Annotated in this window: 59 protein-coding genes, 2 tRNA genes and 1 pseudogene (2 of these 62 only partly in view); 40 read left to right on the plus strand and 22 right to left on the minus strand. The window is 71.7% G+C overall.

Going from position 1 to position 55,134, the window contains the following annotated elements; all coding sequences use genetic code 11:
* A protein-coding gene (locus tag PSH03_RS27180; protein ID WP_210781867.1) for an acyl-CoA dehydrogenase family protein crosses the window boundary here: on the plus strand, positions 1 to 731 show its 3' portion. Its footprint begins 466 nt before the window's first position; the window shows 731 of its 1,197 coding nt (coding positions 467-1,197); its start codon lies beyond the left edge, outside the window; it ends in the stop codon at positions 729 to 731.
* A 115-nt stretch (positions 732 to 846) separates the two neighbouring features.
* Here PSH03_RS27180 and PSH03_RS27185 read toward each other — a convergent pair whose 3' ends face one another.
* Positions 847 to 1,254, minus strand: coding sequence for a CoA-binding protein (locus PSH03_RS27185; protein ID WP_091394753.1), 408 nt, complete (start codon positions 1,252 to 1,254; stop codon positions 847 to 849).
* Between the two features lie 19 nt (positions 1,255 to 1,273).
* Positions 1,274 to 2,320, minus strand: coding sequence for an Rv2578c family radical SAM protein (locus PSH03_RS27190; protein WP_238690795.1), 1,047 nt, complete (start codon positions 2,318 to 2,320; stop codon positions 1,274 to 1,276).
* Between the two features lie 92 nt (positions 2,321 to 2,412).
* Between PSH03_RS27190 and PSH03_RS27195 the strand changes: the two genes are divergently transcribed.
* Complete coding sequence (locus PSH03_RS27195; RefSeq protein WP_109819716.1) at positions 2,413 to 2,832, plus strand: thiol-disulfide oxidoreductase DCC family protein; 420 nt, start codon at positions 2,413 to 2,415, stop codon at positions 2,830 to 2,832.
* On the opposite strand, the gene PSH03_RS27200 is transcribed toward PSH03_RS27195, so the two are convergent.
* The 3 genes from PSH03_RS27200 to trxA all read right to left on the minus strand — a co-directional run bounded on the left by PSH03_RS27200 (position 2,796) and on the right by trxA (position 4,718).
* Positions 2,796 to 3,764, minus strand: coding sequence for an HTTM domain-containing protein (locus PSH03_RS27200; RefSeq protein WP_238690796.1), 969 nt, complete (start codon positions 3,762 to 3,764; stop codon positions 2,796 to 2,798). The two genes, PSH03_RS27195 and PSH03_RS27200, sit on opposite strands and share 37 nt — an antisense overlap.
* On the minus strand, positions 3,761 to 4,201 hold the full coding sequence (locus PSH03_RS27205) for a hypothetical protein (protein ID WP_238690797.1): 441 nt from the start codon (positions 4,199 to 4,201) through the stop codon (positions 3,761 to 3,763). Before PSH03_RS27205 ends, PSH03_RS27200 begins: the two co-directional genes overlap by 4 nt.
* A 154-nt stretch (positions 4,202 to 4,355) precedes the next feature.
* On the minus strand, positions 4,356 to 4,718 hold the full coding sequence (gene trxA / locus PSH03_RS27210) for a thioredoxin (RefSeq protein ID WP_007455291.1): 363 nt from the start codon (positions 4,716 to 4,718) through the stop codon (positions 4,356 to 4,358).
* A gap of 548 nt (positions 4,719 to 5,266) precedes the next feature.
* Here trxA and PSH03_RS27215 point away from each other — a divergent pair.
* The 11 genes from PSH03_RS27215 (at position 5,267) to PSH03_RS27265 (ending at position 13,685) form a co-directional block, all read left to right on the plus strand.
* Positions 5,267 to 5,782, plus strand: a complete 516-nt coding sequence (locus tag PSH03_RS27215; RefSeq protein ID WP_030486570.1) for a MaoC family dehydratase — start codon at positions 5,267 to 5,269, stop codon at positions 5,780 to 5,782.
* A gap of 94 nt (positions 5,783 to 5,876) precedes the next feature.
* Positions 5,877 to 6,413 carry a hypothetical protein gene (locus PSH03_RS27220; protein WP_210781837.1) on the plus strand — a complete coding sequence of 179 codons (537 nt, stop codon included), beginning with the start codon at positions 5,877 to 5,879 and terminating at the stop codon, positions 6,411 to 6,413.
* 51 nt (positions 6,414 to 6,464) lie between these two features.
* Positions 6,465 to 7,088 (plus strand): TrmH family RNA methyltransferase, encoded by a 624-nt coding sequence (locus tag PSH03_RS27225; RefSeq protein ID WP_238690841.1) that lies wholly within the window; start codon positions 6,465 to 6,467, stop codon positions 7,086 to 7,088.
* Positions 7,089 to 7,167: 79 nt separating this feature from the next.
* Complete coding sequence (locus PSH03_RS27230; RefSeq protein ID WP_372471748.1) at positions 7,168 to 7,845, plus strand: DUF6758 family protein; 678 nt, start codon at positions 7,168 to 7,170, stop codon at positions 7,843 to 7,845.
* Between the two features lie 116 nt (positions 7,846 to 7,961).
* On the plus strand, positions 7,962 to 8,120 hold the full coding sequence (locus PSH03_RS27235) for a hypothetical protein (RefSeq protein WP_007455302.1): 159 nt from the start codon (positions 7,962 to 7,964) through the stop codon (positions 8,118 to 8,120).
* A gap of 6 nt (positions 8,121 to 8,126) precedes the next feature.
* Positions 8,127 to 9,002 carry a PH domain-containing protein gene (locus PSH03_RS27240; RefSeq protein WP_210781838.1) on the plus strand — a complete coding sequence of 292 codons (876 nt, stop codon included), beginning with the start codon at positions 8,127 to 8,129 and terminating at the stop codon, positions 9,000 to 9,002.
* A gap of 103 nt (positions 9,003 to 9,105) precedes the next feature.
* Complete coding sequence (locus PSH03_RS27245) at positions 9,106 to 9,879, plus strand: SigE family RNA polymerase sigma factor (protein WP_238690798.1); 774 nt, start codon at positions 9,106 to 9,108, stop codon at positions 9,877 to 9,879.
* A gap of 83 nt (positions 9,880 to 9,962) precedes the next feature.
* Positions 9,963 to 11,138, plus strand: a complete 1,176-nt coding sequence (locus PSH03_RS27250; RefSeq protein ID WP_210781840.1) for a hypothetical protein — start codon at positions 9,963 to 9,965, stop codon at positions 11,136 to 11,138.
* Between the two features lie 54 nt (positions 11,139 to 11,192).
* Positions 11,193 to 12,065, plus strand: a complete 873-nt coding sequence (locus PSH03_RS27255; RefSeq protein WP_238690799.1) for a PHP domain-containing protein — start codon at positions 11,193 to 11,195, stop codon at positions 12,063 to 12,065.
* Positions 12,066 to 12,106: 41 nt separating this feature from the next.
* Positions 12,107 to 12,721, plus strand: a complete 615-nt coding sequence (locus tag PSH03_RS27260) for a MarC family protein (protein WP_091394729.1) — start codon at positions 12,107 to 12,109, stop codon at positions 12,719 to 12,721.
* Between the two features lie 13 nt (positions 12,722 to 12,734).
* The gene (locus tag PSH03_RS27265) at positions 12,735 to 13,685 is read left to right on the plus strand and encodes a RecB family exonuclease (RefSeq protein WP_247669017.1); all 951 of its coding nucleotides are present in this window, start codon (positions 12,735 to 12,737) and stop codon (positions 13,683 to 13,685) included.
* 19 nt (positions 13,686 to 13,704) lie between these two features.
* Here PSH03_RS27265 and PSH03_RS27270 read toward each other — a convergent pair whose 3' ends face one another.
* Together PSH03_RS27270 and PSH03_RS27275 are read right to left on the minus strand one after the other, a co-directional pair.
* On the minus strand, positions 13,705 to 14,568 hold the full coding sequence (locus tag PSH03_RS27270) for an oxygenase MpaB family protein (RefSeq protein ID WP_210781843.1): 864 nt from the start codon (positions 14,566 to 14,568) through the stop codon (positions 13,705 to 13,707).
* 59 nt (positions 14,569 to 14,627) lie between these two features.
* The gene (locus tag PSH03_RS27275; RefSeq protein ID WP_210781844.1) at positions 14,628 to 15,056 is read right to left on the minus strand and encodes a Fur family transcriptional regulator; all 429 of its coding nucleotides are present in this window, start codon (positions 15,054 to 15,056) and stop codon (positions 14,628 to 14,630) included.
* Between the two features lie 201 nt (positions 15,057 to 15,257).
* On the opposite strand from PSH03_RS27275, the gene PSH03_RS27280 reads away from it, so the two are divergent.
* Positions 15,258 to 15,740: a DUF2231 domain-containing protein gene (locus tag PSH03_RS27280; protein ID WP_091397283.1), complete on the plus strand. Its 483-nt coding sequence runs from the start codon at positions 15,258 to 15,260 to the stop codon at positions 15,738 to 15,740.
* A 34-nt stretch (positions 15,741 to 15,774) separates the two neighbouring features.
* Here the strand turns inward: PSH03_RS27280 and PSH03_RS27285 are convergent, their stop codons facing one another.
* A complete protein-coding gene (locus PSH03_RS27285; protein ID WP_238690800.1) occupies positions 15,775 to 16,248 on the minus strand; it encodes a hypothetical protein in 474 nt (157 codons plus the stop codon).
* A gap of 143 nt (positions 16,249 to 16,391) precedes the next feature.
* On the opposite strand from PSH03_RS27285, the gene PSH03_RS27290 reads away from it, so the two are divergent.
* The gene (locus PSH03_RS27290) at positions 16,392 to 16,574 is read left to right on the plus strand and encodes a hypothetical protein (RefSeq protein WP_210781845.1); all 183 of its coding nucleotides are present in this window, start codon (positions 16,392 to 16,394) and stop codon (positions 16,572 to 16,574) included.
* A gap of 121 nt (positions 16,575 to 16,695) precedes the next feature.
* Here PSH03_RS27290 and PSH03_RS27295 read toward each other — a convergent pair whose 3' ends face one another.
* Positions 16,696 to 16,938, minus strand: a complete 243-nt coding sequence (locus PSH03_RS27295) for a hypothetical protein (RefSeq protein ID WP_238690801.1) — start codon at positions 16,936 to 16,938, stop codon at positions 16,696 to 16,698.
* Between the two features lie 281 nt (positions 16,939 to 17,219).
* On the opposite strand from PSH03_RS27295, the gene PSH03_RS27300 reads away from it, so the two are divergent.
* A complete protein-coding gene (locus PSH03_RS27300; protein ID WP_238690847.1) occupies positions 17,220 to 17,444 on the plus strand; it encodes a hypothetical protein in 225 nt (74 codons plus the stop codon).
* A 62-nt stretch (positions 17,445 to 17,506) separates the two neighbouring features.
* Here PSH03_RS27300 and PSH03_RS27305 read toward each other — a convergent pair.
* Positions 17,507 to 17,665: pseudogene (locus tag PSH03_RS27305) on the minus strand (FmdB family zinc ribbon protein); the annotation flags it as partial.
* A complete protein-coding gene (locus PSH03_RS27310; protein ID WP_210781847.1) occupies positions 17,662 to 18,339 on the minus strand; it encodes a 5-formyltetrahydrofolate cyclo-ligase in 678 nt (225 codons plus the stop codon). The gene PSH03_RS27310 and the pseudogene PSH03_RS27305, both read right to left, overlap by 4 nt.
* 85 nt (positions 18,340 to 18,424) lie before the next feature.
* Between PSH03_RS27310 and PSH03_RS27315 the strand changes: the two genes are divergently transcribed.
* From PSH03_RS27315 to PSH03_RS27340, 6 genes are all read left to right on the plus strand, one after another.
* Entirely contained in the window at positions 18,425 to 20,779 is a 2,355-nt protein-coding gene (locus PSH03_RS27315) for a diguanylate cyclase (protein WP_210781848.1), read from the plus strand.
* 9 nt (positions 20,780 to 20,788) lie between these two features.
* A complete protein-coding gene (locus tag PSH03_RS27320; RefSeq protein WP_238690802.1) occupies positions 20,789 to 21,751 on the plus strand; it encodes a UTP--glucose-1-phosphate uridylyltransferase in 963 nt (320 codons plus the stop codon).
* Positions 21,748 to 23,061: a molybdopterin molybdotransferase MoeA gene (locus PSH03_RS27325; protein WP_091394702.1), complete on the plus strand. Its 1,314-nt coding sequence runs from the start codon at positions 21,748 to 21,750 to the stop codon at positions 23,059 to 23,061. The genes PSH03_RS27320 and PSH03_RS27325 overlap by 4 nt, the downstream gene beginning before the upstream one ends.
* Before the next feature lie 111 nt (positions 23,062 to 23,172).
* Positions 23,173 to 23,823 carry a GNAT family N-acetyltransferase gene (locus PSH03_RS27330; protein ID WP_238690803.1) on the plus strand — a complete coding sequence of 217 codons (651 nt, stop codon included), beginning with the start codon at positions 23,173 to 23,175 and terminating at the stop codon, positions 23,821 to 23,823.
* Positions 23,824 to 24,023: 200 nt separating this feature from the next.
* A complete protein-coding gene (gene sepX, locus PSH03_RS27335; RefSeq protein ID WP_210781850.1) occupies positions 24,024 to 24,806 on the plus strand; it encodes a divisome protein SepX/GlpR in 783 nt (260 codons plus the stop codon).
* 118 nt (positions 24,807 to 24,924) lie between these two features.
* Positions 24,925 to 24,998, plus strand: a tRNA-Ala gene (locus tag PSH03_RS27340).
* A gap of 71 nt (positions 24,999 to 25,069) precedes the next feature.
* On the opposite strand, the gene PSH03_RS27345 is transcribed toward PSH03_RS27340, so the two are convergent.
* Positions 25,070 to 25,669, minus strand: a complete 600-nt coding sequence (locus PSH03_RS27345; RefSeq protein ID WP_210781851.1) for a hypothetical protein — start codon at positions 25,667 to 25,669, stop codon at positions 25,070 to 25,072.
* 46 nt (positions 25,670 to 25,715) lie between these two features.
* Positions 25,716 to 26,450: a hypothetical protein gene (locus PSH03_RS27350; RefSeq protein ID WP_210781852.1), complete on the minus strand. Its 735-nt coding sequence runs from the start codon at positions 26,448 to 26,450 to the stop codon at positions 25,716 to 25,718.
* Between the two features lie 58 nt (positions 26,451 to 26,508).
* On the opposite strand from PSH03_RS27350, the gene PSH03_RS27355 reads away from it, so the two are divergent.
* Together PSH03_RS27355 and PSH03_RS27360 are read left to right on the plus strand one after the other, a co-directional pair.
* Positions 26,509 to 27,594, plus strand: coding sequence for a Gfo/Idh/MocA family protein (locus PSH03_RS27355; protein WP_238690804.1), 1,086 nt, complete (start codon positions 26,509 to 26,511; stop codon positions 27,592 to 27,594).
* A gap of 120 nt (positions 27,595 to 27,714) precedes the next feature.
* Entirely contained in the window at positions 27,715 to 28,731 is a 1,017-nt protein-coding gene (locus tag PSH03_RS27360; protein ID WP_238690805.1) for a hypothetical protein, read from the plus strand.
* Between the two features lie 56 nt (positions 28,732 to 28,787).
* Here the strand turns inward: PSH03_RS27360 and PSH03_RS27365 are convergent, their stop codons facing one another.
* The gene (locus tag PSH03_RS27365) at positions 28,788 to 29,564 is read right to left on the minus strand and encodes a DUF4352 domain-containing protein (protein WP_238690807.1); all 777 of its coding nucleotides are present in this window, start codon (positions 29,562 to 29,564) and stop codon (positions 28,788 to 28,790) included.
* Positions 29,565 to 29,767: 203 nt separating this feature from the next.
* Positions 29,768 to 30,424, minus strand: a complete 657-nt coding sequence (locus PSH03_RS27370; protein WP_238690809.1) for a 4'-phosphopantetheinyl transferase family protein — start codon at positions 30,422 to 30,424, stop codon at positions 29,768 to 29,770.
* 198 nt (positions 30,425 to 30,622) lie between these two features.
* Here PSH03_RS27370 and PSH03_RS27375 point away from each other — a divergent pair, with 198 nt between their 5' ends.
* Positions 30,623 to 30,892, plus strand: a complete 270-nt coding sequence (locus tag PSH03_RS27375; protein ID WP_203122828.1) for a hypothetical protein — start codon at positions 30,623 to 30,625, stop codon at positions 30,890 to 30,892.
* A 46-nt stretch (positions 30,893 to 30,938) separates the two neighbouring features.
* Here PSH03_RS27375 and PSH03_RS27380 read toward each other — a convergent pair whose 3' ends face one another.
* The 3 genes from PSH03_RS27380 to PSH03_RS27390 all read right to left on the minus strand — a co-directional run bounded on the left by PSH03_RS27380 (position 30,939) and on the right by PSH03_RS27390 (position 35,073).
* Entirely contained in the window at positions 30,939 to 31,721 is a 783-nt protein-coding gene (locus tag PSH03_RS27380; RefSeq protein ID WP_238690811.1) for a peptidase, read from the minus strand.
* A complete protein-coding gene (locus tag PSH03_RS27385; RefSeq protein WP_238690813.1) occupies positions 31,721 to 32,998 on the minus strand; it encodes a VWA domain-containing protein in 1,278 nt (425 codons plus the stop codon). The genes PSH03_RS27380 and PSH03_RS27385 overlap by 1 nt, the downstream gene beginning before the upstream one ends.
* Positions 32,999 to 33,363: 365 nt before the next feature.
* Positions 33,364 to 35,073 (minus strand): dolichyl-phosphate-mannose--protein mannosyltransferase, encoded by a 1,710-nt coding sequence (locus PSH03_RS27390; protein ID WP_238690815.1) that lies wholly within the window; start codon positions 35,071 to 35,073, stop codon positions 33,364 to 33,366.
* A gap of 93 nt (positions 35,074 to 35,166) precedes the next feature.
* Here PSH03_RS27390 and rsmI point away from each other — a divergent pair, with 93 nt between their 5' ends.
* Entirely contained in the window at positions 35,167 to 36,006 is an 840-nt protein-coding gene (gene rsmI, locus PSH03_RS27395; RefSeq protein WP_247669021.1) for a 16S rRNA (cytidine(1402)-2'-O)-methyltransferase, read from the plus strand.
* A 31-nt stretch (positions 36,007 to 36,037) separates the two neighbouring features.
* Here rsmI and PSH03_RS27400 read toward each other — a convergent pair whose 3' ends face one another.
* Entirely contained in the window at positions 36,038 to 37,096 is a 1,059-nt protein-coding gene (locus tag PSH03_RS27400; protein ID WP_372494887.1) for a hypothetical protein, read from the minus strand.
* Between the two features lie 149 nt (positions 37,097 to 37,245).
* Here PSH03_RS27400 and metG point away from each other — a divergent pair, with 149 nt between their 5' ends.
* Positions 37,246 to 39,048, plus strand: a complete 1,803-nt coding sequence (gene metG, locus PSH03_RS27405; protein ID WP_238690818.1) for a methionine--tRNA ligase — start codon at positions 37,246 to 37,248, stop codon at positions 39,046 to 39,048.
* A gap of 42 nt (positions 39,049 to 39,090) precedes the next feature.
* Here metG and PSH03_RS27410 read toward each other — a convergent pair whose 3' ends face one another.
* Positions 39,091 to 40,338: a hypothetical protein gene (locus PSH03_RS27410; protein ID WP_210784786.1), complete on the minus strand. Its 1,248-nt coding sequence runs from the start codon at positions 40,336 to 40,338 to the stop codon at positions 39,091 to 39,093.
* A 129-nt stretch (positions 40,339 to 40,467) separates the two neighbouring features.
* On the opposite strand from PSH03_RS27410, the gene PSH03_RS27415 reads away from it, so the two are divergent.
* The 6 genes from PSH03_RS27415 to PSH03_RS27440 all read left to right on the plus strand — a co-directional run bounded on the left by PSH03_RS27415 (position 40,468) and on the right by PSH03_RS27440 (position 46,481).
* Complete coding sequence (locus tag PSH03_RS27415; RefSeq protein WP_210784785.1) at positions 40,468 to 41,367, plus strand: TatD family hydrolase; 900 nt, start codon at positions 40,468 to 40,470, stop codon at positions 41,365 to 41,367.
* 46 nt (positions 41,368 to 41,413) lie between these two features.
* Positions 41,414 to 42,283 carry a 16S rRNA (adenine(1518)-N(6)/adenine(1519)-N(6))-dimethyltransferase RsmA gene (gene rsmA, locus PSH03_RS27420; protein ID WP_210784784.1) on the plus strand — a complete coding sequence of 290 codons (870 nt, stop codon included), beginning with the start codon at positions 41,414 to 41,416 and terminating at the stop codon, positions 42,281 to 42,283.
* A gap of 86 nt (positions 42,284 to 42,369) precedes the next feature.
* A complete protein-coding gene (locus tag PSH03_RS27425; protein ID WP_210784783.1) occupies positions 42,370 to 43,317 on the plus strand; it encodes a 4-(cytidine 5'-diphospho)-2-C-methyl-D-erythritol kinase in 948 nt (315 codons plus the stop codon).
* Positions 43,318 to 43,437: 120 nt separating this feature from the next.
* Complete coding sequence (locus PSH03_RS27430) at positions 43,438 to 45,243, plus strand: ABC-F family ATP-binding cassette domain-containing protein (protein ID WP_210784782.1); 1,806 nt, start codon at positions 43,438 to 43,440, stop codon at positions 45,241 to 45,243.
* 100 nt (positions 45,244 to 45,343) lie between these two features.
* On the plus strand, positions 45,344 to 45,799 hold the full coding sequence (locus tag PSH03_RS27435; RefSeq protein WP_210784781.1) for a DUF4383 domain-containing protein: 456 nt from the start codon (positions 45,344 to 45,346) through the stop codon (positions 45,797 to 45,799).
* A gap of 205 nt (positions 45,800 to 46,004) precedes the next feature.
* Positions 46,005 to 46,481, plus strand: a complete 477-nt coding sequence (locus tag PSH03_RS27440; protein WP_210784780.1) for a DUF4383 domain-containing protein — start codon at positions 46,005 to 46,007, stop codon at positions 46,479 to 46,481.
* Positions 46,482 to 46,487: 6 nt separating this feature from the next.
* Here the strand turns inward: PSH03_RS27440 and PSH03_RS27445 are convergent, their stop codons facing one another.
* Together PSH03_RS27445 and PSH03_RS27450 are read right to left on the minus strand one after the other, a co-directional pair.
* On the minus strand, positions 46,488 to 47,186 hold the full coding sequence (locus PSH03_RS27445) for a TetR/AcrR family transcriptional regulator (RefSeq protein ID WP_210784779.1): 699 nt from the start codon (positions 47,184 to 47,186) through the stop codon (positions 46,488 to 46,490).
* 224 nt (positions 47,187 to 47,410) lie between these two features.
* Positions 47,411 to 48,376, minus strand: a complete 966-nt coding sequence (locus PSH03_RS27450; protein ID WP_210784778.1) for an acyl-CoA desaturase — start codon at positions 48,374 to 48,376, stop codon at positions 47,411 to 47,413.
* A 314-nt stretch (positions 48,377 to 48,690) separates the two neighbouring features.
* Between PSH03_RS27450 and PSH03_RS27455 the strand changes: the two genes are divergently transcribed.
* From PSH03_RS27455 to cysD, 7 genes are all read left to right on the plus strand, one after another.
* Positions 48,691 to 48,762, plus strand: a tRNA-Gln gene (locus PSH03_RS27455).
* 110 nt (positions 48,763 to 48,872) lie between these two features.
* A complete protein-coding gene (gene glmU, locus PSH03_RS27460) occupies positions 48,873 to 50,432 on the plus strand; it encodes a bifunctional UDP-N-acetylglucosamine diphosphorylase/glucosamine-1-phosphate N-acetyltransferase GlmU (protein ID WP_308194399.1) in 1,560 nt (519 codons plus the stop codon).
* A gap of 58 nt (positions 50,433 to 50,490) precedes the next feature.
* Positions 50,491 to 51,471: a ribose-phosphate diphosphokinase gene (locus PSH03_RS27465; RefSeq protein ID WP_030329105.1), complete on the plus strand. Its 981-nt coding sequence runs from the start codon at positions 50,491 to 50,493 to the stop codon at positions 51,469 to 51,471.
* A 333-nt stretch (positions 51,472 to 51,804) separates the two neighbouring features.
* On the plus strand, positions 51,805 to 52,500 hold the full coding sequence (locus PSH03_RS27470) for a 50S ribosomal protein L25/general stress protein Ctc (RefSeq protein ID WP_238690820.1): 696 nt from the start codon (positions 51,805 to 51,807) through the stop codon (positions 52,498 to 52,500).
* A gap of 94 nt (positions 52,501 to 52,594) precedes the next feature.
* Positions 52,595 to 53,185: an aminoacyl-tRNA hydrolase gene (pth, locus tag PSH03_RS27475; RefSeq protein WP_210784775.1), complete on the plus strand. Its 591-nt coding sequence runs from the start codon at positions 52,595 to 52,597 to the stop codon at positions 53,183 to 53,185.
* 132 nt (positions 53,186 to 53,317) lie between these two features.
* Positions 53,318 to 54,148 carry a 3'(2'),5'-bisphosphate nucleotidase CysQ gene (locus tag PSH03_RS27480; protein ID WP_091394622.1) on the plus strand — a complete coding sequence of 277 codons (831 nt, stop codon included), beginning with the start codon at positions 53,318 to 53,320 and terminating at the stop codon, positions 54,146 to 54,148.
* A gap of 75 nt (positions 54,149 to 54,223) precedes the next feature.
* Positions 54,224 to 55,134: the 5' portion of a sulfate adenylyltransferase subunit CysD gene (gene cysD / locus PSH03_RS27485; RefSeq protein WP_091394617.1), read on the plus strand. Its footprint extends 1 nt past the window's final position; only the first 911 of its 912 coding nucleotides appear in the window; the start codon lies at positions 54,224 to 54,226; its stop codon straddles the right edge of the window (only 2 of its three bases are visible, at positions 55,133 to 55,134).

A 55,134-nucleotide genomic window follows, 5' to 3' on the forward strand; every position in this document is an offset into this window, starting at 1 on the left:
GGCAGAAGATGTGGCTCACCAACGGGGCCTACTCCTCGGTGGTGGCCACCCTGGTCAAGACCGACACCGGCGCGGAGTCCGTCTACGGCAACATGAGCACCTTCCTGCTGGAGAAGGAGCCGGGCTTCGGCGAGACCGCCCCCGGCCTCACCATCCCCGGCAAGATCGAGAAGATGGGTTACAAGGGTGTCGAGACAACCGAGATGGTGCTCGACGGCGTGACCGTGCCCGACTCCGCGATCCTCGGCGGCGCCGACCAGGTGGGCCGCGGCTTCTACCAGATGATGGACGGCATCGAGGTGGGCCGGGTCAACGTGGCCGCCCGTGCCTGCGGCATCTCCATCCGAGCCTTCGAGCTGGCGGTGAGCTACGCCCAGCAGCGCAAGACCTTCGGTCAGCCCCTCGCCAAGCACCAGGCGATCGCCTTCAAGCTCGCCGAGATGGGCACGAAGATCGAGGCCGCGCACGCCCTCATGGTCAACGCCGCCCGGCTCAAGGACGCCGGCCAGCGCAACGACGTGGAGGCCGGGATGGCCAAGCTGCTCGCCTCGGAATACTGCGCCGAGGTCGTCCAGGAGGCGTTCCGCATCCACGGCGGCTACGGCTACTCCAAGGAGTACGAGATCGAGCGGCTGATGCGGGAGGCCCCGTTCCTGCTCATCGGCGAGGGCACTTCGGAGATCCAGAAGACCATCATCTCCCGCGGCCTCCTCAAGGAATACAAGCTCTAACCCGCCCCGCCCCGCCCCGCCCGTCGCGATCTTGCACTTTCGGTTGCCCGGTCGACCCTTATGTCAGGTATGCCGGGACAGTAAGTGCAAGATCGCGGGGGATGGGGAGGGTGGGTCAGGTCAGGCGGGTCAGGTTGGCGGCGGCTCGTTCGACGATGAGGCAGCGGTCTTCCACGTAGTCCATGCCGGCCTCCTCGGCGATCCGCCGCGCCTCGGCCGAGACGATGCCCAGTTGGAGCCAGACCGCGGGCGCGCCGATCGCCGCCGCGTCCCGGACCACCTGCACGGCGTCGGCCGCCGGCCGGAACACGTCCACCAGGTCGACGGGGTGCGGAATGTCGGCGAGGCTCTTGTAGGCCCGTTCCCCGAACAGTTCGTCGACCGTCGGGTTGACCGGGATGATGCGCCAGCCGTACTGCTGCATCTGCAACGGCACGCCGTGCGCGGCCTTGAACGGGTCGCGGGACGCGCCCACGACGGCGATCACGGCGGAGTCGGCGAGGATCTGCTGAGCGGTACGCACCCGCCGACTGTAGCTCCGACTACAACAGCGTCAGCTGCTCGGCCGCCGACGGTGGCGGTGGCTCGGGCAGGCTGCGGTTGTCGCCCCGCTCCCCGCGGTGCAGCCCGTGCCGGCGGGCGGCGATCCGCACCCGCGCGGTCAACTCCCGCTGGTACGCCTGCGGGGCGTACGCACCGGCCCGGTAGAGCTCGCGGTAGCGGGGGACGAGGTGCGGGTGCTCACGGGCGAGCCAGTGCGCGTACCACTCCCGGGCGCCGGGACGCAGGTGCAGGGGCAGGGCGGTCACGCTCGTCGCACCGGCGGCGGCGATCGCCGAGACGGTGGCGTCGATCGACTCGTCGCTGTCGCTGAGACCGGGCAGGATCGGTGCCATCAACACGCCGACGGAGAAGCCGGCGTCGGCGAGTGCTCGGACGGCGTCGAGCCGGCGGCGTGGGTGCGGTGTGCCCGGCTCGACGGTGCGCCAGAGGTGCTCGTCGACGAACCCCACCGAGAAGGAGATGCCCACCGTGGTCACCTTGGCGGCCTCGCGCAGCAGCGGCAGGTCGCGCAGGATCAGCGTGCCCTTGGTGAGGATCGAGAACGGGTTGGCGAAGTCGCGCAGGGCACCGATGATCTGCGGCATCAGCCGGTAACGACCCTCGGCACGCTGGTAGCAGTCCACGTTGGTGCCCATCGCCACGTGCGCGCCCCGCCAGCGCGGCGCGGCCAGCTCACGCCGGACCAGCTCGCCGGCGTTGACCTTGACGATCACCTTCCGGTCGAAGTCCGCGCCGGCATCGAGATCGAGATAGGTGTGAGTATTTCTCGCGAAACAGTAAGTGCAGGCATGAGAGCAGCCCCTATATGGGTTGATCGTCCACTCGAACGGGACGCGGGACTGCCCGGGCACCCGGTTGAGGATGGACTTGGCCTGCACCTCGTAGAAGGTCATCCCGGCGAACTCGGGGGTGTCGAAGGTGCGGGCGACGGCGCCGGGCAGCGCCAGCGGCAGGGGTGGCGTCGCTGGCGCTGCCCGCTCGGGGTCTCCCTCGACCGGGGGAGCGGTGAGGTTGTCCCAGCGCATGGCCATCATTCGAACACGTGTACGAGGCGAGCGCAAGTGACCCGCCGTACACCGGTGCGCGTCCGGGTGGTCGGAGAGGAGAGGATGGACGCATGGAGACGTCGACCTTCGTCTACGACGGGGACTGCGCGTTCTGCACGAGCTGTGCGGAGTTCATCGAGCGCCGCATCCCCACCGCCGCACGGGTGGTGCCCTGGCAGTTCGCCGACCTGGACGCGCTCGGCCTCACAGTGGCCGAGTGCGAGGAGGCCGTGCAGTGGGTCGGCGCGGACGGCTCGCGCGCGGCCGGCCCGGACGCCATCGCGAAGCTGCTCGCCGCGAGTGGCCCGCTCTGGCGGGTCGCCGGCGCCGGCCTGCGGATTCCTCCGGTACGCGTCGCGGCCTGGCCGTTGTACCGCTGGGTGGCGCGTAACCGGCACCGACTTCCCGGTGGCACGGCGGCCTGCTCCCTGCCGCAGGAGGCCCGGGAGCGGCTCTACGGGCCGGCCGGTCGCCCGACCACCGGCGCCTGATCGTCGAGCGCCGGCCCCGCGCCGGCTGTCACCGGGCCCTGGTCGGCCGGCACCGGGTCGACGTCGTCCGGGCGCGGTTCCGGGGCATCCGTCGCCGCCTCGGGAGAGCCACGGCCGAGCAGCCGGCGTGCCCAGACCAGCGGGCGCACCCGCTCCAGCGGTAGGAAGCTGGTCATCGCGGCCAGGTGCGGCGCGAACGAGATCGTGATTGTCGCGATGGTGACCGCGTGGAACGAGTAGAAGAAGCCGACCATGGCGAGTCGCCAGCGGGGTGGCAGGAAGAAGACCATCGGGCTCAGCAGCTCGAACGCCACGATGCCGAACTGGGCGACGATCAGCAGGTACGGCACCTGGGCGATGAGGTCCGCCAGGTCGGTGCCGCGCCGGATGATCGCGCGGGCCAGGACCGAGCCGGTCAGCCAGTCCAGACCGCCGAAGCGCAGCTTGGCGAAGGCCGCCAGGAAGTACGTGCAGATCACCGCGATCTGGGTGACGCGTAGCGCCCAGCCGCCGGCCTCGGTGCGGGTGGTGTCGCCGTGTCGGGCGCGACCGGCGGTGGGCAGCACGGCCAGTGCGACGAGCAGCCCGAACCGGTCGTGGTCGACCTTCCCGTAGCTCATCGCGATGATCATCCACTCCAGGTACAGCGCGCACACCGCCCAGCCGAGCAGCCGGGGCGCTCGTCCGGTGGCGGCGAGGAGGGCGAGCAGCAGCAACGCCCAGAAGATCACCGTCACCAGCGTCTCGGTTGGCGTCGGCAGTGGGAGCAGGCGGCCGATCAGGAGTGGCTGGTACAGGTCGCCGGGCACGCTGACCCGGGTGCGTACCCAGGGGGTGAAGATCACCAGGTCGGCGGCGACGAACAGGTAGATCAGGGTGCGGAAGGCGGCCACCCGGCCCCGGGGTACGGCCTCGGTCAGCCAGCGGTTCATCGGGTGGCCTGCCAGCGGACGACGGTCTCATCGGTGTGTTGGCCGGTCGGCCGGCCGGCGCGGATGCCGTGCCAGCGGATGACGATGCGGACCTCGACCAGCGCGGGGGCGTCCGGGTGGCGTTCGGCGTACGCGTCGGCGACCTCGGTGAGCAGCGTCGGGTCGGCGGCGTACCGGGCCTGCTGACCCTCGATCTCGGCGCGGCGGATCCCTGTCGCGTTCTGGTCGAGGTCGATCACCGCCCCGGAGCTGTTCACCCCCTCGACACGGGTGTCGGGTGCGGGTGCGTTCGGCGGGTTGGAGGTGGAGTACATCCGGAACGGGCCGAACGGGAAGTCGTCGTCGCTGCCCCAGAAGGTGCCGACGACGAGCAGGACGAGGCCCAGTGCTGTCGCGCCCAGCCGGGTCACGCGCCCGCCGGTGGTCAGGTTCTCCATCGGGTCGTGACGATACGGGATGTACCGACGGCCTCGGGTCCCTCCGACGGACAGTTCGGCCTGACCAGGCAGGTGATCATGCGGGAGTTGGTGGGGGTACGACGAAGGCCGGGCCCGCGTCGGGCCCGGCCTCGCGTGTCGTCGTGGGGACGACTCAGTGGTTGTGCTCGGCCAGCTGCTTGCGGACGTCGTCCATGTCCAGCGCCTCGACCTGCTCGATCAGGTTCTCGAGCGCGGACTCGGGAAGCGCGCCCGGCTGGGCGAAGACGATGACTCCGTCACGGATCGCCATGATCGTCGGGATCGAGCGAATGTCGAACTTGGCGCCCAGCTCCTGCTGAGCCTCCGTGTCGACCTTGCCGAAGACGATGTTCTGGTGCTTCTCCGAGGAGCGCTCGTAGACCGGGGCGAACCGCTTGCACGGACCACACCAGTCGGCCCAGAAGTCGACCAGGACGATGCCGTCGTTGCCGGTCACCTCGTCGAAGTTCGTCGAGGTCAGCTCAACGGTTGCCATTGCACTCTCCGATCACCGCGGTTTATCTACGTCCCGTAGAACCAGGGCTGACCGTATCGAATTCCCGTGCGATGGGGCACGAAACGTGCCCAGGGCTGCCGGGGGGTGCCGCAGGTCATCGACGAGCATCTGTTCACACCCGACCTGCGGAACGCAAGTGCATGACGCACTTGCGTGACCTGCGGTAATGGGAGCGTTTCCAGGGAGATCCACGCGATTGAGCACTACGAATCGGTAACTTGGGCCTTGACAAGGAGGTATCCGGCCTGCGGAGATCGCTGATCAACCTCCGCGTCGTCACCGACAGTAGTGTTACAAAAAGATAAATGTGACCGCGATCTCTGTTGAACCTACGCAGGCGTAGGGCAGAATTCCTCACATCAGAGCGTGGGCGGCGGGTGCCGGGGAGGGCCCCGCCGCTCATTGCGTCTCCCCCCAGGCGAGTGACCGGTGTGACATTTCCGCCGCCGTCGCGCCCCGCCGGTTGCCTTAACCATCGATAAGGCATGCTGTGCCGAACTCCATCGCCGCCCGTCGAAGGGACCAGCATGCAGTTCGGTCGCTACTACGAGGAGTTCGAGGTCGGCGCGGTCTACCGGCACTGGCCGGGCAAGACCGTCACCGAGTACGACGACCACCTCTTCTGCCTGCTCACCATGAACCACCACCCGCTGCACATGGACGCGCACTACGCCGCGACGGCCAGCCAGTTCAAGCGCAACGTCGTGGTCGGCAACTACATCTACTCGCTGCTGCTCGGCATGTCCGTGCCCGATGTGAGTGGCAAGGCGATCGCCAACCTGGAGGTCGAGTCGCTGCGACACGTCGCGCCGACCTTCCACGGCGACACCATCTACGGCGAGACCACGGTGCTGGACAAGCGTGAGTCCGGCTCGAAACCCGACCGGGGCGTGGTGTCGGTGGAGACCCGCGGCTACAACCAGGACGGCACCATGGTCTGCGTCTTCCGGCGCAAGGTCATGGTCCCCAAGCGGGAGTACGCGGCCGCTGCGGTGCCCGACGGAGTGGATCCGGAGCGGCCCAGCTTCCCCGAGCCGCGCTGACAGCCGCGCGGCATGCTCGACCGTCGACGAACACCGGGCTCCTTCCCCGCCGCGGGTCTGCTGGGGAAGGGGCCCGGTGCCCGTCGCGGGGCATATGCTGACGCCGGAGGTTCCGATGAGCCACTCCGTAGCGGGAGAGCCGTCCTCTGCCGGCCGCCGAGCCGCACCCTTGACCACAGCTGTCTACTCCGCCGCCGAGTGGGACCTGCTCACCAGCCTGCCCGGTCGGGTTCTCGTGGCCGCCGCGGCACCCGGCCCTGGCCGGACGGAGCGTGGAGTCATGGCCGGCCTGGCCGGTCTGGATGCCGTGGCCGCGGGCCGAGCCTCCGACAGCGACCTGGTCCGCGCGGTGGTCGCCACGATCTACGCCCGCCACGACGGCACCCCGCAACCCGCCGAGCGGCTCACCGACCTGGTGGACCTGCTGGCCGCCTGCCGTGCGGCGAGCCGGGTGCTCCGGCGGCGGGCCGACCCCGCCGACTCGGCCGCGTACCGCCAGTGGGTGCAGTCGGTCGCGGCCCGGGTCTGTCGCGCGGTGCCCGGCACCGTCGCGCGCCGGGTGGACCCACCGGCCAGCCCGGCGGACCGGCGCTTCCTGGACCGGCTCGGTGCCGCCCTCGACCTGGGCTGACCGGCAGGTCGTCGCGGCCGACGCCGACGCGGTCCGTACCCTCTGATGACCGTGACCGACGACCAGCTTGAGGTGGGCGTGGGCCCCTGGCCGGGGGACCCACCGGACGACCCCCGTTACGACAGACAACTGCTCGCGGAGGGGGACCGGCGCAACGTCGTCGACCGCTACCGCTACTGGCGGCACGAGGCGATCGTCGCCGACCTGGACCGACACCGGCACGGCTTCCACGTCGCGATCGAGAACTGGCAGCACGACTTCAACATCGGCACTGTGGTGCGCAACGCCAACGCGTTCAACGCCGCAGAGGTGCACATCGTCGGACGGCGACGGTGGAACCGGCGCGGCGCGATGGTGACCGATCGGTACCAGCACGTACGGCACCACGAGACGATCGAGGATTTCGTCGTCTGGGCGGCCGAGCGGCAACTGCCGGTGTTCGGCATCGACAACCTGCCCGGGTCGCGTCCGCTGGAGACCGGCACCCTGCCGCGGGACTGTGTGCTGCTGTTCGGCCAGGAGGGGCCGGGCCTCTCCGCGCCGGCCCGTGCCGCCTGCGACCAGCTCTACTCCATCGCCCAGTACGGCTCGACCAGGTCGATCAACGCGGGGGTGGCCAGCGGAATCGCCATGCACGCCTGGATCCGCGCGCACGCCGGTACGCCGCCGGACTGACCCACGTACGGTGCCGAATCGGACGTTCCGGCTTGACGTGCCGGTGGTCCGGGGGAACGGTGGGGATGTGAGTGTCGCGGTGAGTTGTCCGAGATGCGGGGGCCCGGTACGGGCGCCGGATCTGATGAACACCGACTCGAGGTGTGTGCGCTGCGGCCCGGTGCCGCCGTTGCACGTGCCCGAGCACATCGGAGCGGACATCGTGGCGAGCGTGGTGGAACGGATCACCGCGACCGGCGATCCGCCGGTGACGCCGTTGTGGTGCCCGTGGCCGCTGCCGCCCGGTTGGACACTCACCGGCGTGGCGTACGCCGGGGACGACCGGACGGGCGTGCGGGCGACGGTGGTGGCCTGCGCGGGCCCGGCGCCGCTCGGTGGCGGCCCGGCCGATCTGGTCTTCGTGGCCGAGGAACCCGGTGTCGGCCTGGGCACCCGGCTCGCCGGTCTGGCCGGCCCGGATCCGGGACCGGAGTTGGTGGACGCGTTGACCGACCCGGGGTCGGGTCACCCTGACCACGTCGGACAGGCGAAGATCAAGGTCGGCGGGCACCCGACTCCACTGTGGTTGGTGAATTCACCGACGGATCGAAGCGCGTACGCCGGCGAAGCTCGGGGAATGTGGCTCCATGCGATAGCCTGGCCGGCGAGTGCGGGTCACCTGCTCGCGGAAGATGTCGTGCTTCACGACCTGACCGAGTGGACTCCGCCCGAGCTCGTGTACGGCGCACCGTCCCCGTATCTACCCGGTAGAGCTTGACAACTCTTCCGGATTGACGGAGAACGGACGCAGATATTCACTGTACGACACCACACTGATACTCTGGGTGCCGCTGCGGTAATGGGACCCGGCGCCGCGCGAGAGGATGGCCCGCCATGGTCAAGAAGGTCCTCACCTGGGCCGGAATCGCATTCTTGATCTTCTTCGTCGCCTACCGGCCAAACTCTGCGGCAGACGTGTTCAAGTCGCTCGGCGGCGGGATCATGGATATCGCCCAGGGGTTTGGCGACTTCTTCACCAGCCTCGTCGCCTAGCCGCCGATGGGCAGCCCCTCCGGTCCACCCTTCGACCCGGACGACCCCGACCGGGAACGTCGCGAGCGCGACACCGAGCCGATCCCGCGGATCGGGCCTGATGACGGCCCGGGCTACGGGGCCGGTCCCGGCCTGTCCGACGGTCCGTCCCTTTCGGACGACGTCGGCTATGGCGACGGGCCCGGCTATGCCGGCCAGGGCCGTTCCGGTCGGGGGTGGGTCCGTGATCCGGAGGCCAGTTACCAGCCGCCGCAGATCTCCGAGGACGAGCTGGCCGGGTTGCGCGCCGACGCGACCGGCTCGACCCCCCGGCGGGTGCTGCCCCTGGAAGACGAGCCCAGTTCGCTGGTGGCTCGCTACCTCTTCCCCACCGAGCGCTACCGGGGCGAGTGGAAGCGACACTGGATCCACCTCACCAACCCGCTGTTGATCGGCGTCGCGGCGACCTTCGTGCTCGGCTACCTCTCCGGCTTCCTCGCCGGCCAGGACGTCGGCGCGTTGACCACCATCGCCGTACTGCTGTGGTTCGCGGTGATGGGCTGGGTGGCGTGGAAGGTCGCCGACTGGTGGTATGACCGGTTCATCCTGACCAACAAGCGGGTCATGGTGGTCAACGGCATCGTCACCCGCAAGGTGGCGATGATGCCGCTGGTCCGGGTCACCGACATGAAGTACGAGCAGACCCCGACCGGTCGAGCGCTCAACTACGGCACCTTCGTGCTGGAGTCCGCCGGCCAGGAGCAGGCGCTTCGCGAGATCAAGAACCTGCCCAACCCGAACGAGCTCTACCTACGCGTCGTCGAGGAGATGTACGAGCCTCAGGCCGTCGAGGCGCGGCTCGGCAAGGAGGCCGACGAGGCCAAGGCCGACGACGGGGCGTGAAGGTTTTCGACCGAACATCGGAGCAAGTGCGCACCTTTCGTCATGGACCAGAGCGCCCCTGACGTGGCACTCTGCCAGGACGGCGGGGGTGTGGAGGTGGGCGGTGGCGAGCAAGGACTCGTTGGAGGAGCAGTTCCGCGAGTTCGTCGCGGCCCGCTCCGCCGCGCTCCTACGCACCGCTTATCTGCTCACCGGCGACTGGGCCACGGCCGAGGACCTGCTCCAGACGGCGCTGACCAAGACCTACCTGGCGTGGAAGCGGCTCGGCGGGATCGAGGCGGTCGAGCCGTACGCCCGGCGTGTGATGGTCAACACGTCGACCAGTTGGTGGCGGCGGCGCTGGCACGGCGAACGCCCGACCGAGGTCCTGCCCGAGCGGGCCGGTGTCGACGAGATCGAGCAGCAACTTGACCGTGACCTGCTCTGGCGGCATCTCCGGGAGTTGCCCAACCGGCAACGGGCAGTGCTGGTGCTGCGCTACTACGAGGACATGTCGGAGGCGCAGACCGCCGCGATGCTGGACATTTCACCGGGCACTGTGAAGAGCCAGGCGTCCCGGGCGCTCGCCACGCTGCGTCGGCGACTGGGCGCGGACGCACCGGAGCTGGCAGCCGCCGCCGGCATCGCCGGCCGGTCTGCGGGTGCAGGGGCCGCGACCGGTGCCGCCGGCCGGACGGCGGGCTCGGGTTCCCGAATCGGGCGAGTTCCGGCCACCGGTGCCGCTGCCACACCCCGTCCCGCAGGGGCGGCTGGCCGACCCGTGCCCCGCCCGACCGCTCCGCGCCCAGCCGAGCCGCGTGCGATCACCCCGCAGGTCGTCCTGCCCACCGCCCCGGCGGCCGTGCCCGTCGGCACGGGCTCCGGGGAACAGCAGTGAGTCACTTCCCAGGCCGGCGCGACAACCTGACGGACGGCCCGCAGCGTTCATACCAGGTGCGGCCTGACGAGATGGAAGGTGCGGTGCGGGAGACACTCTCGCACCAGGTCGCCCTTGCCCGCCCACTGAGCGTCGATCCGGCCGGCCAGGCCATCCGTCGCGCGAACCGGATCCGGCGTCGACGCACCGCCGCCGGCCTCGCCCTCGCGGCGGTCACCACAGTGCTGCTCAGCGCCGGCATGGCCCAGCTCGGTGCCGAGACCAGGCGGGACGGCTCACCCATCGTCGTGATCGGCGACCCGGACCCGACCAACCGACCGCTCCCGACGGCCAGCGTCCCCGGCCCCGCCCCCTCGCCCACGACGTCGACCTCTCTCCTCGTCAGCGAGACGCTGGTCAGCGCCGACGGGCGGCGGCTGGTGCTGCCCGACGTCGGGCCGGCCGAACGCGTCCAGCCGCTGCCCAGCGGCGGCGGTTGGCTGGTGGTCGGCGCGCAGAGCACCGCAGGACGCTCCCTGTGGGTGGTGCAGGACGACGGCCTGGTGCAGGTGCTGCTGGCTGGTGCCGGCGCGATCGTCCTGGCCCCGGACAGCCACCAGGTCGCCTGGCGCGACGGAGACGATCTCCTGATGGCGGGCGTGGTCGGCACCCAACTCATCGGGTCGGTGCGCACCCCGGTGCCGGCGGCGGCGGAGCCCGTCCGGTTCGTCGGTGACAGCGTGCTGGTCCGACTCGACAGGGCCAGCGCCGGTCACACGCTCTGGCGGCCCGGTGCGGGGCCGTTGCCCGACGCCCTCGACCGGGAGAGCCTCAACGTCTACGGGCGGCTGCCCGACGGGCGACTCGTCGGCCAGGTCACCACTACCGATCCCGGCCGGACCTGCCTCGCCATCCTCACCCCGACACGTCACCTGGACCCGGTACGCACCGGCTGCGGTCCAGACCTGAGCCAGGACGGCGTCGGCGGGGTTTCGCCGGACGGGCGGTGGCTGCTGGTCAACGAGGGGAGCGGCACGGCCGGCCGGTCCCTCCTGGTCGACCTCCAGCGGCTCGGGCCGGGCGTGACCGCCGTTGCGGCCGGGCCGCCGATGACCGGGGCGATCGTGTGGAGCGACGAGACCCAGGCCTCCTACCTCGACGGCACCGGCGAGCTGGTCCGGGTCGACGTCGGCCAGGTGCGGGCGGGAAAGCCCGCCAGCCCCGCGGCGGTGCCCGGCGTGCCAGCCGGAGAGCGGCCGATCCTGGTGAACGGCCTCTGACCCCCGGGTGACCCAGGTGAGCCAGGCTCACCGTTTCCTCGGTAGCGTCGGGCGGTGACCTCGCGTACCGGCTCCGCCCCCCGGATCGACCTGCACGCCCACTCGACGGCCAGCGACGGCACGCTGACCCCGGCCGAGCTGGTCGGCGCGGCGTTCGACGCCGGGCTGGACGTGCTGGCGATCACCGACCACGACACCACGGCCGGCTGGGCGCCGGCCGTGGGCGCGCTGCCGCCAGGTCTGCGTCTGATCCGGGGTGCGGAGTTGTCGTGTCGCTGGTCCGGTGCGCAGCCGGCGGTGCCGCTGCACCTGCTCGCGTACCTGTTCGATCCGGACCACCCGGAGCTGGTGGCCGAGCTGGCGCGGGTCCGGGCCGCCCGGGAAGAGCGCGGCGAACTGATGGTCGACCTCCTGCGGGCCGACGGCATCGACGTGAACTGGCCGGACATCCTGACCGGCGCGGGTGGTGGCACCGTGGGACGCCCGCACATCGCGCAGGCACTCATCCGCGCCGGCCTGGTCGGCAGCGTCCGGGAGGCGTTCGGCCCGGACTGGCTGGGCGAGCGGTACCGGCTGCCCAAGGAGGACATCGACGTGTTCCGCGCCGTCCGGCTGGTCCGGGCGGCCGGAGGCGTGCCGGTCTTCGCCCACCCGCGAGCCACCCGACGCGGCCGGGTGGTGCCCGACGAGCTGATCGCCGAGCTGGCCGCCGCCGGGCTCGCCGGGCTCGAAGCCGACCACGAGGACCACAGCCCGGCCGAGCGGGAACACGTGCGGGCGCTCGCCGCCGAGTTGGGTCTGCTCGTCACCGGCTCCTCGGATTTTCACGGCACCCACAAGACCGTTCAACTCGGCGCGTTCGGCACCAGCGTCGAGGCGTACGAGCGGATCGTCGCCGAGGGGGTGACCGAGGTCGCTTCGGGCTGATCCGGGTATTTCGCCCATCGCGACGCGGCTAGGTTGATCACGTGGATCTGAAGCTGTTCGGCGAGGTTTTCGTGACCCTGCTGGTGATCACCGACCCGCCGGGCATGATGCCGATCTTCCTGGCGCTGACCGGCCCGCTGCCCGCCCGCGACCGCAACCGGGCAGCCTGGCAGGCCGTCGCGTTGGCGCTCGGCGTCATCGTGATCTTCGCGGTGGCGGGGCAGACCCTGCTCGACTACCTGCACGTGGACCTGCCGGCGTTGCAGGCTGCCGGTGGGCTGCTGCTCGTGCTCGTCGCCCTTGAGCTGCTGACCGGCAAGGCCGACGACCCGAGCCAGCAGGTCACCTCCAACATCGCGCTGGTGCCGCTGGGCACGCCGTTGCTGGCCGGCCCGGGCGCCATCGTGGCCACCATGCTCTTCGTCCAGCAGGCCGACGGGCTGGGAGAGTTCAGCGCCATCGCCGTGGCGATCCTCGCCGTGATGGTCGCCGTCTGGATCGTCCTGCGCTTCTCCGGCGGCATCGTGAAGATCCTCCGGCCGGGCGGGATCGAGGTGCTGACCCGGATCGCCGGCCTGCTGCTGGCCGCGATCGCCGTGCAGCTCATCGCCGACGCGGTGGCCGCCTTCGTCACGCAGTACGTGAACATGGCCTGACGGCACGCGCGCGATGTCGGAGGTGGGTGGCAGGATCTCAGGCGTGCGACGATCCTCATCAGCGGGGCGGCCGGCCGCCGGCGGCCGGGCCCCTCGGCAGCGCGCCGGCGACGCCGAGCAGCTCGGCTTCGAGGGCATGCCGGAGCGGCTGTTCGTCTGCACCCCGAGCAAGCTCGGCGCGTACGCGGACTGCCCGCGTCGCTACCGCTACTCCTACGTCGACCGGCCCGCCCCGCCCAAGGGCCCGCCGTGGGCGCACAACTCGCTCGGCGCCAGCGTGCACACCGCCCTGAAGAACTGGTATGCGTTGCCCGCCGACCGGCGGCGTCCCGAGGCGCTGGCCACGCTGCTCAAGGGCACCTGGGTCCGCGAGGGCTACCGCGACGACGAGCAGGAACGGGCCGCCTACCGGCGGGCGTTGGGATGGCTGGAGGCGTACGTCGAGACGCTGGAGCCGGATTCCGACCCGCTCGGCGTGGAGCGGGTGGTGGCGGTCAAGACAGCGGTGTTGGCGTTCAACGGTCGTACCGACCGGATCGACTCGCGGCCCGGCCCGGAGGGGCCGGAGCTGGTCATCGTCGACTACAAGACCGGCCGCACCGGGCTGGACACCGACGACGCCCGGGGCTCGCAGGCGCTGGCGCTCTACGCGTACGCCGCCGAGCGGGTGTTCCGTCGGCCGTGCCGCCGGGTGGAGCTGCACCACCTGCCGACCGGCACGGTCGCTGGCCACGACCACACAGTCGAATCGCTGGCCCGACAACTGACCCGCGCGGAAGAGACAGCCCGCGACATCATGGCCGCCGAGCGGGCAGTTGCCGACGGCGCCGACGCGGACGAGGCTTTCCCGGTGGCGCCCGGCCCGCGCTGCGGCTGGTGCGACTTTCGGCGGCACTGCCCGACGGGCGCGCAGGTCCCGGGCAAGGAGCCGTGGGCGGCCATGGACCGGCCCGCCGACGGCTGATCCGCCTGCCGTGGGCCGGTCAGCCGGCCAACGAGGCGGCCGCGTGCCGCGCGGCCCGCTCCTTTGCTGCCTGTATCAACGGCCCCTCCAGGTAGCGGCGGGGGACGGCGGCGAACGCGAGCCGCAGCGCGCGCACGGTCAGGTCCGCCGACAGGGCGGTGGTCGGTAGACCGAGACCTCCGTACATCCGGTGTGCCCACGTCGGCAGCAGCGCGAACGCGGTACCGGCGATCCCCAGGTACGCCCAGCGCGGCGGGCCCAGCGTGAGGCCCAACCGGACCGGCAGGCTGAGCTTCCACGGCAGCGGCGGGGCGGTGAGGAACACCGCCGTCTCGGCGGCCTCCCGGGTCATCCGCAACTGTGGCCGTACGGCCTCGTAGTAGTCCGCGACCTCGGCTGCGGTCCCCGGGACGGTGGCCGGGTCCAGGCCGACAAGGGCGGCGGCGCGGCGCTGCTCGGTGTAGTAGCCGTCCACCTCGTCGTCGCTCAGCGGCAGCCCGGCGCGTCGGGCCGTGCTCAGGAACGACTCGACCTCGGTCACGTGTACCCAACGCAGCAGGTCCGGTTCGTCGATCCGGAACTGCTCACCGGTGAGCGTGTCGGTGGCCCGCAGCCGGTCGTGCAGGCGGCGTAGCCGGGCCCCGGCGGCCTCCGCCTCGGCGGTGGTCCCGTAGACCGTGGTCGCCACGTAGGTAGCGGTGCGGACCAGTCGGCCCCAGGCGTCGGTGCGGTAGTTGCTGTTCTGCGCGACCCCGGCCATGGCCCGGGGGTGCAACGCCTGGAGGTAGAGCGAGCGCAGGCCGGCGACGATCAGGATCGGCTCCTCGTGCACCTTCCACGTGACCGAACCCGGACCGAACAGGCCGAGGTCATCGGAGTCCACCGCACAAGAGTGCCACGGTCGGGCAGACCTCGCCGGTCACGTGCCGCCGGCGCCGCTGATCAGACGTCGGCGGAGCGGCGGGCCCGGCAGTCCGGGCAGAGGCCCCAGAAGGTCACTTCGGCCTCGTCCACCTCGAACCCGTGCGCGCTGTTCGGCTCCAGGCACGGCGCGCTGCCCACCGCGCAGTCGATGTCGGCGATCTCGCCGCAGCCCCGGCAGACCACGTGGTGGTGGTTGTCGCCCACCCGCGCCTCATAGCGGGCGGGACTGCCCGCCGGCTCGATCCGACGTGACAGCCCGGCCCGGGACAGCGCGCCCAGCACGTCGTAGACAGCCTGGGTGGACACCGAGTCGAGGCGTTCGCGAACCCGCCGGGTGATCTCGTCGACCTCCAGGTGGCCGCCGTCGGCCAGCACGTCGAGCACCGCGAGGCGGGGGCGCGTGACGCGCAGGCCCCTCGACCGCAGCAACTCCTCGGCACCCGACATTGGCCAATGACAACACGCCCGACCCGCATCGACAACCGTCGCCCGCTCCGGGTGGCCACCGACACAGCCAGGCAAGATCGGGAGTACGGCCCAGAGGATGAACCCGATCGACGCGGCGCGCGTGTCACCGGTCGAGGGCCTGGGGACGATCGGCGGACCATAGGCTGACCACCCCTGACCATGATCCACCTGGAGGGTTCGATGTTCGAGGAGATCCTGGGTCTACCGGTGCACGTCCTGGTAATCCACGCGGTCGTCGTGTTCGTGCCGCTGCTGGCGGTGCTGGCCATCGCGTACGTGGGGCTACCGCGGTGGCGGCACCGGCTGGACTGGGCCCTGGGCCTCCTCGCCGTGGCCGCGCCGGTGACCGCCTACGTCGCGGTCAAGTCGGGTGAGGCACTCACCGACGCGCTGGTGGCCAGGGGCTTCCAGGGGCCGATCCTCGATCAGATCTTCGAGCACTCCCGCTACGGTGACATCCTGTTACGCGTCGTGGTGCCGCTCGGGATCGTGGCCATCCTGCTGCTCGTGGCGACAAGTGGCCACCCCCGGGTGCCGCAGTTGCCCGCGCTGGTCATCCCGGTGCTGGCGGTAGCGGCCGTGGGGCTCTCCATTGCCGCTTTGGTCTACGTCTACCTGACCGGCCACTCCGGTGCCGAGACGGTTTGGGGCACCACCCTCTGAGCTGCTGCTCGCTGCCGCTGCCCGGGGGCGGGCATCAGAAGATGACTCGCGAGCAGAGCAGACAGAGCAGTACCAGCAGCACCACGCCGGCCGCTGCGCCGAAACCGTAGGTGACCCGCTGCGATCGCTGCTCGGCCGCGTCCAGTTCGGCCATGTCCTGCGGCGGCAGCTGTCGCGGCGGCGCCGCCTGCAGATGTACGGGTGGACGCCAACCCGCCGGCGGCGGCACGCTCGGCGGCGGGCCGGAGTACCCGCTGGCAGTGCCCCCAGCCGGCGCTGGTCCGGCCGGCGGCGGGCCGGCGTTCCCGCTGGGAGGGCGCCCCGTCGATGCTGGGCTGGCCTGCTCGTTCCGCGGTGGATCGCTGGGCCCGCTTGTCGGTGGATTGGTGGGCCCGGTCGGTGCTGTGGTCGCGGGCGCGGCGGGAGGTTGGTCCGCCACCGCGTCGTCACCGGTGTCGGGCCGTCGCCAGTAGTCGTCCGGGTTGCTGCCACCGCTGGGGGTCGTCACGCCGTCCGACGCTACCAACGCCACCGGCGGCCCGGTCGCTTCTGGCCGGCGCAACCACTGTCGGCGGTCCGGCCGGCTCTGCCTGGCGTGCCCACCGCCGATGGCCCGGTCCACCGCCTTCGGCTGCGCTAGTCTTGCCGCTCGTGAGCACCGAGGACCCTGGCACGCACGGCGCACGTGGAGACGATGACCGCGCCGTCGACCTGAGCGAAGACTTCGTGGTGCTGCCCGAGCAGACCACTGACGACACCGACCGTGGTTGGGGCGAGCGGTCGGGCGGCAACGACGACTGGCTGCTCGCCGAACGCCCCCCGCACTGGGACTGAACCCCCAGTGGTGCGGCCAGACCCCCACGACCTCGATCTGACAGCCGACAGTGGGATGAACGGACCGGACGGTCTCGCAGCGGAACCTGCCCCGGCGTGGTCGTACCCGTCGGCGGGCGGGTCAGCCCCCTCCGGTGCCGGCCCCCGCTGACGGCGGTGGAGTCCGTGGTGGCGGGGTTCGGTCTGCCACCGACGGCGCGTCGGAGGGCACGGGGGTCGGCGGGCACCCGGTCGGGGTGTGCAGGACCGCGGCGGCCAGGCCGAGCAGCGCGGCGACCAGACCGGCCCGGAGCAGGGTGCGCCCGCCGGGCAGAGTGAGCTGGCGCAGCGGGCGCAACGCCCGCGCGGAATCCGGATCGAGCATCGCGTCTGCCGCCTCCCGTCCCCGAGCGCCGCAGTGGCACCCGTGTACGGGGAGGCTAGGCAGTTTCCGCCGCTTCGGCCGACCCACTGCCGACGCCTGTGGACAACCGCCCGGCCTGTGGAAAACGCGCATCCGACGGCGCGATCTGCTATGGCAGCCGCCTTGATCGACTCGAGATCAAGGAACCCGGGCGGTCAGAGCGGCGGGGACAGGCCGACTTCCTGAAACCGAGTGGGTCGAGGCCCGACCCGTGGTGGGGTCGGGCCTTCGGCGATCAGGACGTGGAGCTGGCCGCTGCCGTCTTGCCGCCGCCCGATCCACCCGAGGACGACCCGGAGGAGGACGACGAGCCCGAGGACGAACCGGACGAGGACGACCCGGACGAGGACGAGGACCCCGAAGAGGACGAGGAGCTGTCACCGGAGGACGACTCGGACTTCGCCGGCTTGGTGGCCGTACCGCCGGCGGTCGTCTCGGAACCGGCCGCCCGGGAGTCGGTGCGGTAGAAGCCCGAACCCTTGAAGACGATGCCGACCGAGTTGAAGACCTTGCGCAGCCGCCCCTGACACGCCGGGCACTCGGTCAGCGGCTCGTCAGAGAAGGACTGCACCGCCTCGAGCTGCTCACCGCACGTGGTGCAGGCGTACTGGTACGTGGGCACGTTCTCCTCCGGATCTGGGCTCAGCCAGTTGGCACTCGACGTATTCGAGTGCCAATGGTGCGTCATTCGGCCCGGGTTCGTCCAGCAGACGTGTGGGGCGCGACACCGTGCGCCGCACCCGGGCCGCCGTCAAGCGTACGCACCCCGTCGGCGGGAGTGACGACCGCGCGCACCCGGCGGTCGTGGGGCTCCGCCGGCAGCGCCTCGACCAGCTCACCGTCGTGCAACGGCACCACCGTCAGGGTCGCCTCGGGTACCCGGGCGAGTGCGCGATCGTACGAGCCGCCGCCGCGCCCGAGCCGCCGACCGTCGCCGTCGACAGCGAGAGCCGGTACGACCACCAGCTCCGCGTGCGCCACGGCGGTCACCCCGAGGCGGGCACCCACTGGTTCTCGGATACCCCGCCCCGCCGCGATCAAGGCACCGGGCCCGGTATACGCCGCCCAGTCCAGATCCAGGTCGGCGAGGAGCACCGGCAGCAGCAACTCGGCTTCCGCCGGCAGCGCCGCCCGCAGCACCTCGGGCAGGTCGGCGCCGCCGGGTTCGGAGCCGACCGGCACGTACGCCGTCATCCGGTGCGGGCGCAGCCGGCGTACCAGGGCGACCAGCTCGGCCTGCACGCGCCCGGCGGCGGCTGCCCGGGTCTCGGCGGGCAGCGACCGGCGGCGAGCGAGCAGCTCGACTCGGGTGTCCCGCTTCGCCATCCGGGTCACTTCCGCTTCATCAGAAAATTCCGGCACGCAACACTCCTGACGCAACGCCTCTCCCACGGTTGCACTGTGTCAGCATCGCAAGCAACGGAGGCGGAACTTCCGGGGGGACCGAGTGACGCTACGCGGGCGGTTGACGGCAGCCTTCCTCGTGGTGGTGCTCGGGCCGGTCCTGCTCGGCGCGCTCTTCGTCGCCTCCACCGTCGCGGCGGGCGACCGCAGCCGCTCCACCGAGCGCCTGGCGGTGGCGGCGTCCACCGTTCGTACCTCGGTCGACGCGCTCTGCCAGCAGCTACGCGCCACCGCCGACGCGGTGGCGCTCACCGCCGATCCGGCCGTCGCCGCCGCGCAACTGGTCGGCCGGGGTCTGGCCGCCGCGGTGCTGGTCACCGACATGGCCGGCCAGATCACCTACATATCGCCCGGTGCTCCGTCGACCCCGTGGCAGGACTGCGCCGGCTCGACCGAAGAAACGAACGGGGGCACGAACGGGGGCTCGGCCGGCCCGGTCCGTGCGTTGGCCGCCCAGGTCGACCTGCACGATCGTGCCGGCACCCGGCTGGGCACTGTGACCGCCGCACAACTGCTCGACCCGGCCTTCGTGGCCCGACTGGCGGCGGTGACCGGGGTGGCGGTCACCCTGCTCGACAGTGGGGCGAGCGCCGCGCGGGTCACCCACACGACCGAGTCCCGTGACGTCCGCGACGCGGTGCTGGCCGCCGCCGTCGGCGTACGGGGCGAGCAGGTCACCGAGACCAACGAGGGCCGGTACGTGCGCAGGCTCGGGCCCTCCGACGCGCAGCCGCTGCCACTGGTGCTCTCCGTGCCCAGTGAACGGCCACCGGGGCTGCACGCCACGCTGGTCGGGGTGGTGGTGCTGGCCGGGCTGCTCGCGGTGCTGACCGCCTGGCGGCTGGCCCGGTTGACCACCCGGCCGCTGGCGGAACTGGCCGGCGCGGTCGACCGGGTGGCCCAGGGCGACCTGACCGCCCGGGTGCCGGTACGCAGCCGCGACGAGTTGGGACGGTTGGCCGCCGCCTTCAACCGGATGACCCGGGAGACCGGCTCCTACGTCGCGGCGTTGACCAGCAACCGGGATCAGCTGCGCGGGCACCTCGCGGTGCTCGGCGACACCCTGGCCAGCACGCACGACCTGCAACGCATCCTGCGGGTGATCCTGCGCAGTGCCATCGGGGCCACCGGCGCACGGGCGGGTGCCGTGCTGCTGGTGGAGACCGGCGGGGTGCTCGTCGCGCAGTGCACCGAGGGGTTGGACGGGCGCTGGCCGGCCGAGGAGGCGGACGGGTCGCAGACGCTCCGGGTGCCGGTCGGCGTCGGCGTGGTCGGTGAGGTCGCCGCCACCGGGGAACCGCAGCGGGGCAGGGCGGAGCCGACCGGGGCGCCAACGGGTGAGCCACGCTGCCGCACCTACGTCGCGGTTCCGTTCGCCGCCCCGGCCGGCGGTGCCACGGCCACCCTCGGCGGGCCCTCGGGGCCGGTCGACGAGGCGGGCGCGGCGGCCGCGCTCGGCGTACTGGCCCTCTACGACCGGCTGGGCGCCGACGAGTTCGACGACGACGACCTGGCCACCCTGCGCACCTTCGCCGGCCACGCGGCAGTGGCGGTGGACAACGTCCGGGTGCACGAGGAGGCGCAGCGGCTCTCCCTCACCGACCCGCTCACCGGGCTGTGGAACTACCGCTACCTGCGCGAGTCGATCCGGCGGGAGGTGGAACGGGCCAGCCGCTTCGGGCGGATGCTCAGCGTCCTCGCGTTGGACCTGGACCGGTTCAAGGACGTCAACGACACCTACGGGCACGCCGCGGGGGACACCGTCCTGGCCGAGTTCGCCCGCCGGGTGCGCGGAGAGATCCGTGAGGTCGACCTGGCCTTCCGCCAGGGTGGTGAGGAGTTCGTGCTGCTGCTGCCGGAGACCGACGCGCGGGGCGCGGCGATCGTGGCCGAGCGGCTCGGCGCGGCGGTGCGCGACACGCCCATCGCCGTCGAGGCGTACGCCGGGCCGGTCCTGGTGACCGTGTCGGTGGGCATCGCCGTCTTCCCGGACCACGGCAGCACCGGGCGGGAGGTGCTGGAGGCCGCCGACGACGCGCTCTACGCGGCCAAGGCGGCGGGCCGCGACACGTACCGGGTCGCCGAGGTGCGCTCGGAGCTGCCGACCCGGGAGATTCCGGTGCTCGCGTGTGCGGTGAGCCCACCCGACGGGCTGCCGCGCGCCGGCCAGCCGGTGCAGGTCAGCCGGGAGCCGGGCGGGCCCGCCCGGTCCGACCCGGCGGCGGGCGTACCGGAATCATCGCTGGCGGGTCCGGCGGACGCCCGACCGGATTCGGTCGACGACACGCCGGACAGCGCGACGGGCGCGGCGCGGGCCGGCCCGGACGCGGCGCGGCCGGGGCCGGGTGGCGGCGCGTCTTCTGGGCCACACCCGCCGCGGCAGAGCCGTGGCCGATAGTCTCGCGGCATGTCGGAGCACTCAGCGAACCCCTCATCGACGGTCGCCGCAAACGGCCGTCCCCTGGCGGTCAAGGCCGTCATCCCGGCCGCCGGACTGGCTACCCGGTTCCTGCCGGCCACCAAGGCGGTGCCCAAGGAACTGCTGCCGGTGGTGGATCGGCCGGTGTTGCAGTACATCGTCGAGGAGGCCACGCAGGCTGGCATCGGTGACGTGTTGCTGATCACCGGTCGGGGTAAGACGTCGATGGTGGACCACTTCGACCGTCGCCCGGACCTGGAGACCAGGTTGGAGGAGAAGGGTGACTCCGAGCGGCTGGCCGCCGTACGTCGGCCCAGCGAGCTGGCCGAGATCTACACAGTGCGGCAGCCCGAACAGCTCGGGCTCGGCCACGCCATCGGGTACGCCGAGTCGCACGTCGGCGACCAGCCCTTCGCGGTGCTGCTCGGCGACGAGTTCGTCAAGCCCTCGGAGCCGCTGCTGCCGGCCATGCTGGAGTTGCAGGCCCGCACCGGCGGTGTGGTGCTCGCCTTCTTCGAGGTCGACCCGTCCGAGACCAAGCGGTACGGGATCGCCTCCGTCGAGCCGGCCGAGTCGGAGCTGACCGACATCGGCGAGGTCGTCAAGGTGACCGGGATGGTGGAGAAGCCGCAGCCCGAGGACGCCCCGAGCAACCTCGCCGTGCTCGGCCGCTACGTGTTGCCGGGCAAGATCTTCGACGCGATCCGGCGGACCAAGCCGGGCAGCGGCGGCGAGATCCAGCTGACCGACGCGATGGAGCTGCTGCGTACCGAGGGCGTCCCGGTGCACGCGATCGTCTACCGGGGCACCCGCTACGACACCGGCATGCCGCTGGGGTACCTCCAGACGGTGGTGCAGATCGCCGCCGAGCGCGAGGACCTGGGCGCCGAGTTCCGGTCCTGGCTGGCCGACTTCGTCAAGGCCGACGCGGCAGGCGGATCTGGTACATGACCGCGACGGCCGACGCCGAGGCGGCCGCGAACGAGTTGACGCCGCTCGCCGACTACCTGGGCAGCGTGCTGCGCAGGTTGCGCGCGCTGCCGCCACTCGACCTCGACCTCACCCAGGCGCACGGCAACGTCCTCGCCGAGGACGTCGTCGCGCCGCACGCCTTCCCGGCCTTCGACCAGGCGGCCGTGGACGGCTACGCCGCGCGCTGGGAGGACATTTCCGGAGGGGGCCGGGGGCCGAGCTACGTCCCGGCCCCCTCCGGCACGCCAGGCGGCCGCACCATCCGGCTCAACGTGGTCGGCGATCTCGGCGCCGCGAGCTGGCGGCCGGTCCGGCTCACCCCCGGCTCGTGCTTCTCGGTGGCCGCCGGGGCCCCGCTGCCGGTCGCCGCCGACGTCGTGGTCCCGGTGGAGTGGACCGACCAGGGCATGGCCGCGGTGGAGATCTTCCGCACCCCCAAACGGGGGTACGGGGTACGCCGAGCGGGTGAGGAACTGCCCGCCGGCACCCTGCTCGCTCGGGCCGGCACCTACGTGTCCCCGGCCCTGGTCGCCGTCTTCGCGGCGACCGGCATCGGGCATGTGGTGGTCCGGCCCAGCCCACGGGTGGTCATCGTGGCCACCGGTGACGAACTCGTCGACGTGGGCCGGGGCAGTCAGCCCGGTCAGGTGGTAGATGCGAACTCGCACGCGCTGACCGCCGCGGCGGCCGAGGTGGGCGCGCTGGCGTACCGGGTGGGGATCTGCGACGACGACCCGGAGGGGCTGCGCGGGCTGTTGGAGGATCAGACGCTGCGCGCCGACCTGATCATCACCACCGGCGGCACCGGCACCGGCCCCGGAGACATGGTGCGTCGGATCCTCTCCCGCCGTGAGGGCGGTCGCGCCGGGCCGGTCACCTTCACCGACGTGGCGCTCTATCCCGGCACCGCGCTCGGGTTCGGCACTGTCGGCGCCGAGGAGGTGCCGGTGGTCTGCCTGCCCGGCGACCCGGGCGCCGCGCTGATCGGCTTCGAGGTGCTGGCCCGCCCCGCCATCCAACTGCTCGCCGGCGCCGAGCCGGTGTTCCGACCCAGTGTGCGGGCACACCTGCTGGAGACCGTGTCGTCGCCGACGGGGCTGCGCGAGTTCCGGCCGGCGCACGTCGCCGAGCGACGCGGCGGTGGGTACACGGTCCAGCCGCTCAGCGGCGGACCGTTCACCCTCTCCGGGTTGGCCGAGGCCAACGGGCTGCTGGTGCTCGGCGAGCGGGTCACCACGGCCGCGGCCGGCTCCACGGTGGACGTCCTGCTGCTGGACCGCCGCCGGTGACGCGTGCCGGCCGGTCCGTTCGCGGCCCGCGTCGGATGATCGTCGGATCTCTGCGGTGAACGCGGTGGGGCCACTTGCGCGCGACACGGTCCCGCGCGGGAGACTGTGCGGGTGAGTCTCTTCGGACCCGCGCGGGCACCGGGCTGGCCGGTGGAGCTGGCCGACGGCCCAGTGCTGCTGCGGCCCTACCGGCGCTCCGACGCGGCGGCGTGGTCGGAGGTGCGGCGGGCCAACCGGGCCTGGCTGGCCCCCTGGGAGTCGTCACTGCCCGGCGGTTGGGACGAGATGAACTCGCCGGCCGCGTTCCGCTGGGTGCACCGTGACCAGCGGCGTTCGGCCCGCGAGGGTGAGGGCATGCCCTTCGCGGTCTGCCTGCGTGAGTCCGACCGGGACCGGCTGGTCGGGCACATCAACGTGGGCACCATCGTGCGGAGGGCCCTCTGCTCCGGGTACGTCGGCTACTGGGTGGACGCGCGGGTCGCCGGCCGGGGCGTGATCCCGACGGCGCTGGCGCTCGCCGTGGACCACGCGTTCGGCCCGGGCGGGCTGCACCGGGTGGAGGTGAACATCCGTCCGGAGAACCGGCCGTCCCGGCGGGTCGTGGAGAAGTTGGGCTTCCGCGAAGAGTCGTACCACGTGCGCTACATGCACATCGACGGCGCCTGGCGGGACCACATCGGGTACGCGATGACGAGTGAGGAGATCGCCGCCGAGGGTGGCCTGCTGGCCCGCTGGTACCGGGTTCGCGCCAACGCGCGGTAGGAGGATTTCCCGACATCCGCCCACTCGTCCCACGGACGGGATCGGCGCGGCGCGGTGGCATCCCGGTCGGTGCGCCGTAACCTCAAGTAACTGCAAGCTGCGGCAAGCGCTCCCCGGCCGGACGATCCACGCGCCCAGGCGTGATCGATGGAAGATCCTGCGGTCGGATGGCGGTTGCTTCGAATTCGGTGACGGGAGGGGTGAGGGTGCCGACCTCGGTGCTCCTCGCCGTCCTCGCCGCCGCCGGCCTGCTCGCCCTGGCCCCGGCGTTGGTTCGCCGGTACGACGCCACCGAGCGGTTGGTGGCGGAGCGGGCGCAGTCGACGGCGCGGGTGCTCCAGCGCCGTCGGCGGCGCCGCACTGTGCCGGGACGGCGACCCGTCCATCCTCCACGCTCACTGATCGTCACCCTCAGTGAAGACGCGACTACCGGCGCGTTGAGCGCGCCGGTCTCCGCGCCACCGGCCGGCCGCCGCTCCGGTCGACTGCGCGCCGTGCCCGCCGCGCCGAAGCGGCCCCGTCGCCGCCCGCCGCCGCGCCGACAGCACACCCCCGCCGTGTACCGGCGTCGCCGGGTGCTCGCCGCCCTGCTCCTCCTCAACGTCGTCGAGCTGGTCGGCGTGCTGTTCGTCAGCCCCGGCTTCTGGGTCGGCTTCGGGGTCACCTTCCTGCTCCTGGCCCTGTACGTCGTGCACCTGCGGGGTCAGGCTCTCGCCGGGCGTCGCCGCCGCCGCGCCCGAGCCCGGGAGGCCGCCTGGTTGGCCGCCCGGCAGGCCGAGGTGCGCCGGGAGCAGGCCCGCCGGGCCGCAGCCCGCCGGGAGGCGCAGCGCCGCCTCGCCGCCCAGCGCGAAGGGGTACGCCGAGCCGCCATGGGCCTGGACCGGCCGGGAGACCTGCCGGCTGCGGTCAACGGTGGATCGGTCTCGTACCGGCGGTCGGGCGGCCTGCGCGGCCGCCCCTACGAGGCCGGCCGAGGCGCCTGACGCGGTCCCGGCCGCGCCTGGCCGGGGGCGGATTCGCGGTGGAGGCCGACGACCTGTTAGCCTTGCTGCCGGCCCGCCCGGTGTAAGCCGGGTGGGACCGAAGCCGGTTCGCCGGCGGGGGGCTGTGGCGCAGACTGGTAGCGCACCTCGTTCGCATCGAGGGGGTCAGGGGTTCAAATCCCCTCAGCTCCACCCCAGGTCAAAGGCCGTTTCCGCAAGTCGGAGACGGCCTTTTCGATCTTCCGGGTGACAAGCCGTGCCCATCACGTACGCCCCATCGACACGTCGCGTGGCCACCCGCCGAGATTCGCGAACTGGCGAAGGTAGCGCTCGCATCTCTGGGTGAACTCGCCCGGCTCAGGTGGCAGTCGAGTCGCCGTGATCATGTGGCGCGGGTGGGTGTGGCCCGGCTGTAGGAGCTGGATCTGGTCGTCGGTGAACTGGCCGCCAGTGCGGTCGGCGACGGCAAGTGCCATGGCCAGCGCTACCACGACACTCACGCAGGTGCGGTAAGGGCTGAAGACGGCCTCTGGGACACAGCCGGTCTCCGGCTCGTGGTCGATGACCAGGAGCCAGGCACCGTCCTCGAACCCCGAGACGTCGATCTCAAGGTGGATCGAGCCTGGCATTCCGTTGGGCTGGCGTTCAATGCGGTCGCCGATGGTGGTGGACAGGAGTTCCGCCGCGTCGAGGCGGCGACCGGAAGTGACGCGGCGTCCCCGCTCGTAACGTCGGTCGGTGAACAGGCTCAGCTCGGGTGTCGTGTCCAGGCCGAGGAGTTCGGCCAGGGTGGCCCGTGTGGCGATCACCATCTCGGCGAGCGAGATGGGCCGGGCCAGCGTTGCCTCAAGATCGACTGACACTCGAGCCTCCGGTCTCGTCGGGTGGTCCGGTGGCCAGTGCCATGCCCTAGGAGAAGCGTTCGGTCGTCACGGGTATCAAGCCGTGCTGGCGCAGGACGTTCGTCAGCTCGGACAGGGCCGAGCCGAGCAGCATGGTGGCGTCGGTCCTCAGTAGTGCGGTCACGTCGAGACACCAGGCGAGCGAGTGCCCGACGCGGCGCAGATCCCAGGTGATCTGGTCGCCGTGCATGTCGAGACGACCGGTCGCGGCGGATGCGCCCGTGCCGCCCGCTGGTGTCCGCCAGGCCGTCCGGAGGCTCGCCACCTGCTCGGCGCCGAGATCCTTGGCGAAGAGGACCCGGTACACCCGTCGCTCGTGGAAGCCGGCCGGTGGCTGCGCCGGGCCGAGCCGCAGCGGCGGGGCGGTGGCGATCGGTTGACGGTCGAGGAAGTGCGTCCGAAGCACCGGCTCGTTCGGCAGTTGCCCGCCACCGAGCGCGCGGTAGACGTCCTCGGCCTCCCGGCGGGAGGTGGGGAGCACCCGCCCCAGCACCTCGGGGTCGGCGCGCATGCCGCGGCTCAATGTGGCGGAACTCCACCAGCCGGCCTCCGGCGTCCAGCCGGCGCTGTCCAGCCCGGTCGTCGTGTAGTCGTGGTGGCGAGCGAACTCCTCGACGACGATCCCTTCCACAGTGGTGGCCGGGCTGCGGTCGTCGAGTCGAGATAGGACCAGGTAGTAGTCCAGGGGCGGTCCCGCGTCGGGCACCAGCACGGGTACGGCCCGCAGCGGCTCGGTGGTCATCAGCACAACCTAGCGAAGGAGAACGGTTAGCATCCGGACCTCTACGTGAGGAGCCCAGATGACTTCGGTGGCCCAGACCCGGTTCGGCATCGTCGGCAGCGGCTGGCGAGGTGAGTTCTTCCTTCGCCTGGCCCGGTTGCTCCCCGAGCGGTTCCGGGTGACCGGGGTGGTGACGCGTACCGAATCGCGGGGAGCCGCCGTGACGGCCGACTGGGGCGTGCCGACCTTCCGCACGACGGCGGAGTTGCTCGCCCACGAGCGGCCGAACTTCGTCATCGTGTCGGTGCCGTGGCCGGTGACACCAGAGGCGACCCGGGAGTTGGTGGCGGCCGGCGTACCGGTGCTCGCCGAGACGCCGCCCGCCCCCGACCTGGCGGGTCTGCGCTCGCTCTGGGCCGACGTCGGAGGCAGCGGCCTGGTGCAGGTCGCCGAGCAGTATCTGCTGATGCCCGGGCACGCGGCGCGTTTGGCGTTGGTCCGCGCCGGGGTGCTCGGTGAGCCGACCTCGGTCCAGATCTCCTCGACCCACCTGTACCACGCGGTCTCACTGATCCGGGGTCTGCTCGGCGTCGGTCATGAGAGCGCCGAGGTGAGCGCGCGCGCCTTCGTCGCGCCGCTGGCCAATCCACTCTCGCCGGCCGGCTGGAGCGGCGACGACACCCCGCAGCAGCTCTCCACCACCCTCGCGACCATCGACTTCGGCGGGCGGATGGGGCTGTACGACTTCACCGACAACCAGTGGTGGAACCCGCTGCGGACCCGCCGGTTGGTGGTCCGGGGCTCGCTCGGTGAGCTGGTGGACGACCGGGTGGTCCGCCTGGTCGACCCGAGCACACCGGTGGAGTCGCTCCTGACCCGGCGGCAGACCGGTCTCGACCTCAACCTGGAAGGGCTCGACCTCAAGCACATCAGCTTCGACGGCGACGTGGTCTACCGCAATCCGTTCGTCGGCAGCGGACTGTCCGACGACGACATCGCGGTCGCCGACATCGTCGCCCGCGCGGGGGCATGGGCGCGGGAGGAGGGCCCGGCTCCGTACCCGCTTGCCGAAGCCTGCCAGGACCACCTGATCAGCCTCGCCATCGAAGAATCGGTACGCACCGGCCGGCCGGTCGTCACCGCCACCGAGGCATGGGGGCGGTAGCTCCGGCGGACCCATTTCTGTCCCTTGGCCGACAGTTCGCAACCGTGAAGCCAGCTCACCTGTGAAGCCGGGTATCAACCGAATGCCCGGGAGCACCCGGGCCCCACACGGGGAGCAAGGATGAATCGAAGCACTCGACGCCGGATGCTCGCAGCCACCGCCACCGGTCTGCTGGCCACCTCACTCGGCGTCGCTGTTTCCGCGACCGCGACCGCCGCGCCCGGCGGGGCCGCCCTCCGCACCTGCAAGATCAGTACGCTGCCGTACCCGACCGACACCTATCGCGCCGACGCGAACGCGGTCGACCCGACGGGTCGCTACGTCGCGGGCACCGCGCTGCGGGTCGGTGAGACCGAGAACCAGTACCTGCTGCTGTTCTGGGACGGGCAGCGGGTCACCGAGCTGGAGTCGGAGGGCTCGGCCACCCCCGTCGACATCAACGCCGACGGCGTCGTGATCGGCAACGGATCGGCGGAGACCGGGTACGGGCAGCCGTGGAGGTACCGCGCCGGCAAGCTCGAGCAGTTGCCGGTGCTGCCGTCCACCGGCATCTTCGTCAGCGCCATCAACGATGCCGGCGACATCGTCGGCTACGGCTCCGACATCGTCCCCGGGGAACTGGTCGCGCTGCGCTGGCCTGCCGCCCGTCCGGGCACGGTCGAGGTGCTCGACGCCCCCGTCGACGCCCAGGCTGGTGGGATCACTGACAACGGGACCATCGTCGGCAGCGCCGGGCCCTTCGGAGACTGGAACAGCTGGGTCCGCCGGCCGAACGGCCGGATCGACGCGCTCACGTTTCCGGGTGCCGAGTGGAGCACGGCCGGCGCGGCGGCGGGCCGCTGGGCGATCGGCCAGGCATGGCTGGGCGGCACCACCTCGACCAGGGTGCGGTGGGACCTCCGCAACGGCTCGCACACGTTGCTCGACCAGGAAATGCCGGCACTGACCGGCATCAACGCCAAGGGCGTCGTGGTGGGTGGTGACCGCGTTGCCAGGGGCTCCACCTCCCGGGTCCTGCCGGGCGGCGGCGAAGGGGTGGCCGTCGGGGCGCGGTCCATCTCCGACTCGGGCACCATCGTCGGGTTCCGCAACGTCCTCGCCGACCGGGTGACTCCGGTGCGCTGGACGGGCTGCTGACCCACCGACTCTCCCGCCGCGTGGGGCCGGCCCGGACGGGTCGGCCCCACGTCGCGTCAGCGCGTCGGCTTCCAGGAACCGGCGGTCTGGAACTGGTCCTGGTATTCCAACGCGCCCGAGGTGTCGTGCACGTCGAACACGACGCTGCCGGTGCGTCTGGTGCCGGCGGTCAGGTCGTCGACGGCCGGCATCGGTTTGCCGCAGCCGGAGAAGGCTCCACCGATCGCTGTGGTCTTGGTGCCGTCGGCGGCGACCCACTGGAAGTAGAGCGGGTTCGTCGACACGGTGCCCTTGGTGACAGCAACCGTCACGTCGGCGATCACGTACATGCCCTCGCCGGGCTTCAGCCCGTGGGCCTTGCAGGGTTTGGTGGCGCTGCTGAACTTCGTCACGGTGATCTCGACGGTGCCGGCCTCGTTGTTGACGACCAGGGTGTCGCCCGGCGACAGGTCGCGGGTGTCGCCGTTCGCCGGCGGCGGGGTCGGTGGGGTGGCCTGTGCCTCGCTCACAGTTGTCGAGGTGCCTTTGGCGCCGATGACGACCGCCACGATGCCGCCGGCGCAGGTGAGCAGGGTGAGTACGGCCGCGGTGACCGCGACGACAACGACGGACTTCTTGGCGCGGTCGGTCTGCGCCGGTGGTGGTGCGATGATCGGGTAGCCCGAGCCACCGGGTGCCCGATATCCGCCGCCATCGCCCGGGTGCCCGCCCGCCGCCGGGTACGCGGCCCCCGAGAACGGCGGCTGCGGTGTCGCCGCGAACGAGCGGGTCGGCGACTGCGGGTTCGGCTGTCGGGGATCGTGCGGCCTGACGCGGGGCTGGGGGTGGGTCACCGTACTCCTTGACGCTTCGGTACGTGCGGTGCGGGGAACTCTTCGACGTTACCGTGGGTGGCGGAACGCTCAGTGGCCACGCTGGAGGGCTTTCCATCGCGAGGATACGAAGTCGCTCTGGCCAGCGTGGACGGTGTTCAGTCGGTCACCGAACGCCAATGTGGATCGGTATTCCATTCATCGCTATGAGTAACCAGACGAGGTCAACGTGCCGGAAGTGCGGCGGCGGTGCGGACCAGACCGTCGGCGATCACGAAGCGGCCGCTGATCGATGTCGGTGGGTTGTCGACCCCCGCCGCGTACACCCGGGCCGGGGCGATCCGGGCAGTGAACGTGCCGGCATCGGGGTCGATGTCGAGTAGGGCGTCGTGGAAGTCCAACCAGCCGTGGACGATCGGATGCCACACCTTGTAGACGGTCTCCTTCGCACTGAACAGCACGACCGGCCAGTAGGTGCCGCTGGGCAGCCGTGCGCAGGCGGCCTCCTCCTCGGGCAGCAGCACGAGTCTGCGTACTCCCGGATTGACCTCGCGGTGCTGCTCGGCATCCATCCCGACGGACCGGATGTCGGTGGTGTGCGCCGCCGCTGCGGCGCAGTAGCCGGCGGTGTGGGTGATGCTGCCGACCACCCCGGCCGGCCAGACCGGCGCGCGGTCGGCGGCGGCCGGCACTGCGGTCGTCGGCAGGCCCAGGTCGCGCAATGCCCTGCGGGCGCAAATCCTTCCCGCGGCGAAGTCCCGCCGACGGGTCTGCACCGCCTGCTCACCGAGACATGCCTGCTCAGCGGGGAGCAATTCGCCCGTCCAGTCCTCGGGCCCGGCGACGGCGACGGCGACCGTCGATGGCAGCAGGTCACGCATTCCGGTGACCTACTGGTCGGTAGGAATGACGCATCGAGTTAACCGTCAAATTTCCGACTCCCACGACCGCCGAAGGTACCGCAAAGATGTAACACCGGAGGGACGCGCAGCGCTCTCCCTGATGGCTCCGGGGGGACCACCATCAATGCTGGCCGGCACGGCAGCCGCCAGTCCCGTGGACATCTGGAAGGACGTGCGATGACCGATGGCCTGGAACGGCCGGGGGTGCGGGCTGACGAACACGCCCCGAAAACCCCCTGCTGGAGCTGCGGCTCCTGTGGTGACGAGTGGCCGTGCGCGACGAAGCGCACCCGGCTGCTGGCGGAGTACGGGGGTGACCGCGCAATGCTCAGCGTCTATCTTGGCTCCTGCCTCGCCGCCGCCACCGAGGATCTGCGCGCAGCCCCGGTGATGTCGCTCCAGGATAGGTTCATCGGCTGGTTGCCGCGCGGCTCGCGGCGTAGCTGAGTCTCTGGTGGCCCCGCCGCTGGGCGGGGCCACCAGAGGTGGCGTTTCAGCGACGTCGAGGGCGTCGGGTCATCGCGAAGCCGAACACGCCGGCCACCGCGGCGAGCGCGCCGCCGATGCCGGTCCAGACCCAGCGCGAGCCGAGATCCGGCAACCAGTCCGCCAGCGAGCCGCTCTCGTCGTCGGCCTCCGCGTCCACCGGAGGTACGGCGTTGAGCACCGTGCCGGCCTTGGTGTTCGGCACCAGCGGGGCGGCCAACTCGCCGTCGTCAGCCGAGGCGCCCCGGTCGGCGATGGTGCCGACCAGCAGGTCGACGTCGATCGGCGCACCCAGATCCGGCTCCGGCAGCTCGATCACGGAGAGTCTCACGACGTAGGTGCCGGGCAGTGGGTCGGCCGACCAGGGCTCCGCCCACGACCGCACCTCGCGCAGCGTGCAGCCCAGCACCACGTTCGACGCCTTCGCGTCGACGGTCGGGGTCTGGGCCCCCGCCGTGCACGCCTGGCGTCGGCGCAGCCCGTCGAAGACGTCCACCGTCCAGGTGGAGGCGCCGCTGCGTCCCTTCGGGAAGGTGACGGTGGCGTTGATCTCGTGCACCTGGCCGGCCGTCGCCGGGAACGACCAGTAGAGGTGGTCGCCGATCGAGGCGTCCACCCGCACCGGTTGCCCGGCGGTGATCGGGGTGGCGGTGAGGAACGACGTGCCGGCACGGTTCACCGGCGTGGCACCCGGGGAGGGGGTCGGTGTGGCGGCGGCCGCAGCGGGGAGCAGAGCGGCCACGCCGGCGGCGAGCAGCGCCGCCGTCGACCGGAACAGTGCGGTACGCATCAGTTCTCCCTCCAGGTGGCGACCCACCAGCGGGTGAGCAGACCGGCGAGCAGGCCGGTGATCAGCCCGGCGATGGTGAGCAGTGCGAGCAGCGCCCAGCCCCGGCCGAGGTCCGGTCCGTCCGGTGCGGGCGCGGCGGCGACCACGTCGATGGTCAACTCCACCGGCATGCCCGGGGTGGCCGCGGTGCCGGGACGCGGGGCGAACGAGTTGCTGACCACCAGGCAGACGGTGGTGGGTTCGATGACCGGCGCGGAGCTCTGCTCGGTCTCGGCGGCATCCTCGTCGTCGGCGGTGGCCGACCAGCGCAGCCCGGCGGAGAGCACGTCGGCCCGCCCGCTGCCGGCGTCAGCGCCGCGGACGAGTTCCCGGCCGTCGGCCGCGGTGGCCCGCAGCAGCACCCCGTAGTCGCGGTTGACGGCCCGGTCCAACGCCATGCTCACCGAAGCCCGCAGCTCCTGCCCGGGGCGGATCGGCACCCGGTAGTAGCGATGCTCGGAGAACGCCTCCCGGTCGGCGTAGACGCCGGGGGCGAGCAGTGGCGCCGAGTCGCACGCGCTCGTGCCGCCGACCACGGTCGGGGCCCGGGTGTGCGTGTCTCCGGCCCGCTCGACGAGCTGTTTGATCCGGTCGGTCAGCTCCTCGGCGCTCTGCGCGGCGGTGTAGGTCCCGCCGGTCGCGCTGGCGATGCAGAGAAGTTGCCGGCGAACCTTCTCGTCGGGGGCCAGGCCGAGGGTGTCGACGACCAGGCTGGTGCCCTGGGCGGCCAGTTCCCGGGCCACCTCGCACGGGTCCGGCGGAGCACAGGTGTCCTCGCCGTCGGTGATCAGCACGATCCGCCGGGTGGTGGCACCGGTGCCCAGGTCCTGCGCGGCGGAGCGCAGCGCCAGCCCGACCGGAGTGAACCCGGTCGGGCGAAGTGTCGCCACCGCCGCCTTGGCGGCGGACCGGTCCACCGGCCCGACCGGCACGATCTGCTGGGTGTCCTGGCAACCGACCTTCTTGTCCTTGCCGCGGTAGGTCGCGCCGAGCACCCGGATGCCGAGTTGTGTCTCCCCGGGCAGCGCGTCCACCACGTCGTTGAAGGCCTGCTGGGCGACCGAGATCCGGGTGCGTCCGTCGATGTCGGCGGCGCGCATCGACCCGCTGACGTCGAGCACCAGCTCGACCCGGGGCGGCTCGGGCGCCGGCTCCTCGTCGGCCTGCGCCGGCCCGGTCAGCGCGGTGGTCGCCAACAGTCCGAGAAGGACCGCCGTCGATCGTCTGAAGTTGATCACGACCCGCAGTGTAGTGAGATCCACTTTGGATGATCGTTTGGGTGGAGGCGTGCGGAACCGACGACGCCGGCCAAGTCGGCAATCGCCCCTGACCGGCCACGCCCGCGCTCAGGGTCCACGCCGGGTCACCCTCGGTCAACTGTGTGAGGGAAGGTGTCGGCTCGGCCAGCATCCGTCGGAAATCTGACCCAAGTCGACCCGTTGTGCCGGTGGTGCGCGGTGGTTAAGCTCTTCATGCGCGCCCCAATCGCCCGCTTCCCCCGTGGCAGGCGATCGGGGCGCGCGTCTTTGTCAAGAAGGGCCCGCACGCTTCGGCGTGCGGGCCCTTCTTCCGTCGCGCTGTGCGGCGCGTCGCCTGTCGATGCTTATATCCACCGACCGTCGAGCCACATCCGGGACAGCCAGTCCGAGTAGGGAATCACCCGACCCACGAAGATCGGATAGAAGTACGCGAAACAGAGCGCCACCAACAGCACGTACGCCCCCGCCGCGATGCTGCCCACCAGTCGGCGCTCATAACTCGGGTCACCGGGCACCAGCGGCGCCACCGTACCCACGTCACCCCCGGCGGGCGCGATCAGCGCGCCCAGCACGTACACCACTGCCAGCACCAGGAACGGCACCGCCGGCGCGGCGTAGAACGAGAACATCGTCCGGCCGTCGAGGGCGAACCAGAACCACGGCAGCAGCCCGGCGGCCACGGTGAGCAGGATCGCGCCGGCCCGCCAGTCCCGACGGGCCACACCCAGCCAGGTCAGCGCCACCAGAGCGGGCAGGAACGACCACCAGAGCAGCGGGGTGCCGAGCAGCAGAATCTCCGAGGCGCAGCTCGCCGCGCCGCAGACGCCGTCGCCGGCGTAGTGGAACGCCACCGGCCGGCCCAACAGCAGCCACTGCCACGGCCACGACTGGTACTTGTGCGCGTCGTCAAGCTGGGCGTGGAAGCCGTACGCCGCGCGGTGGTACTCGAAGAGGTTGATCAGCGGACCGATCACCGGCCGGTCGCTGAGCCGGGAGCCGGGGTAGGACGACGCGAGCCGGTAGTAACCGTCGTCGGTGAGTAGCCAGCCCGACCAGGTGGCGAGGTAGGTGCCCACCATGAGCACGCCGGCGAGCACCAGCCAGGGCAGCTCGTCGACGAGCGTGTCCCGCCAGGGCCGGCGGACCCCCGCCGAGCGGCGGACGCCGACCTCCCAGAAGAGCACGAGCAGCGCGAAGGCCGGCACGAAGTACAGGGCGCTCCACTTCACCGCACAGGCGCAGCCGATCAGCACCCCGGCCGCCAGCCGCCACCACGGCCAGGTACGCCAACCGGTCGGCGGGCGGCCGGCCCGGCCCGGCTGGCTCGGATCGAGCCCGTCGTCCAGGGCCCGGGCCCAGCGTCGACGGCGGGCGTCCCGATCGAGCACCAGCGCGCCGAACGCCGCCAGCACGAAGAAGAGCAGGAAGATGTCGAGCAGGGCCGCGCGGGACAGCACCAGGTGGAAGCCGTCCAGGGCGAGCAGCAGGCCGGCCGCGCAGCCGAGCACCGTCGAGCGGAACATCCGCCGACCGATGCGGACCAGTAGCAGCACCGACAGCGTGCCGATGACCGCCGCCGAGAATCGCCAGCCGAACTCCGGCGCGGTGGTCATCAGGTGCCCGGGGACGGAGACCTTGGAATCGGCGTCCTGATAGCCGAACGCCCACTCGCCGACGCCGATCAACCACTTGCCCAGCGGCGGGTGCACCACGTACGACGGGACGTTGTCCTTGTAGTTCCACTCCACGCCACGCGAGATCAGCCCGTAGGCGTCCTTGGCGTAGTACGTCTCGTCGAAGATCTTGCCCTTCGGGCTGGACAGCCCGACGAAGCGCACGATCGCCGCGATGGCCACCACCACTGCCGTGGCCAGCCAGGAGAACCGGTCCACCTGGGTGTCGACGGTGGCGAACCGTCGCCGGACCACAGCGGCCACCCCACCGCCCTCGGCGCTCGGTGCCGTCGGCTCCTGGGTGGCACCGGGCTCGCCCGTCGCCGGGATCATCTTGTCCGGATCGGCGCTCGGGCTCTGCGCTGTCGACGCACTCGTCACCCGGCGATCGTAGGCTGCCAAGGTGTCCGGTGGCGTCCGTCGTCCCTGATACCGGTATTCCCAGCAATGAATGGAGACGAATCCGTGGGTGAAATGTCCGAAGTTGGGCGCCTGATTCTGCTCGGTGCTCCGCTCGGCAACCCCGCCGACGCCTCGGCCCGACTCCGGGAGGTGCTGATCAGCGCCGACGTGGTCGCCGCCGAGGACACCCGCCGGCTCACCCGGCTGGCCCGCGATCTCGACCTCACCGTCGGCGGTCGAATCGTCTCCTACTTCGAGGGCAACGAGGAGCGGCGCACCCCCGAACTGGTCGAGGCCATCCTCGGCGGGTACGTGGTGGCGCTGGTCACCGACGGCGGGATGCCCAGCGTCTCCGACCCCGGCTACCGGCTGGTCCGTGCCACGTTGGATGTCGGGGCGCCGGTCACCGTCGCCCCCGGGCCCAGCGCGGTCACCACCGCGCTGGCCGTCTCCGGGCTGCCCTGCGACCGGTTCTGCTTCGAGGGCTTCCTGCCCCGTACCCCCGGCGGCCGCCGATCCCGGCTGCGCGCCCTCGCAGCCGAGGAACGCACCCTGGTCTTCTTCGAGGCCCCGCACCGGATCGGGGCGACGCTCACCGACCTGGCCGACACGTTCGGGGCGGACCGGCCGGCCGCGCTCTGCCGCGAACTCACGAAGACCTACGAGGAGGTGCTCCGCCGCCCCCTCGGCGAGCTGGCCCGGTGGGCCACCGAGGGGGACCCGCGCGGAGAGATCACCCTGGTGGTGGCCGGAGCCCCGGTGACCGCTGCCGAACGCCCCGACGACGACACCCTGCGCGCCGCCGTCGCCGAGCGGGAGGCCGCCGGCCGGTCCCGCCGGGACGCCATCACCGACGTCGCCACCGAGTACGCGCTGCGCCGCCGGGACGTCTACACGATCGTGCACAGCTGACCGCTGTGGTCCGGTCCGCCGGACGGCGGGTTCACCACGCGGCGGCCAGGAAGCCGACGGTGATCAGCGCGGGGCCGGCGATGGCGGCGGCCACTGCCCAGCGGCGGTGCCGGCGACCGGGCAGCCGGGCCGACCCGGTCCACCGGACGATGCCGGCGCTGCAGGCCAGCACCACCAGCAGACCGGGCAGCCACCGCAGGTGCCGGCCCACGCCGACGTCCGCGTACGCGGTACCGCTGTCCGGGCCGGTCATCCGCGCCGGCAGCGCGGTGCCGGCCGGGCTCCCCTCTACGGGCACGCCGCTGACCCGGACACCATGGGCGATGAACCGACCGTCCTCGGCCGTGAAGATCCCCCGGCACCGCAGGGTGAGTCCGCCGCCGGAGCAGTCGTCGATCACCACGGTGCCCGTCCGGGCGTGCCCGACCGCGAGCCAGAACGGGCCGGCGCTGACCCAGGCGAAGAAGGCCGCGACCAGGCTCAGCACCACCAGCGCGGCGAGCCCGGGCAGCGGATCCGGCGGCGGGGGTGTGCGGCTTGGTGCCCGGCGCCGCGCCAGCCGGAAGCCGCGAAGCCGCGCGGGTGCCGCGTCCTTACGGACCGGGGTGCCGTCCCAGTGCACCTGCTCGATCGGTGCCCAGAAAGCGCCGTCGTCGTCCGGCGGGTCGCCGTCGGGCCCACTGTCGCGCTGCCGGCGGCCCTGCTGTCGGACCGGCACCCGACGCGGCACCGCGTCCACCGGCGCGCCGGTCGTCGGCTCCACCTCGACGGGCTCCGCGCCGGCCGGTGCCGAGCCGGCCGGCGGGCCCGACGAGCCGGGCCGGACCGGGCTGGGTACGGGTGCCCCCGGGGTCGGACGAGTCGGTGTGGGTGACGGCGCCGCCGGCGCGGGGCGGGCCGGGGCGGCGGACCTCCCCGCCGGGGTGGGCCGCTGTGCACCCGGGTCGGCGCTGGGCACGAACCGGGGCTGCGGCGCGACCCCGGCGACCCGGGACGCGGCGGGCTCGGGCCCCGGGTCGTCGCCGACCGCCGACCCGGTGGGACGGTCCTCGTGGTCCCGCGCCGCTCCTCTGCCCGTCACGACGTTCATTGCACACCGCGCCAGGAGGTGAAACGGGCAGCTGAGCCGCGTGTCGGCGACAAATCGGACCAACGGGCGAGGTGGTCGGTCCGGTCCGGCGGTCGGGCACCCCCCATTGGTTCGCGAACGCCCCGGACGGGTCACTAGGCTCACTGCTCATGAGTCACGTTCTCGCGGCAGTGGCCTGGCCGTACGCCAACGGCCCCCGCCACATCGGCCACGTCTCCGGTTTCGGCGTTCCCTCCGACGTCTTCGCCCGGTACATGCGGATGGCCGGCCACGACGTGCTCATGGTCTCCGGCACCGACGAGCACGGCACCCCGATCCAGGTGCAGGCCGACGCCGACGGGGTGACCCCGCGCGAGCTGGCCGACCGGTACAACAGGGTGATCGTCGAGGACCTGCACGGCCTCGGTCTCTCCTACGACCTGTTCACCCGCACCACCACCCGCAACCACTACGCGGTGGTGCAGGAGTTGTTCGAGGGGATGTACCGCAACGGCTACATCGTGCCGAAGACCACCATGGGCGCGATCTCCCCGTCCACCGGGCGCACTCTTCCCGACCGCTACATCGAGGGCACCTGCCCGATCTGCGGGTACGACAGCGCCCGCGGCGACCAGTGCGACAACTGCGGCAACCAGCTCGACCCGATCGACCTGATCAACCCGAAGTCGCGGATCAACGGGGAGACTCCGAAGTTCGTCGAGACCGAGCACTTCTTCCTGGACCTGCCGGCCCTGGCCGAGGTGCTGCGGCAGTGGCTGGACACCCGTGAGGGGTGGCGGCCCAACGTGCTGCGGTTCTCCCGCAACCTGCTCGACGACCTCCAGCCCCGGGCGATCACCCGTGACCTGGAGTGGGGCGTACCGATCCCGCTCGACGGCTGGCGCGACAGGTCGGACAAGCGGATCTACGTGTGGTTCGACGCCGTGATCGGCTACCTGTCCGCCTCGATCGAGTGGGCCCGTCGTTCCGGCGACCCGGACGCGTGGCGCAAGTACTGGTCCGCCGACGGCGTGGGGAAGGACGCCCAGTCCTACTACTTCATGGGCAAGGACAACATCGTCTTCCACTCGGTGATCTGGCCGGCGCTGCTCTCCGGCTACTCCGGCGAGGGCTCCCGCGACGGTGAGCCGGGCGAGCTGGGTCGGCTCAACCTGCCCACCGAGGTGGTCTCGAGCGAGTACCTGACCATGGAGGGGCGCAAGTTCTCCTCGTCCCGCAAGGTGGTCATCTACGTTCGCGACTTCCTGGAGCGCTACGACGCCGACGCGCTGCGCTACTTCATCGCCGCCGCCGGCCCGGAGAGCAACGACACCGACTTCACCTGGGCCGAGTTCCTGCGCCGCAACAACGACGAGTTGGTCGCCGGTTGGGGCAACCTGGTCAACCGGTGCGTCTCGATGGCCGCGAAGAACTTCGGGGCGATCCCGCCGGTCGACCCGGCCGGGCTCACCGAGGCCGACGAGGCGCTGCTCGCCGTCGCCCGGAGCGGGTTCACCACTGTCGGCGACCTGATCGGCCGGCACCGGCAGAAGCAGGCGATCGGTGAGGCCATGAAGGTGGTCGCCGAGGCCAACAGGTACCTCTCCGAGCAGGCGCCCTGGAAGCTCAAGGACGAGGCGGACAAGCCCCGGATGGGCACCGTCCTGCACGTCGCCCTTCAGGTGATCAGCGATGCCAACACGCTGCTCACCCCGTTCCTGCCGCACTCCGCGCAGCAGGTGCACGAGCTGCTCGGGGGCACCGGTGTGCACGCGCCGATGCCGGTGATCGAGCAGGTCGACGACCTGGACGGCGGCCCGGCGTACCCGGTGCTCACCGGGGACTACACCGTCGGCGCGCGCTGGGAGTCGGTGTCGATCGAGGCGGGTCGCCCACTGGCCGCGCCGAAGCCGGTGTTCCGCAAGCTCGACCCGTCGATCGTCGACGAGGAACTGGCCCGGCTCGCCGACTGAACGCACGACGTGCGGCGGCGGGTGCCCCGCCGCCGCGCGCCGTCACATCGCGTACCGGGTGTCCATCACCTGGTCGTCGGTCACCTCGGCGCCCGGCGCCCAGGCCTCGTAGACGCCGCGTTCCTGACACTGCGCGCCGGTCGTGACCACGGTGTCCGGGTTCGGGTAGCGCAGGCGCACCCGCAGCCAGCCGGCCTCCTCCCGCAGCACCAGGCACGGCGCCCCCCGCCACTGGGCGAACCGGAGCCGGCGGGCCACCGCGTCCACCGGGTAACGGGCCGCGCGGGTCATCGCCAGCACCCGGAACCCACCGGGTAGGTCGGCGACAGCCTCGTACTCGCTGTCGCCGTACATGCCGACCAGCTGGGTGGAGCGGGGAGTGTCGGCGTTCGGCACGTACTCCTGGTCCGGTGAGAGGCCCGGCACCGCGGCCAGCAGGTGCCGCCACTGCGGGCCCACCATCCGCAGCCACCCGCGCTGCTCGGCCTGGTAGGTGTACAGCACCACCTCCACCCCCTCCGCCGGGTACGCGATGAGGGCGGCGTTCGCCGGCATCGGCAGGTCGGCGAAGTCCCGGGTGATGAACTCCGGGACGAGCTGACCGTTGCTGGGCACGAAGCCGGTGCCGAGCACCGGGGCGCCGAGCCGGTCCCGGGAGGCCAGCGCGGTCAGGCCGCTGTGTGCCGGGCCCACCGGCACGTCGTAGTCGCCCGGGTCGGACGCGCGCCAGCGCAGCGCGTACGCCACGTCCGGGCCGTCCCGGCCAGCGTCACCATCGGTACGTAGCACCGTCGTCGTCGCCGGCGTACGCAGGTGCGCCACATCGTGCTCGCGGTAGCAGAAGCCGTGCGGCAGCCAACCCCGTACGTAGCCGGCGAGCTGCTGGGCCGAGAGCACCTTCATCATCCGGGTGCCCCGCCGGACCACCGCCGTTGCGCGCGCCGCCGCCAGCATCGGGTCGTCCGCCGCCGCCGGCTGCTGGCTGAGCTGGTGCAGGTAGGCCCAACCCCGCTCGCGGTGAGCGGGCATCAGCAGCGGCGTCTCCGGCTCGTCGGCCGGCTCGGTGGCCCCGTGCACAGCGGTCACCTCGGTGACGTGCACGAACCGGTGCCACGGCAGGGCGCTACCCGGGCGGGGTGCCCACTCGAAGCCGGCCACCTCGTCGGCGCTGAACAACTCGTACGCGGCGCCTCGGGCGATCTCCTCGGCCGGGTACAGGCCGCCGCCGAACGCCACGTGCAGTCCGGTCCGTTCGCCGGCGCTGCCACCGGCCTGGGGGGTGACGCTCATGCCGTCGCCTCGCTGCTCGGTGGGATGGGGTCCGCACGCTGTCGCGTCCGCTCGTGAGCGACCGTAGAGTCGCGCGGCGTAGCCGGGGTGAACGTCGGGTGGCGGGCAGATGGACAGGCCCGGTGTGTGATGCTGTCGCTGATGAGCGAGCCCACTGAATCCCGTCGCGAGCGTGCCGCCCGGCGGGCCGGAGAGTTTCCGCCCGCCCCCGAGTCGTTGCCCCGGGCGGTACTGGACAGCCACACCCACCTGGACATCACGGTCAGCGAGGCCGGCGTGCCCGGCGGCGGGCCGGCCGACGACCCGGTTGCCGTGGCCATCGCGTTGGCCACGAAGGTCGGCGTGGACCGGCTGGTCCAGGTGGGCGTGGACGTCGCCTCCTCCCGGTGGGGCGCGGACACCGCCGACCGGTACCCCGCCGTGCTGGCCACCGTGGCGTTGCACCCCAACGAGGCACCCCGGCTCAGCGACCTCGACGAGGCGTTGCGGGAGATCGAGTCACTCGCCGCCCGCGATCGGGTCCGGGGGATCGGCGAGACCGGAATGGACTTCTTCCGGACCGGCGACGAGGGGCGTGCCGCGCAGGAGCAGAGTTTCCGGGCGCACATCGCCATCGCCAAGCGGTACGGCAAGACGCTGGTCATCCACGACCGCGACGCGCACGCCGACGTGCTGCGGATCCTCGACGACGAGGGTGCTCCCGACCGGGTGGTGCTGCACTGCTTCTCCGGCGACGCCGACTTCGCCCGCGAGTGCGTCCGCCGCGGCTACCTGCTGAGCTTCGCCGGCACCGTCACCTTCGGCAGCGCGACGGCGCTGCGCGAGGCCGCCGCGCTCACCCCGGTGGATCAGATACTGGTGGAGACCGACGCCCCGTACCTCACCCCGATGCCGTACCGCGGCCGGCCGAACGCCTCGTACCTGATCCCGCTCACCGTTCGCGCGCTCGCCGCGACCACCGGCAGCGACCTGGACGAGCTGTGCGCGGCCATCTCCGCCACCGGCGACCGGGCGTTCGGCCCATGGTGAGCCCGGCCCGACGGTCGGCACCGACCCCGTCGCTACGCTGCCAGCCATGACCGGTCTCCTCGGCCCGGCGGAGATCCGGGAACTCGCCGCCCGGCTGGGCGTCGCGCCCACCAAGAAGCTGGGCCAGAACTTCGTGCACGACCCGAACACAGTGCGCCGGATCGTGACCGCCGCCGGCCTCACCCCCGACGACGTGGCCTTGGAGGTGGGGCCCGGGCTCGGCTCGCTGACCCTGGGGCTGCTGCCGGTCGCCGGGCACGTGCACGCCGTGGAGATCGACCCGGTGCTCGCCGGAGCGCTACCGGAGACCGTCGCGCGGCACGCCGGGGCCGACGCCGCCCGGCTCACAGTGCACCGCGCGGACGCGCTGCGCATCGCCGCCGCCGAACTGGCCGACCCGGCACCGACAGCGCTGGTGGCGAACCTGCCCTACAACGTCGCAGTGCCCGTGGTGCTGCACCTGCTCGCCGTGCTGCCCACCCTGCGACACGGTCTGGTGATGGTGCAGAAGGAGGTCGCCGACCGGCTCGTCGCCGGCCCCGGCTCCAAGGTGTACGGCATTCCGTCGGTGAAGCTCGCCTGGTACGCCCAGGCCCGGGGCGCCGGCAAGGTGCCGCCGAACGTGTTCTGGCCGGTGCCCAACGTCGACTCCGGCCTGGTCTCCTTCACCTGCCACGAGCCGCCCCGCACCGACGTACCGCGGCAGCGGGTCTTCGCAGTGGTGGACGCGGCGTTCGCGCAGCGGCGCAAGACGCTGCGCGCCGCGCTGGCCGGCTGGGCCGGTGGCGCGGACCGGGCCGCCGCGGCGCTCACCGCCGCCGGCGTCGACCCCGGCGCCCGGGGGGAGTCACTGACCGTCGAGCAGTTCGCCGCCATCGCCGCGTCGGCTCCGGTCGGTACGCCGGCCGCGAAGTAGGCTGACGCGGTGCCCGCCCAGGACGCTGAGGAGCTGATCGTGGCCAAGCCGTTCGACATCCGCCTGCGCATGCGGGACATCACCCCGTGACCGAGGCCTGGCGACCGGACGACGACGAGCCACGCGGGGCCATCGGCCCGGTGCGGGTTCGGGTGCCCGCGAAGGTCAACCTGCACCTCGGGGTGGGCCCACTGCGCCGGGACGGCTACCACGAGCTGAACACGGTCTACCACGCCATCTCGATCTACGACGAGCTGACGGCCCGTCGGGGCGACACCCTCGCGCTGACCATGGAGGGTGAGGGCACCGGCGAGCTGGCCCTGGACGACACCAACCTGGTGATCCGCGCCGCGCACGCCCTCGCCGGGTACGCGGGGGTGCTGCCGCACGCCCGACTGCACCTGCGCAAGCAGATCCCGCTCGCCGGTGGGTTGGCCGGTGGCAGCGCCGACGCAGCCGCCGCGCTGGTGGCCTGCGACGCGCTCTGGGGCACCGGGCTGTCCCGCGACGAGCTGGCCGGCATCGCCGCCGACCTCGGCTCCGACGTGCCGTTCCTGATCTACGGTGGCACCGCGCTGGGCACCGGCCGGGGTGAGGCGATCAGCCCCGTGCTGGCCCGCCCCACCTCCTGGCACTGGGTGGTGGCGATCGCCGACGCCGGTCTCTCCACCCCGACCGCGTACCGGGAGCTGGATCGGCTGCGCGACACCGGCGCAGCCGGTGCCCCGCTGGGCAGCACCGACGCGCTGCTGGGCGCGCTGCGCCAGCGTGACCCCCGGGTGCTCGCCCGCACGCTCGGCAACGACCTCCAGGACGCCGCGCTGGCCATGCGCCCGGCGCTGGCCGACACCCTGAAGGCCGGCGAGGCGGCCGGCGCGCTCACCGGCATCGTCTCCGGCTCGGGCCCGACCTGCGTGTTTCTCGCCACCAACGCGGCCGACGCGGAGCGCATCGCCGCCGAGTTGACCGCAGCGGGCGTCTGCCGGGAGGCGCGCGTCGCGCACGGTCCGGTAGCCGGCGCCCGCGTCGGCTGACGACGCGTTCCACCGGAGCTGCTGGCGCGCGGCGCGGGCGTTCGGGGCTTCCGCGTACCCTTGGGACAGGCGTCCAGGTGCCCGCCGGCATCGGGACGCCTTGATCATGAAGGGTGGAACGTGGCGAACATCGTCAATCTGGACCGGGTGTCCAAGGGGTACGGCGCCGCCGGGCGGCTGCTCACGGACGTCTCGCTCGGCCTGGACGACGCCGACCGGATCGGCGTGGTCGGCCTCAACGGTGCCGGCAAGTCCACCCTGTTGCGACTGCTCACCAAGCAGGAGGACCCCGACGACGGTCGGGTGACCCACCGCCGTGACCTGCGTGTGCTGTGGCTGCCGCAGCAGCTCACCCTCGCTCCCGAGGCCACCGTCCGGGACGTGGTGCTCGGCACCGCCTGGCTCGCCGAGGGCATGGGCGCCGAGCACGAGTGGGCTGGCGACGCCGGGGTGCGAGGCATCCTCGACGGCCTCGGCATGCCGCACCTCGGCCTCGACCAGCCGGTCGGCCCGATGTCCGGTGGCGAACGTCGCCGGGTGGCGCTCGCCGCGCTGCTCGTGCGCGACTCCGACCTGCTCATCCTCGACGAGCCCACCAACCACCTGGACGTCGGCGGGGTCGACTGGCTGGCCCGGCACCTGGTCGGCCGTAAGGGCGCCCTGGTCGTGGTCACCCACGACCGGTGGTTCCTGGACGCGGTCTGCACCAACACCTGGGAGGTCGCCGACCAGACCGTCCGCGCCTACGAGGGTGGCTTCGCCGCCTGGACCCTCGCCCGCGCCGAGCGCGAGCGGGTCGCCGCCGCCACCGAGGCCCGCCGGCAGAACCTGCTCCGCAAGGAGATCGCCTGGCTGCGCCGTGGCCCGCCCGCGCGGACCTCCAAGCCGCAGTTCCGCATCGACGCCGCGAACGCGTTGATCGCCGACGTGCCGCCGGCCCGCGACACCATGTCGTTGCAGCGCATGGCCACCTCCCGGCTGGGCAAGCAGGTGTACGACCTGGAGAACGTCGAGCTGCACGCCGGCCCGAAGGAGATCCTCCGCGACGTCACCTGGCTGGTCGGCCCCGGCGACCGGATCGCCATCCTCGGTGCCAACGGCGCTGGCAAGACCACGCTGCTGCGGATGCTCGCCGGCATCACCCGCCCCGATGGCGGTCGCCTCGGCACCGGCTCCACAGTGCGGCCGGCGTTCCTCTCCCAGGAGCTCACCGAGCTGCCCGGGCACCTGCGGGTGCTGGAGGCGGTGGAGGAGGTCGCCCGCCGGGTTCAGCTCGGCGACCGGGAGGTCTCCGCCGCGCAGCTCGCCGAGGTGTTCGGCTTCGACGACCGCCGCCTCTGGACCCCGGTCAGTGACCTCTCCGGTGGGGAACGCCGCCGGTTGCAGATGCTGCGGCTGCTGGCCGGCGAGCCCAACGTGCTGCTCTTCGACGAGCCCACCAACGACCTGGACACGGACACCCTCGCCTCGCTGGAGGACCTGCTCGACTCGTGGCCCGGCACGATCATCGTGGCCAGCCATGACCGGTACCTGATCGAGCGGGTCACCGACACGGCGTACGGGATGTTCGGCGACGGTCGACTGGTGCACCTGCCGGGCGGTGTGGACGAATACCTCGCGCGGACCGCCGAGCGGGCCGGCTCTCCTCGGGTGGGCGTCACCTCGACCTCCGCGCCCGGCACCCCATCGGGAGGTGGCATGTCCGCCGCCGAGGTCCGTCAGGCCCGCAAGGAGCTGACCCGGCTGGAGCGGCAGCTCAGCAAGCTCGACCAGCGCGAGACCACGCTGCTCGATCAGCTCGCGGCGGACGCCACCGACTACGCCCGGGTCGCCGAGTTGGACACCCAGCTCAAGGATCTGCGCGCCGAACGGGAGCGGATCGAGGAGAGCTGGATGACCCTCGCCGAGGACCTGCCCGAGAGCTGACCGGCCGGGCGCGCCGGCCTGGGCCCCGTGTGCGGCGTCACACCACCACATGCGAGACAATCGTCGGCGACACCTACCCCACGGCGTTGGAGACACAGACATGGCACACACCCCCGTCAACCACCCCGCGCGGCCGATCTACCGGGCGATCGGCGGGCTGACCGGTCTGTACCTGGTCGTCTTCGGTGTGCTCGGCATCATCGCGAGCACCGGCAACGAGATCCTCGCCCAGGACGACACCCGGGTCCTCGGTCAGGGCACCAACCTCGGCTTCTCGCTGCTCAGCGTGCTGCTCGGGATCATCGTGCTGGTCGGCACCGCGCTCGGCCGCAACATCGACGTGGCGATCAACCAGTGGCTGGCGTACACCCTCATGGTGGTCAGCCTGGCCGGTCTCGCGTTCATCCGGACCGACGCCAACATCTTCAACTTCAGCATCACCACAGTGGTCGTGGTGATGACGGCCGCGCTGGTGCTGCTCATGGTCGGCATGTACGGCAAGGTCGGCACGGAGGACGAGGCGGAGGCGTTCCAGAAGGCTCGTCTCGTTCTCTGAATCCCTTTGGTCGCGGCCGTGGGTTTTCGCCGGAGCCCGAGCTGCTCCGGGCGGTCAGGCTTGATCCCTGCGCAGCTCGGGCTCCGGCGAAAACCTGACTCGGTCCAGCCTGTCGGCGGACCCCTTCGGCTTTGGGGTTCTGCGGACAGTTAGTGCTTGCCTGGGCGACAATTCCCCTGAAACGGTCGCATCAGGGGGTCTGGGCATGCCGCATTTTCCGGTCAACCATCCGGCACGGCCGCTCTACCGGGTCCTCTCCGGGCTGATCGGCGTCTACATCCTGGTCTTCGGCGTCTGGGGCGTCGCCGAGACGATCGGGGACCCGCTCTTCGCCCGCACCAGCACCTGGGCCCTCGGGCTCCGGACCAACCTGGCCTTCTCGCTCGCCTCGGTGATCTTCGGGATCGTCCTGATCATCGGGGCCTCGCGGCGTACCAACCTCGGCCACTACATGAACCTCACCGCGGGCGTGGTGTTCCTGGTGACCAGCATCCTGATGATGTCGGTGCTGCAGACCGGAGCGAACTTTCTCAACTTCTCGATGTCGACAGTGGTGGTGTCGATGCTGTTCGGCCTGATCCTGCTCGGCACCGGCCTCTACGACAAGGTCGGTCCACCGGAATCCGCCGAGGCGGAGTTGGAACACCGCAAGCACCCGGTGGCCGACGTGCACCGCCGCTGATCGGGGTCAGTTGCGCCGCGCGGTGATCAGCGTCGGCTTCGCCTCCAGGTGCGACAACCCGTTCCAGGCCAGGTTGACGAGGTGCGCCGCCACCGTCTCCTTGCGCGGCTTACGCACCTCCAACCACCAGCGACCGGTCAACGCCACCATGCCGACCAGCGCCTGCGAGTACAGCTCGGCGAGCTTCGGGTCGTACCCGCGGCTCTTGTACTCGGCGCCCAGGATGTGCTCGACCTGGTGCGCCACGTCGTTCATGACGCTGCTGAAGGTGGCCGTGCCGGACATCAGCGGCGACTCGCGGACCAGCACCCGGAAACCGCTCGCCTCCTCCTCGATGTAGGTCAGCAGGGCCAACGCCGCCTGCTCGAGCAGCTCCCGCGGGTGCCCGGCGGTCAACGCCGTGGTGATCCGGTCCAACAGGGCCCGGACCTCGCGGTCCACCACCACCGCGTAGAGCCCTTCCTTGCCACCGAAGTGCTCGTACACCACCGGCTTGGAGACCTTGGCGCGGGCCGCCACCTCCTCGATGGAGGTGGCGTCGAAACCGCGCTCGGCGAAGAGTTGCCGGCCGGTCGCGATCAACTGCTCCCGGCGTTGGGCCGCCGACATGCGGACCCGGGAGGGAGCTTTGGCTTTCGGTGCCGCCGTCGGCGTCGCCCGTCGGCCGCCGACAGCTGCCGCCGCCTCGTCGCTGGCCTCGGGCATGTCGCCGCCTCGCTGGCGCTCGGTGACGCCCTGCCGTGGAATGGTTCCTCCGCTGTGCCCGTTCACGTCGTCGCCTCACTGTCGGGCGGTCCGACCGCCCTGACGCGCCGTTCGACCGTACCCGGCTCGGGCTCGGCTTCCCGTCCGCCGAGCCGCCTGGTCCCCCCGCATGGCTCGGTCACCCGGCCATCCTGCCAGGCGGCATCGTCGTGCACCGCCCGGTTTCAGTGGGGTGCGACCGGCTTCACCAGCTTGGCGGCGAGGCGCTCGGGCTTTGGCCAGCGCACCTGCGTTGCCGCGCCGGTCTTCTCGAACAACCAGATCACCCGGGCGGAGATGTCCACCTGACCGCGCAACACGCCGTGCCGGGCGCTGGTCGGGTCGGCGTGGTGCAGGTTGTGCCAGCTCTCGCCGAACGACAGGATCGCCAGTGGCCAGAAGTTCGACGCGCGGTCGCCCTGGCGCATCGCGAACGGACGCTCACCGTAGACGTGGCACACCGAGTTGATCGCCCAGGTGACGTGGTGCAGAAGGCCGATCCGGACCAGCCCGGCCCAGAAGAACGCGGTCAGTGCGCCCTGCCAGGACCAGGTCACCAGGCCGCCGATCAGCGCCGGGCCGAGCAGCGAGATGGCCACCAGCGCGGGGAAGAGCCGGTCGACCCGGCTGATGTCCCGGTCGGCGATGAGGTCCGGTGCGAAACGGCCGCGGTTGGACAGCTCCCGGCGGAAGAGCCAGCCCACGTGTGCGTGGAACAGGCCCCGGGTCAACGCCCAGAAGCTGGTGCCGAAGCGCCACGGCGAGTGCGGGTCGCCCTCCAGGTCGGAGAACGCGTGGTGGCGCCGGTGGTCGGCGACCCACTGAATGATCTCGCCCTGCACCGCCAGCGAACCCGCGACCGCCAGAGTCACCCGCAGCCACCGCTTGGCCTTGAACGAGCCGTGCGTGAAGTAGCGGTGGAAGCCGACGGTGATGCCGAGCCCGGAGACGACGTACCAGACCAGGCCGATGATCACGTCGGTCCAGCCCAGCCAGCCGCCCCACGCCACCGGTACGGCGACCAGCAGGGCGACGAAGGGGATCACCACGAAAGCCCAGAGGGCGGCCAGGATGCCGGGGGACTGGCTGCCGTCGGTGAGTGGTTTGGGGCCGGGTCCGGCGGTGTTGGAATCGAGCAGAGCAGTGGACATGGGACCTCGCAGGGGGATGGTAACGATCACGAAGCTACGCCTACGTCACCGTAACTTACGGCACCGTAGATCGCACGGGGAAGTTTCGAATCGCCTTCGCGTAACTGCTCGAAGTCGCAGGTCAGTCGGCCCGGCGGCGGGTACCTGACCGACCCGGGAAGCCGGGCGGTCGAGCTGCGGGCCGACCATCCCCAGAAGGTCGACGGCATCGACCGCCCGCCGTGCGACGGGATGAGCGCTGGCATCCGACGGCCGGGGCGCTAAGGTGTAGCGGCGGGATGTCCATCCCTCCTGCGACGTCCTCGCGTCGCTGATCGGCCGTGGTGTAATTGGCAACACCCGGGTCTTTGGTACCCGTATTTCAGGTTCGAACCCTGGCGGCCGAGCTGCCCACCTACGTCCGTTTTAGGATCTGGTGGGGGTAAGAGGGGAACGCGCCGGGCCCCGCGGCTAGCATGGCCGCGAGAGTGTCCGCCGTCCCGACGGGAGCCACGTCGTGCCCCAGCCCCACCTCCGTACCGTCGTCGTACTTGCCGCCGGTGAGGGCAAGCGGATGAAGTCGACACTGCCAAAGGTGCTGCACCCCCTGCTCGGTCGGACGCTCCTCGGTCACGTGCTGAGCGCCGCCGCCCCGTTGGGCGCGGACCGCACAGTCGTCGTGGTGGGGCACGGCGCCGACCAGGTGCGGGCGTACCTGTCCGAGGTCGCCCCGGACGCCACTCCGGTGCTCCAGGCCGAGCAGCTCGGCACCGGGCATGCCGTACGGATCGCGCTGGAGGCCGTACCGGACGGTGCCGGCACCGTCGTGGTGATCAACGGTGACGTTCCCCTGCTGCGGCCGGAGACGGTGGGCGCGCTGGTGACCGCGCACGAGGAGGCCGCCGCGGCGGCCACCGTGCTGGCCGCCGAGGTGCCCGACCCGACCGGCCTCGGGCGGATCGTGCGGGACGTCGACGGCCGCCTGCAGCAGATCGTCGAGGAGCGCGACGCCGACCCGACGCAGCGCGCGATCCGGGAGATCAACGCCGGCATCTACGCGTTCGACGCGGTGCGGCTGCGCGAGGCGCTGGGCAAGCTCTCCACCGACAACGACCAGGGCGAGGAGTACCTGACCGACGTGTTCGGTCTGCTCCGTTCCGCCGGTGAGCCGGTGGCGGTGCACGTCGCCGTGGACCACGTCGAGACGTTGGGCTGCAACGACCGGGTGGAGCTGTCCACGCTGCGTCGGCTGCTGCGCGACCGGATCAACGAGGCGTGGATGCGCACCGGGGTGAGCCTGCTCGACCCCGCCACCACCTGGATCGACGTGACTGTCGCGCTGGACCGGGACGCGGTGGTCGACCAGAACACCCAGTTGCGCGGCGGCACCGTGGTCGGCTCGGGCGCGCTGATCGGGCCGGACGTCACCCTGATCGACACGATCGTCGGCCCCGCCGCGTCGGTGGTCCGCAGCCACGCCGTCGGTGCCGAGGTGGGCGCGGGCGCGACCGTCGGGCCCTACGCGTACCTGCGGCCGGCCGCCCAGCTGGCCGAGAAGGCGAAGGTCGGCACGTTCGTCGAGGTGAAGAACTCGCAGATCGGCGCCGGCGCGAAGGTGCCGCACCTGACGTACGTCGGCGACGCGACGATCGGCGAGCAGACGAACATCGGCGCCGCGTCGGTCTTCGTGAACTACGACGGGGTCAACAAGCACCGCACTGTGATCGGCAGCCACGCGCGGACCGGTGCGGACAACATGTTCGTGGCACCGGTCGAGGTGGGTGACGGGGCGTACACGGCGGCCGGTTCGGTGATCATCGACGACGTGCCTGCCGGGGCGATGGGCGTCGCCCGGGCGCGCCAGCGCAACATCGAGGGCTGGGTGGTCAAGCGGCGCGCCGGCACTGCCGCGGCGGAGGCGGCGCAGCGGGCCCGCGACGCGAAGGATGCGCAGCCTGGCGGCGACGCCAAGGGTGCGTCCGGTACGACTGGTGCCGCAAGCCACAGTGAGGCAATCCACGGGGCGACCGAGACGGTGGGCGGCGCATCCGGCGCGGGAGATACTGCAACCGAATAGTCCCTGACCCACCAACACCGGGTCGGGTACCGCCGACATAACGGGAGCAGACGGGCCCATGGGCAGCATCGTCGCCGAAAACCGCAAAAGCCTGATGCTCTTTTCCGGACGTGGCTTTCCGGAGTTGGCCAAGGAGATCGGCGAGGTGCTCGGCGTCGCGCCGACGCCGGCCGACGCGTACGAGTTCGCCAACGGCGAGATCTTCGTACGGTTCAAGGACTCGGTACGTGGTTCGGACGCCTTCGTGGTGCAGTCCGTCACGCACGGGGTGAACACCTGGGTCATGGAGACCCTGATCATGGTGGACGCGCTGAAGCGGGGGTCGGCCAAGCGGATCACAGTGGTGCTGCCGTTCTACCCGTACGCCCGCCAGGACAAGAAGCACCGTGGTCGGGAGCCGATCTCCGCCCGACTGGTCGCCGACCTGTTGAAGACCGCCGGCGCGAACCGCATCCTCACCGTCGACCTGCACACCGCGCAGATCCAGGGCTTCTTCGACGGCCCGGTGGACCACCTCTTCGCGATGGACATCCTGGCCGAGTACGTGGAGCACAAGTACGCCGGCCGGCCGATGACAGTGGTGGCACCGGATTCGGGCCGGGTGCGGGTGGCCGAGCGGTGGACCGACCGGTTGGGCGGCTGCCCCCTGGCGTTCATCCACAAGACCCGTGACCCGATGAAGCCGAACCAGGTCGTGGCCAACCGGGTGGTCGGCGAGGTGGAGGGCCGGGTCTGCCTGATCGTCGACGACATGATCGACACCGGTGGCACCATCGCCAAGGCCGCCGACATCCTCAAGGAGTCGGGCGCGGCGGAGATCGTGGTCGCGTCCACCCACGCGCTGCTGTCCGACCCCGCCACCGAGCGGCTGAAGAACAGCTCGATCAGCGAGATCGTGGTGACGAACACCCTGCCGCTCCCGCCGGAGAAGCAGTTGGACAAGCTCACAGTGCTGTCGATCGCGCCGCTGCTGGCGCGGGCGATCCGGGAGGTCTTCGACGACGGCTCGGTGACCACCCTCTTCGGTGGCCTGAGCTGACCCTGAGCCCCGTTTCCGCCAGTCGACACGCTGGCGGGCGCGGGGCTGGCAAACTGGTGGAAACGGGGCCGGCACGCTGGTGGGAGCACCACCGACGCGCCGGTCTTGAGCCGTGATCGGGGACTGCCGGAAACCCTGGAAACAGCTCGGGTAGACTGGTGCGGTTGCCACGGCGAGGGTGCCCGGCGGGCCGCTGAAAAGCGCCGCACGGAGGCACCGTCATCGACGCGGTGCTCCGGGCAGTCGTTCATGACGCATGAGCCCCAGCGAGCCCCTCGCCCCAGCACCGTTAGACGACAAGCCGCCGCAGCGAAAAGCATCAGGAGTTTCCCCGTGTCCGAGGTAAAGATCAGCGCCGAGCCCCGTACCGAGTTCGGCAAGGGTGGTGCCCGCCGTACCCGCCGGGCCGGCAAGGTGCCCGCCGTGCTGTACGGCCACGGCGAGAAGCCCAAGCACATCGCGCTGCCGTCGCGGGAGTTCGCCGCCGCGATCCGCAAGGGCGGTGCCAACCAGCTCTTCGCGATCGACATCGCCGACGGCACCCAGGTGCTGGCGCTGCCGAAGGCGATCCAGCGTGACCCGATCCGCGACACCTTCGAGCACGTCGACCTGATCCTGGTCCGCCGGGGCGAGAAGGTCACCGTCGAGGTCCCGGTCCAGCTGACCGGCGAGGCCGCCCGGGACACCCTGATCGTGCACGACCACGACACCCTCTCGGTGACCGCGGACGCCACCAAGGTTCCGGACCACCTCGAGGCGTCGATCGAGGGCCTGGAGGCGGGCACCCTGGTGACCGCCGGCGATGTCGAGCTGCCGACCGGCGTCGAGCTGGCCGTCGACTCGGAGCTGACCGTCGCGTCGATCACCGCCGCCCCGACCGCCGAGCAGCTCGAGGCGACGCTGCCCGAGGTCGAGGTTGCCACCGACGAGGCCGAGGCCGAGGTCGGCGAGACCACCGAGGGCTCCGAGGGCGCGGACGCCGCCCCGGCCGAGGGCGCCGAGACGACCGAGGCGCGCACCGAGGCCTGATCGGTTCGTACTGTGCGACAGGCGTCCCCGGATGTTCGGGGGCGCCTGTCGGCATATCGGGAGTCGGTGGGATGGGCGTCGGAAGGGACGGGTCGTGACGGACGAGACGGGGCCGTGGCTGGTGGTCGGCCTGGGCAACCCGGGTCGGGAGTACGCCGGCAACCGGCACAACGTCGGGTTCATGGTGGCCGAGCTGCTGGCCGGGCGGGTGAGTGCGCGTTTCGGCCGGCACAAGCGGGCGGTGGCCGAGGTGGCCGAGGCGCGGCTGGGGTTCGGTGGGCCGAAGCTGGTGCTGGTCAAACCACTGACGTACATGAACCTCTCCGGCGGGCCGGTCGCGGCGTTGGCACAGTTCTACAAGGTGCCGACGACACAGGTGATCGCGGTGCATGACGAGCTGGACATCGGCTTCGGCCAGGTGCGGGTCAAGTTCGGCGGCGGCGAGGGCGGGCACAACGGCCTGCGTTCGATGTCGAAGTCGTTGGGGACCAAGGACTACGCCCGGGTGCGGTTCGGCGTCGGCCGACCGCCGGGGCGGCAGGATCCGGCGGACTATGTGCTGTCGGATTTTGGCGCGGCCGAGCGCAAGGAGTTGGATTTCCTGGTGGACCGGGCCGCCGACGTGGTGGAGTCGGTGATCATCAAGGGCGTGGAGCCGACCCAGAACCTCTACCACGGCGGCTGAGCCGGGCGGGGCGTAGCCGAATCGGAAACGGCGGGCCGGTAGTCTGCGCCTTTCAGCGTGCCGCGACCGGCGACGCGAGTCGCGGCGGATCGGCCCGTGCGGGCAGCGTGGCGAGGCGACGGGAGCGGACAGATGAGCAGTCCTCCGATGATCGATGGCGCGTTTGCCCGATGGTTGGCGTCCCGGGCCGGGCAGGCGCTGCTCGACCTGCGCACGGAGATGGGTTTCGCCGACGCCGGTGCGCTGAAGTCGGCCGGGGACAAGGTGTCGCACGACCTGATCCGCACGGAGTTGGCGAAGTGGCGTCCGGGTGACGCGGTGCTCTCCGAGGAGGACGAGGGGTCGCGGTTGGCCTGGGCCGCGGAGGTGAACACCGGAGCGGTGTCACGGCTGAACGCGGACCGGGTGTGGATCGTCGACCCGTTGGACGGCACCCGGGAGTTCTCCGAGGAGGGCCGCTCGGACTGGGCTGTGCACGTGGCGCTCTGGGCGCGCAACGCGCCGAGCCCGCACGGGCTGGTCGCCGGGGCGGTGGGGCTGCCGGCGCAGCACCGGGTGCTGGGCACTGACTACCCGCCGGCGTACCCGCCGATGACTGTGGAGGCGGCGACGGCCGGCGAGCGGAAGATCCGCCTGGCCGCGAGCCGGAGCCGACCGCCGGTCTTCCTGACCGATCTGGCCGAGGACGTCGGGGCGCACCTGGTGCCGATGGGCTCGGCCGGAGCGAAAATCGCCGCAGTGGTCACCGGCGAGGTGGACGCGTACATCCACGCAGGTGGGCAGTACGAGTGGGACTCGGCGGCCCCGATCGCTGTGGCGACGGCCACCGGACTGCACGCTTCCCGGATCGACGGTTCTGCGCTGAAATACAACGAGGCGGATCCGCGGCTGCCCGACCTCCTGGTCTGCCGCAAGGATCTCGCCACCCGGTTGCTTGCAGCGCTGCAGAAACATTCCGGGTAGCCTGAGCGAACTTTCTTGACATGCCCGACCGGAAAGGTCTGGAAATCGGATGAGCGAGCGAATCGAGCCGCTGTCATGACCACCCCCGCGGCGTACCAGGTCTCCCACCTGGACGCCTTGGAAGCGGAGAGCATCTTCGTGATGCGCGAGGTGGTCGCCGAGATGGAACGCCCGGTGATGCTCTTCTCCGGTGGCAAGGACTCGATCGTCATGCTGCGGCTCGCGCAGAAGGCGTTCGCCCCGGCCAACGTCCCCTTCCCGGTGATGCACGTCGACACCGGGCACAACTTCCCCGAGGTCCTGGAGTACCGCGACCAACGGGTCGCCGAGCTGGGGTTGCAACTGGTGGTGGCGAGCGTGCCGGAGGCCCTGGCCAGCGGCATGGTCCGGGAGTCCGGTGACGGCATGCGCAACCGGATCCAGACACCGGTGCTGCTGGACGCGGTGGAGAAGCACCGCTTCGACGCGCTGTTCGGAGGCGCCCGCCGGGACGAGGAGAAGGCCCGGGCGAAAGAGCGGGTGTTCAGCTTCCGCGACGAGTTCGGTCAGTGGGACCCGAAGAACCAGCGGCCGGAGCTGTGGTCGCTCTACAACGGCCGGCACCACCCGGGCGAGTCGATCCGAGTCTTCCCGCTGTCCAACTGGACCGAGCTGGACGTGTGGCACTACATCGCCCGGGAACGCATCCCGCTGCCGTCGATCTACTACGCGCACGAGCGTGAGGTGATCGAGCGGGACGGCATGTTCTACGCCGTCAACGAGTTCTTCCGCCCCCGCGCGGGTGAGGAGCGGTTCAAGGCGCAGGTGCGCTACCGCACCGTCGGCGACGCCTCCTGCACCGCCGCGGTCCGTTCCGACGCGGACACCGTGGAGAAGGTCATCGAGGAGGTGGCGGCCACCCGGATCACCGAGCGCGGCGCCACCCGTGGTGACGATCGGGTCAGCGAGGCCGCCATGGAGGACCGCAAGCGGGAGGGCTACTTCTG

Origin of the sequence: Micromonospora salmantinae (assembly GCF_022230905.1) — a bacterium.
Lineage (GTDB): Bacteria > Actinomycetota > Actinomycetes > Mycobacteriales > Micromonosporaceae > Micromonospora > Micromonospora salmantinae.

Bases quoted from the DNA above. Each gene is read 5' to 3' on its own strand.
- PSH03_RS27190 (WP_238690795.1), bottom strand. From the start codon at position 2,320: ATGCGCTGGGACAACCTCACCGCTCCCCCGGTCGAGGGAGACCCCGAG.
- PSH03_RS27195 (WP_109819716.1), top strand. From the start codon at position 2,413: ATGGAGACGTCGACCTTCGTCTACGACGGGGACTGCGCGTTCTGCACG.
- PSH03_RS27200 (WP_238690796.1), bottom strand. From the start codon at position 3,764: ATGAACCGCTGGCTGACCGAGGCCGTACCCCGGGGCCGGGTGGCCGCC.
- PSH03_RS27205 (WP_238690797.1), bottom strand. From the start codon at position 4,201: ATGGAGAACCTGACCACCGGCGGGCGCGTGACCCGGCTGGGCGCGACA.
- trxA (WP_007455291.1), bottom strand. From the start codon at position 4,718: ATGGCAACCGTTGAGCTGACCTCGACGAACTTCGACGAGGTGACCGGC.
- PSH03_RS27215 (WP_030486570.1), top strand. From the start codon at position 5,267: ATGCAGTTCGGTCGCTACTACGAGGAGTTCGAGGTCGGCGCGGTCTAC.
- PSH03_RS27220 (WP_210781837.1), top strand. From the start codon at position 5,877: ATGCTGACGCCGGAGGTTCCGATGAGCCACTCCGTAGCGGGAGAGCCG.
- PSH03_RS27235 (WP_007455302.1), top strand. From the start codon at position 7,962: ATGGTCAAGAAGGTCCTCACCTGGGCCGGAATCGCATTCTTGATCTTC.
- PSH03_RS27240 (WP_210781838.1), top strand. From the start codon at position 8,127: ATGGGCAGCCCCTCCGGTCCACCCTTCGACCCGGACGACCCCGACCGG.
- PSH03_RS27265 (WP_247669017.1), top strand. From the start codon at position 12,735: ATGTCGGAGGTGGGTGGCAGGATCTCAGGCGTGCGACGATCCTCATCA.
- PSH03_RS27275 (WP_210781844.1), bottom strand. From the start codon at position 15,056: ATGTCGGGTGCCGAGGAGTTGCTGCGGTCGAGGGGCCTGCGCGTCACG.
- PSH03_RS27280 (WP_091397283.1), top strand. From the start codon at position 15,258: ATGTTCGAGGAGATCCTGGGTCTACCGGTGCACGTCCTGGTAATCCAC.
- PSH03_RS27295 (WP_238690801.1), bottom strand. From the start codon at position 16,938: ATGCTCGATCCGGATTCCGCGCGGGCGTTGCGCCCGCTGCGCCAGCTC.
- PSH03_RS27320 (WP_238690802.1), top strand. From the start codon at position 20,789: ATGTCGGAGCACTCAGCGAACCCCTCATCGACGGTCGCCGCAAACGGC.
- PSH03_RS27325 (WP_091394702.1), top strand. From the start codon at position 21,748: ATGACCGCGACGGCCGACGCCGAGGCGGCCGCGAACGAGTTGACGCCG.
- PSH03_RS27350 (WP_210781852.1), bottom strand. From the start codon at position 26,450: ATGACCACCGAGCCGCTGCGGGCCGTACCCGTGCTGGTGCCCGACGCG.
- PSH03_RS27355 (WP_238690804.1), top strand. From the start codon at position 26,509: ATGACTTCGGTGGCCCAGACCCGGTTCGGCATCGTCGGCAGCGGCTGG.
- PSH03_RS27360 (WP_238690805.1), top strand. From the start codon at position 27,715: ATGAATCGAAGCACTCGACGCCGGATGCTCGCAGCCACCGCCACCGGT.
- PSH03_RS27370 (WP_238690809.1), bottom strand. From the start codon at position 30,424: ATGCGTGACCTGCTGCCATCGACGGTCGCCGTCGCCGTCGCCGGGCCC.
- PSH03_RS27375 (WP_203122828.1), top strand. From the start codon at position 30,623: ATGACCGATGGCCTGGAACGGCCGGGGGTGCGGGCTGACGAACACGCC.
- PSH03_RS27380 (WP_238690811.1), bottom strand. From the start codon at position 31,721: ATGCGTACCGCACTGTTCCGGTCGACGGCGGCGCTGCTCGCCGCCGGC.
- rsmI (WP_247669021.1), top strand. From the start codon at position 35,167: ATGTCCGAAGTTGGGCGCCTGATTCTGCTCGGTGCTCCGCTCGGCAAC.
- PSH03_RS27400 (WP_372494887.1), bottom strand. From the start codon at position 37,096: ATGAACGTCGTGACGGGCAGAGGAGCGGCGCGGGACCACGAGGACCGT.
- metG (WP_238690818.1), top strand. From the start codon at position 37,246: ATGAGTCACGTTCTCGCGGCAGTGGCCTGGCCGTACGCCAACGGCCCC.
- PSH03_RS27410 (WP_210784786.1), bottom strand. From the start codon at position 40,338: ATGAGCGTCACCCCCCAGGCCGGTGGCAGCGCCGGCGAACGGACCGGA.
- PSH03_RS27415 (WP_210784785.1), top strand. From the start codon at position 40,468: ATGCTGTCGCTGATGAGCGAGCCCACTGAATCCCGTCGCGAGCGTGCC.
- rsmA (WP_210784784.1), top strand. From the start codon at position 41,414: ATGACCGGTCTCCTCGGCCCGGCGGAGATCCGGGAACTCGCCGCCCGG.
- PSH03_RS27435 (WP_210784781.1), top strand. From the start codon at position 45,344: ATGGCACACACCCCCGTCAACCACCCCGCGCGGCCGATCTACCGGGCG.
- PSH03_RS27440 (WP_210784780.1), top strand. From the start codon at position 46,005: ATGCCGCATTTTCCGGTCAACCATCCGGCACGGCCGCTCTACCGGGTC.
- PSH03_RS27445 (WP_210784779.1), bottom strand. From the start codon at position 47,186: ATGCCCGAGGCCAGCGACGAGGCGGCGGCAGCTGTCGGCGGCCGACGG.
- PSH03_RS27450 (WP_210784778.1), bottom strand. From the start codon at position 48,376: ATGTCCACTGCTCTGCTCGATTCCAACACCGCCGGACCCGGCCCCAAA.
- PSH03_RS27465 (WP_030329105.1), top strand. From the start codon at position 50,491: ATGGGCAGCATCGTCGCCGAAAACCGCAAAAGCCTGATGCTCTTTTCC.
- PSH03_RS27480 (WP_091394622.1), top strand. From the start codon at position 53,318: ATGAGCAGTCCTCCGATGATCGATGGCGCGTTTGCCCGATGGTTGGCG.